The 55,574-nt window shown below is 62.1% G+C and carries 54 protein-coding genes and 1 tRNA gene (2 of these 55 only partly in view); 28 read left to right on the forward strand and 27 right to left on the reverse strand.

What is annotated here, in order from left to right; genetic code table 11:
- Window positions 1-290: the 5' end (the start) of an SDR family NAD(P)-dependent oxidoreductase gene (locus LVY71_RS01925; protein WP_235097660.1), read on the reverse strand. The gene continues 565 nt to the left of window position 1, outside the view; the window shows 290 of its 855 coding nt (coding positions 1-290); the start codon lies at window positions 288-290; its stop codon lies beyond the left edge, outside the window.
- Window positions 291-496: 206 nt separating this feature from the next.
- Between LVY71_RS01925 and LVY71_RS01930 the strand changes: the two genes are divergently transcribed.
- Window positions 497-715 carry a cysteine rich repeat-containing protein gene (locus tag LVY71_RS01930; protein ID WP_235097661.1) on the forward strand — a complete coding sequence of 73 codons (219 nt, stop codon included), beginning with the start codon at window positions 497-499 and terminating at the stop codon, window positions 713-715.
- A gap of 40 nt (window positions 716-755) precedes the next feature.
- Here the strand turns inward: LVY71_RS01930 and LVY71_RS01935 are convergent, their stop codons facing one another.
- Window positions 756-971 (reverse strand): hypothetical protein, encoded by a 216-nt coding sequence (locus tag LVY71_RS01935; protein WP_235097663.1) that lies wholly within the window; start codon window positions 969-971, stop codon window positions 756-758.
- A 254-nt stretch (window positions 972-1,225) separates the two neighbouring features.
- Between LVY71_RS01935 and LVY71_RS01940 the strand changes: the two genes are divergently transcribed.
- The 5 genes from LVY71_RS01940 (at window position 1,226) to LVY71_RS01960 (ending at window position 6,319) form a co-directional block, all read left to right on the forward strand.
- Window positions 1,226-1,474 (forward strand): DUF3551 domain-containing protein, encoded by a 249-nt coding sequence (locus LVY71_RS01940; protein ID WP_235097665.1) that lies wholly within the window; start codon window positions 1,226-1,228, stop codon window positions 1,472-1,474.
- A gap of 307 nt (window positions 1,475-1,781) precedes the next feature.
- A complete protein-coding gene (locus tag LVY71_RS01945; protein ID WP_235097666.1) occupies window positions 1,782-3,635 on the forward strand; it encodes a GGDEF domain-containing protein in 1,854 nt (617 codons plus the stop codon).
- A 189-nt stretch (window positions 3,636-3,824) separates the two neighbouring features.
- Window positions 3,825-4,880 (forward strand): AI-2E family transporter, encoded by a 1,056-nt coding sequence (locus LVY71_RS01950; RefSeq protein ID WP_235097668.1) that lies wholly within the window; start codon window positions 3,825-3,827, stop codon window positions 4,878-4,880.
- A gap of 149 nt (window positions 4,881-5,029) precedes the next feature.
- Window positions 5,030-5,746, forward strand: coding sequence for a helix-turn-helix transcriptional regulator (locus tag LVY71_RS01955; protein WP_235097670.1), 717 nt, complete (start codon window positions 5,030-5,032; stop codon window positions 5,744-5,746).
- Window positions 5,747-5,794: 48 nt separating this feature from the next.
- Window positions 5,795-6,319, forward strand: a complete 525-nt coding sequence (locus LVY71_RS01960; RefSeq protein WP_235097672.1) for a nuclear transport factor 2 family protein — start codon at window positions 5,795-5,797, stop codon at window positions 6,317-6,319.
- Window positions 6,320-6,849: 530 nt separating this feature from the next.
- Here the strand turns inward: LVY71_RS01960 and LVY71_RS01965 are convergent.
- The 6 genes from LVY71_RS01965 to LVY71_RS01990 form a co-directional block, all read right to left on the reverse strand.
- Window positions 6,850-6,926 (reverse strand) — tRNA-Arg (locus tag LVY71_RS01965).
- A gap of 160 nt (window positions 6,927-7,086) precedes the next feature.
- On the reverse strand, window positions 7,087-7,437 hold the full coding sequence (locus tag LVY71_RS01970) for a c-type cytochrome (protein WP_235097674.1): 351 nt from the start codon (window positions 7,435-7,437) through the stop codon (window positions 7,087-7,089).
- Window positions 7,434-7,760 (reverse strand): c-type cytochrome, encoded by a 327-nt coding sequence (locus LVY71_RS01975; protein ID WP_235097676.1) that lies wholly within the window; start codon window positions 7,758-7,760, stop codon window positions 7,434-7,436. Before LVY71_RS01975 ends, LVY71_RS01970 begins: the two co-directional genes overlap by 4 nt.
- Before the next feature lie 293 nt (window positions 7,761-8,053).
- Window positions 8,054-8,746: an SDR family NAD(P)-dependent oxidoreductase gene (locus LVY71_RS01980; protein WP_235097678.1), complete on the reverse strand. Its 693-nt coding sequence runs from the start codon at window positions 8,744-8,746 to the stop codon at window positions 8,054-8,056.
- A 198-nt stretch (window positions 8,747-8,944) separates the two neighbouring features.
- Window positions 8,945-9,349, reverse strand: a complete 405-nt coding sequence (locus LVY71_RS01985) for a YccF domain-containing protein (RefSeq protein WP_235097680.1) — start codon at window positions 9,347-9,349, stop codon at window positions 8,945-8,947.
- 116 nt (window positions 9,350-9,465) lie between these two features.
- Entirely contained in the window at window positions 9,466-11,064 is a 1,599-nt protein-coding gene (locus LVY71_RS01990; RefSeq protein ID WP_235097682.1) for an AMP-binding protein, read from the reverse strand.
- A gap of 185 nt (window positions 11,065-11,249) precedes the next feature.
- Between LVY71_RS01990 and LVY71_RS01995 the strand changes: the two genes are divergently transcribed.
- The 4 genes from LVY71_RS01995 (at window position 11,250) to LVY71_RS02010 (ending at window position 15,904) form a co-directional block, all read left to right on the forward strand.
- Window positions 11,250-11,528 carry a DUF3551 domain-containing protein gene (locus LVY71_RS01995; RefSeq protein WP_235097684.1) on the forward strand — a complete coding sequence of 93 codons (279 nt, stop codon included), beginning with the start codon at window positions 11,250-11,252 and terminating at the stop codon, window positions 11,526-11,528.
- A 150-nt stretch (window positions 11,529-11,678) separates the two neighbouring features.
- Complete coding sequence (locus LVY71_RS02000; RefSeq protein ID WP_235097686.1) at window positions 11,679-12,857, forward strand: DUF3095 domain-containing protein; 1,179 nt, start codon at window positions 11,679-11,681, stop codon at window positions 12,855-12,857.
- Window positions 12,858-12,952: 95 nt separating this feature from the next.
- Window positions 12,953-14,902: a hybrid sensor histidine kinase/response regulator gene (locus LVY71_RS02005; protein WP_235097689.1), complete on the forward strand. Its 1,950-nt coding sequence runs from the start codon at window positions 12,953-12,955 to the stop codon at window positions 14,900-14,902.
- Between the two features lie 105 nt (window positions 14,903-15,007).
- Entirely contained in the window at window positions 15,008-15,904 is an 897-nt protein-coding gene (locus tag LVY71_RS02010; RefSeq protein ID WP_502797527.1) for a hypothetical protein, read from the forward strand.
- Window positions 15,905-15,907: 3 nt separating this feature from the next.
- Here the strand turns inward: LVY71_RS02010 and LVY71_RS02015 are convergent, their stop codons facing one another.
- From LVY71_RS02015 to LVY71_RS02025, 3 genes are all read right to left on the reverse strand, one after another.
- Complete coding sequence (locus LVY71_RS02015; RefSeq protein ID WP_235097690.1) at window positions 15,908-16,582, reverse strand: MBL fold metallo-hydrolase; 675 nt, start codon at window positions 16,580-16,582, stop codon at window positions 15,908-15,910.
- A gap of 78 nt (window positions 16,583-16,660) precedes the next feature.
- Entirely contained in the window at window positions 16,661-19,093 is a 2,433-nt protein-coding gene (locus tag LVY71_RS02020) for an EAL domain-containing protein (RefSeq protein WP_235097692.1), read from the reverse strand.
- 435 nt (window positions 19,094-19,528) lie between these two features.
- Window positions 19,529-20,671, reverse strand: a complete 1,143-nt coding sequence (locus LVY71_RS02025; protein ID WP_235097694.1) for a vWA domain-containing protein — start codon at window positions 20,669-20,671, stop codon at window positions 19,529-19,531.
- Between the two features lie 144 nt (window positions 20,672-20,815).
- On the opposite strand from LVY71_RS02025, the gene LVY71_RS02030 reads away from it, so the two are divergent.
- Complete coding sequence (locus LVY71_RS02030) at window positions 20,816-21,310, forward strand: MmcB family DNA repair protein (protein ID WP_235097697.1); 495 nt, start codon at window positions 20,816-20,818, stop codon at window positions 21,308-21,310.
- Here the strand turns inward: LVY71_RS02030 and LVY71_RS02035 are convergent.
- The 4 genes from LVY71_RS02035 to LVY71_RS02050 all read right to left on the reverse strand — a co-directional run bounded on the left by LVY71_RS02035 (window position 21,307) and on the right by LVY71_RS02050 (window position 24,234).
- Complete coding sequence (locus LVY71_RS02035; RefSeq protein ID WP_235097699.1) at window positions 21,307-21,894, reverse strand: biliverdin-producing heme oxygenase; 588 nt, start codon at window positions 21,892-21,894, stop codon at window positions 21,307-21,309. The two genes, LVY71_RS02030 and LVY71_RS02035, sit on opposite strands and share 4 nt — an antisense overlap.
- Before the next feature lie 37 nt (window positions 21,895-21,931).
- A complete protein-coding gene (locus tag LVY71_RS02040; RefSeq protein WP_235097701.1) occupies window positions 21,932-22,135 on the reverse strand; it encodes a hypothetical protein in 204 nt (67 codons plus the stop codon).
- 107 nt (window positions 22,136-22,242) lie between these two features.
- Window positions 22,243-22,797, reverse strand: coding sequence for an ActR/PrrA/RegA family redox response regulator transcription factor (locus LVY71_RS02045; protein ID WP_235097703.1), 555 nt, complete (start codon window positions 22,795-22,797; stop codon window positions 22,243-22,245).
- Between the two features lie 105 nt (window positions 22,798-22,902).
- Window positions 22,903-24,234, reverse strand: a complete 1,332-nt coding sequence (locus LVY71_RS02050; protein WP_235097705.1) for an ActS/PrrB/RegB family redox-sensitive histidine kinase — start codon at window positions 24,232-24,234, stop codon at window positions 22,903-22,905.
- Between the two features lie 113 nt (window positions 24,235-24,347).
- On the opposite strand from LVY71_RS02050, the gene LVY71_RS02055 reads away from it, so the two are divergent.
- The 4 genes from LVY71_RS02055 (at window position 24,348) to LVY71_RS02070 (ending at window position 28,513) form a co-directional block, all read left to right on the forward strand.
- Window positions 24,348-25,145 (forward strand): ABC transporter ATP-binding protein, encoded by a 798-nt coding sequence (locus LVY71_RS02055; RefSeq protein ID WP_235097708.1) that lies wholly within the window; start codon window positions 24,348-24,350, stop codon window positions 25,143-25,145.
- Complete coding sequence (locus LVY71_RS02060) at window positions 25,142-25,975, forward strand: ABC transporter permease (protein ID WP_235097710.1); 834 nt, start codon at window positions 25,142-25,144, stop codon at window positions 25,973-25,975. The genes LVY71_RS02055 and LVY71_RS02060 overlap by 4 nt, the downstream gene beginning before the upstream one ends.
- Before the next feature lie 118 nt (window positions 25,976-26,093).
- A complete protein-coding gene (locus LVY71_RS02065; RefSeq protein WP_235097713.1) occupies window positions 26,094-27,419 on the forward strand; it encodes a polyhydroxyalkanoate depolymerase in 1,326 nt (441 codons plus the stop codon).
- Between the two features lie 254 nt (window positions 27,420-27,673).
- Entirely contained in the window at window positions 27,674-28,513 is an 840-nt protein-coding gene (locus LVY71_RS02070) for a M48 family metallopeptidase (protein WP_235097716.1), read from the forward strand.
- A 15-nt stretch (window positions 28,514-28,528) separates the two neighbouring features.
- Here the strand turns inward: LVY71_RS02070 and LVY71_RS02075 are convergent, their stop codons facing one another.
- Window positions 28,529-30,811 (reverse strand): transglycosylase domain-containing protein, encoded by a 2,283-nt coding sequence (locus tag LVY71_RS02075; protein ID WP_235097718.1) that lies wholly within the window; start codon window positions 30,809-30,811, stop codon window positions 28,529-28,531.
- Window positions 30,812-31,032: 221 nt separating this feature from the next.
- Here LVY71_RS02075 and LVY71_RS02080 point away from each other — a divergent pair, with 221 nt between their 5' ends.
- A complete protein-coding gene (locus LVY71_RS02080) occupies window positions 31,033-31,455 on the forward strand; it encodes a DUF1330 domain-containing protein (protein ID WP_235099988.1) in 423 nt (140 codons plus the stop codon).
- 4 nt (window positions 31,456-31,459) lie between these two features.
- Here LVY71_RS02080 and LVY71_RS02085 read toward each other — a convergent pair whose 3' ends face one another.
- The gene (locus LVY71_RS02085) at window positions 31,460-31,834 is read right to left on the reverse strand and encodes a DUF1304 domain-containing protein (RefSeq protein WP_235097720.1); all 375 of its coding nucleotides are present in this window, start codon (window positions 31,832-31,834) and stop codon (window positions 31,460-31,462) included.
- A gap of 170 nt (window positions 31,835-32,004) precedes the next feature.
- Between LVY71_RS02085 and LVY71_RS02090 the strand changes: the two genes are divergently transcribed.
- Window positions 32,005-32,535 carry a methylated-DNA--[protein]-cysteine S-methyltransferase gene (locus LVY71_RS02090; protein WP_235097722.1) on the forward strand — a complete coding sequence of 177 codons (531 nt, stop codon included), beginning with the start codon at window positions 32,005-32,007 and terminating at the stop codon, window positions 32,533-32,535.
- A gap of 9 nt (window positions 32,536-32,544) precedes the next feature.
- Here the strand turns inward: LVY71_RS02090 and LVY71_RS02095 are convergent, their stop codons facing one another.
- Together LVY71_RS02095 and LVY71_RS02100 are read right to left on the reverse strand one after the other, a co-directional pair.
- Window positions 32,545-35,340 (reverse strand): [protein-PII] uridylyltransferase, encoded by a 2,796-nt coding sequence (locus LVY71_RS02095; protein WP_235097723.1) that lies wholly within the window; start codon window positions 35,338-35,340, stop codon window positions 32,545-32,547.
- A complete protein-coding gene (locus LVY71_RS02100) occupies window positions 35,328-35,594 on the reverse strand; it encodes a hypothetical protein (RefSeq protein ID WP_235097726.1) in 267 nt (88 codons plus the stop codon). Before LVY71_RS02100 ends, LVY71_RS02095 begins: the two co-directional genes overlap by 13 nt.
- Between LVY71_RS02100 and LVY71_RS02105 the strand changes: the two genes are divergently transcribed.
- From LVY71_RS02105 to LVY71_RS02120, 4 genes are all read left to right on the forward strand, one after another.
- Window positions 35,587-36,561 (forward strand): aliphatic sulfonate ABC transporter substrate-binding protein, encoded by a 975-nt coding sequence (locus LVY71_RS02105; protein ID WP_235097728.1) that lies wholly within the window; start codon window positions 35,587-35,589, stop codon window positions 36,559-36,561. The two genes, LVY71_RS02100 and LVY71_RS02105, sit on opposite strands and share 8 nt — an antisense overlap.
- 102 nt (window positions 36,562-36,663) lie before the next feature.
- A complete protein-coding gene (locus LVY71_RS02110) occupies window positions 36,664-37,515 on the forward strand; it encodes an ABC transporter permease (RefSeq protein WP_235097730.1) in 852 nt (283 codons plus the stop codon).
- Window positions 37,515-38,294 (forward strand): ABC transporter ATP-binding protein, encoded by a 780-nt coding sequence (locus tag LVY71_RS02115; RefSeq protein WP_235097732.1) that lies wholly within the window; start codon window positions 37,515-37,517, stop codon window positions 38,292-38,294. Before LVY71_RS02110 ends, LVY71_RS02115 begins: the two co-directional genes overlap by 1 nt.
- A gap of 54 nt (window positions 38,295-38,348) precedes the next feature.
- A complete protein-coding gene (locus LVY71_RS02120; RefSeq protein WP_235097734.1) occupies window positions 38,349-38,861 on the forward strand; it encodes an OsmC family protein in 513 nt (170 codons plus the stop codon).
- 119 nt (window positions 38,862-38,980) lie between these two features.
- Here the strand turns inward: LVY71_RS02120 and mutS are convergent, their stop codons facing one another.
- A complete protein-coding gene (gene mutS / locus LVY71_RS02125) occupies window positions 38,981-41,713 on the reverse strand; it encodes a DNA mismatch repair protein MutS (RefSeq protein WP_235097736.1) in 2,733 nt (910 codons plus the stop codon).
- A gap of 202 nt (window positions 41,714-41,915) precedes the next feature.
- On the opposite strand from mutS, the gene pcaF reads away from it, so the two are divergent.
- Window positions 41,916-43,124 carry a 3-oxoadipyl-CoA thiolase gene (gene pcaF / locus LVY71_RS02130; protein WP_235097739.1) on the forward strand — a complete coding sequence of 403 codons (1,209 nt, stop codon included), beginning with the start codon at window positions 41,916-41,918 and terminating at the stop codon, window positions 43,122-43,124.
- A 125-nt stretch (window positions 43,125-43,249) separates the two neighbouring features.
- Here pcaF and LVY71_RS02135 read toward each other — a convergent pair whose 3' ends face one another.
- The 4 genes from LVY71_RS02135 to LVY71_RS02150 all read right to left on the reverse strand — a co-directional run bounded on the left by LVY71_RS02135 (window position 43,250) and on the right by LVY71_RS02150 (window position 47,677).
- The gene (locus tag LVY71_RS02135; RefSeq protein WP_235099989.1) at window positions 43,250-44,761 is read right to left on the reverse strand and encodes an MDR family MFS transporter; all 1,512 of its coding nucleotides are present in this window, start codon (window positions 44,759-44,761) and stop codon (window positions 43,250-43,252) included.
- Window positions 44,762-44,811: 50 nt separating this feature from the next.
- Window positions 44,812-45,975 (reverse strand): HlyD family secretion protein, encoded by a 1,164-nt coding sequence (locus LVY71_RS02140; protein WP_235097741.1) that lies wholly within the window; start codon window positions 45,973-45,975, stop codon window positions 44,812-44,814.
- Window positions 45,968-46,438, reverse strand: a complete 471-nt coding sequence (locus LVY71_RS02145; protein WP_235097743.1) for a MarR family winged helix-turn-helix transcriptional regulator — start codon at window positions 46,436-46,438, stop codon at window positions 45,968-45,970. The genes LVY71_RS02140 and LVY71_RS02145 overlap by 8 nt, the downstream gene beginning before the upstream one ends.
- Before the next feature lie 132 nt (window positions 46,439-46,570).
- Window positions 46,571-47,677: a patatin-like phospholipase family protein gene (locus tag LVY71_RS02150; RefSeq protein WP_235097745.1), complete on the reverse strand. Its 1,107-nt coding sequence runs from the start codon at window positions 47,675-47,677 to the stop codon at window positions 46,571-46,573.
- Between the two features lie 180 nt (window positions 47,678-47,857).
- Here LVY71_RS02150 and LVY71_RS02155 point away from each other — a divergent pair, with 180 nt between their 5' ends.
- From LVY71_RS02155 to ispG, 3 genes are all read left to right on the forward strand, one after another.
- Window positions 47,858-48,349: a Fur family transcriptional regulator gene (locus LVY71_RS02155; RefSeq protein ID WP_235099990.1), complete on the forward strand. Its 492-nt coding sequence runs from the start codon at window positions 47,858-47,860 to the stop codon at window positions 48,347-48,349.
- Window positions 48,350-48,444: 95 nt separating this feature from the next.
- The gene (locus tag LVY71_RS02160) at window positions 48,445-49,392 is read left to right on the forward strand and encodes a DMT family transporter (protein WP_235097747.1); all 948 of its coding nucleotides are present in this window, start codon (window positions 48,445-48,447) and stop codon (window positions 49,390-49,392) included.
- A gap of 27 nt (window positions 49,393-49,419) precedes the next feature.
- Window positions 49,420-50,706 (forward strand): flavodoxin-dependent (E)-4-hydroxy-3-methylbut-2-enyl-diphosphate synthase, encoded by a 1,287-nt coding sequence (gene ispG, locus LVY71_RS02165; protein ID WP_235097749.1) that lies wholly within the window; start codon window positions 49,420-49,422, stop codon window positions 50,704-50,706.
- Window positions 50,707-50,747: 41 nt separating this feature from the next.
- On the opposite strand, the gene LVY71_RS02170 is transcribed toward ispG, so the two are convergent.
- Genes LVY71_RS02170 through LVY71_RS02180 form a run of 3 tightly spaced genes read right to left on the reverse strand, consistent with a single transcriptional unit; the run spans window position 50,748 to window position 53,978 of the window.
- Window positions 50,748-52,355 (reverse strand): Na+/H+ antiporter, encoded by a 1,608-nt coding sequence (locus tag LVY71_RS02170; protein WP_235097751.1) that lies wholly within the window; start codon window positions 52,353-52,355, stop codon window positions 50,748-50,750.
- 8 nt (window positions 52,356-52,363) lie between these two features.
- Entirely contained in the window at window positions 52,364-53,044 is a 681-nt protein-coding gene (locus tag LVY71_RS02175) for a DUF1345 domain-containing protein (RefSeq protein ID WP_235097753.1), read from the reverse strand.
- A 7-nt stretch (window positions 53,045-53,051) separates the two neighbouring features.
- Entirely contained in the window at window positions 53,052-53,978 is a 927-nt protein-coding gene (locus tag LVY71_RS02180; protein WP_235097755.1) for a polyprenyl synthetase family protein, read from the reverse strand.
- A 150-nt stretch (window positions 53,979-54,128) separates the two neighbouring features.
- On the opposite strand from LVY71_RS02180, the gene mtgA reads away from it, so the two are divergent.
- The 3 genes from mtgA to LVY71_RS02195 all read left to right on the forward strand — a co-directional run.
- Entirely contained in the window at window positions 54,129-54,803 is a 675-nt protein-coding gene (gene mtgA / locus LVY71_RS02185; protein ID WP_235097757.1) for a monofunctional biosynthetic peptidoglycan transglycosylase, read from the forward strand.
- A gap of 140 nt (window positions 54,804-54,943) precedes the next feature.
- Window positions 54,944-55,126, forward strand: coding sequence for a 50S ribosomal protein L32 (gene rpmF, locus LVY71_RS02190; RefSeq protein WP_002713690.1), 183 nt, complete (start codon window positions 54,944-54,946; stop codon window positions 55,124-55,126).
- 144 nt (window positions 55,127-55,270) lie between these two features.
- On the forward strand, window positions 55,271-55,574 hold the 5' end (the start) of the coding sequence (locus LVY71_RS02195; RefSeq protein WP_235097759.1) for a hypothetical protein. 425 nt of this gene lie beyond the right edge of the window; the window shows 304 of its 729 coding nt (coding positions 1-304); its start codon is at window positions 55,271-55,273; the stop codon falls past the right edge of the window.

Below are 55,574 nucleotides of genomic sequence, written 5' to 3' on the forward strand. Positions count from 1 at the left end.
TCCTCGAGCGGGCCGTACTGGCCGTAGCCCGCGTTGTTCACCAGAATGCCGATGGCGCCGTGGTCGCGCTCGATGACATCGACCGCCGCGCGTCGCGCGTTCTCGTCGGTGACGTCGAGGGCAAGGATGCGGCAGCCCAGCGCCCGCAATTCCTCCAGGGCCGCCGGATCGCGCGCCGTCGCGAAAGTTTCATAACCCGCCGCGCGAAACTGTTTCGCCGCGGCAAAGCCGACGCCGCTGGAGCATCCGGTGATGAGAACGGGACCGTTGGTCGGTTTGTTCAGCGACATGAATCACGCATTACGGGAAAACGGCGATATGGCCAGGTCGAGACGAGGACGATAAAGTCCGCGGCGCGCGTTTCCCCGGACAGCGAGTGAGATCGCCGAAATACTTGCTTGGTTCGTTCCGGATTGCAAACTGCGCCGGCTGGGTTGTCCGATTCGTTACAATGACCGTCTTTCGCTGCCTGTTATCTTCAATCAAGGAGAATTCGATGCTGCGCATTTGTCTTGCCGCCCTCACGCTGGCTGTCCCGACGCTCGCATCCGCGCAGCAATTTACCGCCGCGCAACGCGATGCCTGCAAGGGCGACTATGAGAAGTATTGCAGCAATGTCCTGCCGGGTGGCGGCCGTGTTATCGCGTGTCTGTCCAAGGAAAGTGCCAAACTGACCGAGGCCTGCAAGGCGGCGGTCAGCGCTGCGGCGAAGTGATCGAAAAATCAACTGATCCAAGCCAGGCTACCCGCGCCATCTACCGGCGTCTGGTTCGGGACGCCGGTTTACCGCTTTTCCTTGCGGCCTTTGCGCTTCGGCGCAGGGCGTCCTTGAGATCTTTCGGTACACCGTGTTTCTTCAACAGGTCGGCGAAAGATTCGTCCGCCAGCTCCTGAAGGGTTGCCATACGGTCGCGGCCAAGCTGCACCAGCGCCCGCCAGGTCTCGTCGTCGAACTCGATGACCTTGCGCATCTCGGGACGCCTCTTGCATGACCGCTGGATTGGGCCCGCTCATCATACAAGCAGGTGTCACAGAAAGGGTTCCGGCACGCCGCACCGGCCGGGCAAGGTAGCGGAATGCCGCGATTGCGCCGGATCGTCCGGGCACTGCCGTTGCCGAATGTCTGCCTTGCGCGCGGTCTCACTCATTCGTTGCTTGACGTGTGGTGCGCCCCGGAGGAACGCTCGATCCGGACCCGCGCATGATCGCCGCAAGGGAGAGCACCATGACCATGCGAAAATTTTTATTGATCGTCGCGGCAGCGGTCGCTGTCCCGGTTTTGGGCGCGGGCCCGGCGGTAGCGCAGCAGTATCCGTTTTGCCGCAAGGCGGAGGGGGGTCCGGGCGATTGCCGCTACTCCACACTGGAGCAATGCCAGCAGGCGGTGTCCGGCACGTCCGGCTATTGCCAGCCGAACTACTGGCTTCCGCAGACCCCGCAGGTCAATCCGCATCGCCGCGCGCGCCGCTCCTGACCGGAGAACGACGGTCAGAGCCCGCCGGGAATGGACCGGCATCGCGAGCCACGCGCCGCGCGAACGGCCGTTTTTCGATTTTAACATTCAGCGATGAATCAGGCTGAATTTTTCCCTAACGCGCACTGGCTCCGCTTGCAGAGATAGTTGTGCGGCCGGGCTTTACGTGAAGCGCGAGCAGAATTTCGCCTGCAACCATCACTGGTTCTGGATGCAATCTTAACTGTGTCATTTTACGCAAACGCAATTCCCGCATGCGCTTATGGCAGCGGATAAGAACCCTGCGCGGTGAAGGAATAAGAAGACGATGACCCCGGGGTCGATCAATCACATCGGAGCGACCCTTCGGCGTGTCAAACTTCAGGTCGCCAGACATGCGTCATGCGGCGGCGATCACAGCCTGCGCCGCAAGCTCCTGGTCGGCGCGGGAATTGCGTTCATCTGCACCTCGATTCTGGCTGTCGGCGTGATCGGCCGTTCTTTCGACGATTATCGCCGGGCGCGGCAGAATCTGCGCGGGCTGGAAAGCTATCGGATCATCCTCAGCGCGGCCAATCTTCTGTCCGCCGAACGCGGGCCGTCCAACAGCGTGCTCGGCGACGCCGGCGTGACGCACGGTGTGTTGCGCGAGCGGCTGAATGCATTCCGCGCCCGCAGCGACGCCATTCTCGATCAGGTATCCGCGCCGTTCGGCGCAGGCGTACCCGCCGATCTGCTGAAGCCGGTGAGGGCGCAGCTTCTGGAAGCGCGTCGGCAGGTAGACGGCGTCGCAGCCACGCCGCTCGAACGCCGAGGCCTCGACGATGTGCAGTCGTCGATCGAGAGCATGTTCAAGGTCGTCGATACGTTCCAGTCCGTGGTCGCATGGAAGGCGGGGATGCTGACCGCGTCAAATCCTGCACTGGCGGAGCCGGTCATGACCGGCCGCATCTTCAGCGATCTGCGGGAGTTCGGCGGAAGGATCGGGTCGCAGATCGTCGCCCCGATCGCCATCAGCCAGCCGCTGCCGTTGAAGAATCTCATCGACAGCAACCGGACCCGCGGCCGCATTCTCGAACTGTGGAATCTGGTTGGAGATCATGCCGTCGCCAGCCGCGGCGATCCGCGCCTGGCGGTGCCGCTGGGCGATGCCGAGCGGATGTTTTTCGGCCAAGGCCTGGGCCTTATTGACACGTTGATCGCGGAAGGCCGGAAGTCGGGCAACTACACGATGACCGCCGATGAATTCACCGTCCGTTTTGTCGACACGCTGAAGCCGCTGGAACAGTTACGCGGCGCGTTTCTCGACGTCGCGATCGAGCGCCTCACCGAGATTCGCACCGGTGCGCTGGTGATCCTGACGGTCACGATCGCCATTACGATGATTATCCTTGCGGTGCTGGTCGGTCTGGTTCTGGCGGCCCAGCGATTTGTATTCGGCCCGTTGCTGCGGGCGCGCGAGGCCGTGATCGCGCTGGCCGAGGATCGTCTCACCGTGTTTCGCCACGAGCGGCCTCACGCCATCGAGATGCGCCGCCTGTTCGATGCCATCGGCATCCTGCGCGACAGTCTGGCGGAGCGCGCGTCGCTGACGCGGCAGCTCAAGGTGCAGGCCGAGACCGACGGCCTGACCGGATTGATGAACCGCCGCGCGCTCGACATGATCGGCGAGAGTCATACCAGCAGTCAGGTGATGGCGGACGGCGTCTGCCTTATTCTCATGGACGTCGATCATTTCAAGTCCATCAACGACCGGCACGGTCATCTTGAAGGCGACCGGGTGTTGAAGGAAACCATTCAGTCGATACGTCCGATGCTCGGGGTGAACGACCTGTTCGCGCGTTTCGGCGGCGAGGAATTCGTCATCCTGATTCCGGGCCGCGACATCGGCGAGGCGCTGGCGCTGGCGGAGCGAATTCGCAGCAGGCTGCAAGAGAGCCGGATCGTGCTGTCCGATGGCGCGACGGTGAAAGTCACGGCGAGCTTCGGCGTCGCCAAAGGCAGCCTCGGACAGTTCGCGTGGCGGCGGCTGATCGAAGCCGCCGACGCCGCGCTTTACCGCGCCAAATCCGACGGCCGAAACTGCGTGCGCCAGTCCCAGCCGGCGCCGTCGCTGGTGCCGGATCTGCCGGATGAGCCGGAATCCGGCAAATCGCCGAAAAAAACCATTGCCGCGCAGTAGAAGGCCCGCGCCGCGGCGGGCGCGCGGCAATTTCTGCCGCCGCCACCATTGATCTCTGCCGGATGAGGCGCGTGGCCGCGCCTTCGAAAAGATCGTCTCCGTTGTTCGCTCCACACGGCTGGCATAGACTTCGCCGTCAAGATTGGTTGCAGGGAGCCGGCGTCCGGCTCGAGAAACGAGTGAGGCGGCGTGCGCAGCATTGAAGACCAGAGCTTGCTGATATTGGTCATCGCGGTATCGCTGGCGTTCGCCTGGATTCTCCAGCCGTTTTACGGAGCCATTTTATGGGGAATCATCGCTGCGATCATTTTCGCTCCGCTTTGCCGGTGGTTGGCGAAATCCATGCGATGGCCCGTGCTTGCCGCTCCGATCACGATCCTTGTCATTATCGCCATCGTCATCCTGCCGCTGACGATGATTGCCGCTTCCCTCGGACGGGAAGCGTCGAATCTCTATGGCAAGGTTCAGTCGGGCGACGTTGATTTTATCAAGAACGCGCAAGAGGTTCTCGATGTCTTGCCAGCATGGGCAAAGGACTGGCTTGGCCGGTTCGGTCTGGCGGACCTGAGTTCGATGCGGGACGGGCTGACAGCGGGCCTCGTCAAAGGCAGCCAGTTCATCGCGACCCAAGCGCTCAACATCGGTTCGAGCACATTCGATTTCATCATCGGCCTCGGCGTGATGCTGTATCTGCTTTTCTTCCTGCTGCAGGATGGCGATGCACTGCTTGGGCGTATCCATGCGGCCGTTCCCTTGCGGGAGGACCAGGAGCGCGCGCTGTTTTCCAGATTTGCACTCGTCGTTCGTGCCACGGTGAGGGGCGGCATTCTGGTCGCCATCGCGCAGGGCGCGCTCGGCGGACTGGCGTTCTGGTTTCTCGGAATCCACGCGCCGCTGTTATGGGCGGTGATCATGGCGTTCCTGTCGCTGCTGCCGGCAATCGGAGCCGGTCTGGTGTGGGTGCCGGTGGCGATCTATCTGCTGGCGACCGGCGCGATATGGCAGGGCATCGTCCTGATCGCTTACGGCATCTTCGTCATCGGGCTGGTCGACAACGTGTTGCGGCCGTTCCTTGTCGGCAAGGACACCAAGCTGCCCGACTATGTCGTGCTGATCTCCACGCTCGGCGGCATCGAAGTGTTCGGTCTGCATGGATTCGTCATTGGGCCGGTCATCGCCGCGATGTTCATGGTCACATGGGAAATCTTTTCCGCATCGCGGCTGGCCCGGCAGGAGATCACCTGAACCTTCGAAGCATGGCACGCTCTCGAAAACCGACGTAAGTCGATCTATGTTACGGAATATGAAGGTAACAGCGGTGTCGCGAACACGATGAGATCGCCGTCTGGATCGCACGGTTTAGCGTACAAGGCCTGCGAAGGAAGATTCGGACCATGTCGAGGACGAGTCGCCTTTTTGAACTGATCAACCTGCTGCGCGCACGCAGGACGCCCGTTACGGCCCTGCATCTGGCGCGTGAACTGGGCATCTCGCGGCGGAGCGTATACCGGGACATTGAAGCGTTGCGCTCGCTCGGAGCGCCTCTCGATGGGCAAGCGGGTATTGGCTATTGCTTGGGAGAAGGATTTTTTCTTCCGGAATTCGCATTTTCATCGGACGAACTGGACGCGTTGATACTTGGCCTGGGCTGGGTGCGGCAGCGGGCCGATCCTGCCCTGGCACAAGGCAGCGAACGCGCTTTGGCGAAAATACTTTCCGCGAGGAACAATGCTCCAGCGACGAGCGGTGAACCACCTGCTGTAACGGCGGCCTCGGTGTCTGAGCGCGTGGATCCTCCGCAGGTCGCACTATTGCGAGATGCCATACGTCGGCAACGTAAGGTCGCGATCGGCTACGAAGACGCGCAAGGCTCGTTGTCGGATCGCACCATCTGGCCGATCGCTATCGTCTATTTCGACGATGTGCGTGTGTTGGCGGCCTGGTGCGAACACAGATCGGCCTTCCGCCACTTCCGCGTCGATCGCGTGCACGTGAGGACGATTTTGGAAGAGCGCTACCCCGGGCGACGCCAATCGCTCATAGCGCGGTGGCGGCAGCAGGATCGCGACTGGCGCTCGATGCTGACAGTTTCTGACACATCGACACGCTAACAATTGACGGGCGCACGCAATCCCGGCGCCATGTCAAAGGAACGATAAATGGCTTCCTCCAATTCACACCCCATCCCGGCACGCCGGCGTGAGAGCACAATGTTGCGTAACGCAACGATCTTAGCGAGTTTGGTGATTTTATCGATCTCGGTTTCCGTACAGGCGGCTCCGGATGCGGCGAAAGGAGGAGTATCCGTTATGACTAATCAAGAAGCCTGGAAGCTGTACGAGAAATATCTAAGCGCATGGAATACGACCTCGATGGAGGAACGCTTGAAAATCGCCACAGAGGTTTTGAGTGAGAACATTGAATATCAAACCGCTAGACATGACCTGTCCACCGCTCGATCGCTCGTCATGGAAGACATGGCCACGTTTCATAAGAATTTCCCGGGAGGGCATTTTGAAATCGGCGATGTCTCTTCGCACCACAATGTGGCTTTGTTGACTTGGGTTATCGTCCAGGCCGATGGCAAGGAGTTTGCTCGCGGAGGCGACCAGATCACAGTCGGTCGCAACGGACAGATCTCAAAAATCATTACCTTTGCGCCATCTGTAAAGGATCCGAATTAATCTCTGAGAAAGTTGTACTTGAACGTCACTCACACTCCGTTCTAGGTCCGGATGAGCTCGCGCTGATCGACCCGTCACTGCCGCCCGGCCGCGGCTGTCGGCCTACCGGAGACAATCGGCTTATTTCGAAAGTATGGTGTCGATCAAGCGGACAGGCGCACAATGGCGTTAGTTGTCGGATGAATATGGCAACCGGAGCCGGCCATCACTAATGCTATGGTCGGATTTCTGACCTCGAATGGTCCTACGAGATCCTAACGGCTTGCATCCTGCCGCGGCTCATTGGCGGTCTGGCTCGCGAGATCGGTTCGAGCTGAAGCGGTCGGTACTCTGTGAGGCGCCAATAGGCTATTTCGTTGTCCGTGCACGCTTGGCGGAGTTATGGGCCGCCCTCGTCGCAGTACGCTTGGCCCCTCCCTCAAGGCGGCGTCGGGCGAGCACTGGCCCACCTTCAGCAGGCCGAGCCTCGACAGGCCGGGTGTGCCAAACTTGTTGGGGAAAGGGAAAACCACCATCCTTGAACGGGGAGATGGCGCACCCGACACGATTCGAACGTGTGACCTTTGCCTTCGGAGGGCAACGCTCTATCCAGCTGAGCTACGGGTGCAGCGTCATCCATTTAGCCGATTGGCCCCTGCGGGGCAACGGCTGGCAGGGGCTTTATAGGCTCTGGTGGAGTCCGCGTAGCCCTCTTTCAGGCGACGGTCACACGTTCGAATCGCACCATCTGAGCCGATTGTCGGCACGGCGCGCCTGACTCGTTTCTGCTACTTCTCTTTCAGGCCCAGAATGAAGGCGATGACATCGGCCCGCTCCTGCGAAGTCAGAATCAGATTCGGCATTTGATGATGAGGGGTCAGCAACGCGACATTCAACGCGGTCGCCGACATGCCCTTGATGCCTGCGATATGGTTGAAATTCGGAGCCGCCGGATTCGGCGAGGCCTCACCGCGCGCCACGCCGTGACACGTGGAGCAGATTTTCTGGGTCAGGATTGCACCCTGAACCGGATCGCCGAACTCCTGGGTTTTTCCGGATGACTGCAGCGCCGCGAGGCTCACAATGATGCCAACCGTGAAGATCGAGGCTCTCACAGATGTTGTCTGAAGCTTGCTCATAGCTTCGACCGCTGCGGGAAGGAAGATCCTGGATTGTCCTTGCGATGCTTGCCTGCGAGGGATGCGATATACTCGGCGATGTTATCGATCTCCTGCCGGCTGAGCGAGAAATTCGGCATCTTGGGATGCTGGTCGAGCAGGAATGCCGCAACTTTTTCCGACTTGAAATTCGGCTGCTGGGCAATGGACAGGAATGACGGAACGTCCGCATTTGCCTGAACCTGATCTGCCGCCACAAGATGACAGCTTGCACACCATCGGCGCCCGAGCTGTTCGCCTTTCTTCAAGTCAGCAGACAATGCGATCGACGACGATCCTGCCATGACTGCAAACGCTATTCCAACCCGTCTCACGTAACTCCGACTCTTCATTTTTCTGATCATCATGGGCCCATACCGACACGTGCGAACTCGTAAAGGCTGAGGTGCATTCCAGCTTCTACCGCCGCGAGGAGAGCGAACAGTGGATATGGATCAATGCGCGCTGCCTCGAGCAGACTGCATGCTGCGAGGGTTTGCAGAAAAAGTCTATCTAAAAGGGATCAGTGCGAACACATTTGACCTGAATGCGCTCGGGAGATGATTCTCGATCGCGGAGTTTTTCGGCAAGGCCGCTGTCAGAATTTTTCGATCCACGGTCGCACCTCGACCTCCAGCGACCACGCGTTCCGGGGCTGCCGCAATACATCGAGATAGGTCTGGGCAATGCCGTCGGGATCGAGCGTGTTGTCGGACCTATCGGGCCGGCTGGCGCTGCGCACCGCGCCGTCGATCACGAAGTGCGCGACGTGAATGCCTTTCGGTCCGAGTTCGCGGGCTGCGCTCTGCGCAAGGCCGCGCAGCGCGAACTTGCCCATCGCGAAGGCCGCCGAGAGCGGGAAGCCCTTGACGCCGGCGGTCGCACCCGTGAGCAGGATCGCGCCGCGTTCATGCGGCGTCATCCGGCGCGCGGCCTGCTGCGTCACCAGAAACGCGCCGAACGCGGAAATCTCCAGCGCACGCCTGAGATTTTCCGGATCGATCTCCGCGATCGGTCCCGGCGCGCGGGCGCTGGCATTGTAGATAACGACGTCGGGCTCGCCGAGGTGCTTGTCGAAGTCGGCGAACAGCTGCTGCACGGCAGCGGGATTCGAAGCGTCCACTGCGAATGTTCTGACGCCGATATCGGCGGCGAGCGGCGCCAGCTTCTCGACGTTGCGCGCGGCCATCCCGACCGTGACTCCTGCCGCGCGGAGCTGCCGCGCCAGCGATGAACTGATGCCGGGACCCGCGCCGACAATGAGCGCTGTGTGAAAGGGGAAATCAGGCATGTGACCTCCGGCCATGGGTTTGTCCAGCAGCCGTGCATGGCGTTCGCCGTTGCATGACCGCGTTCAACCAGATGACCCTTCGGTTCGCGACAGGCAATGTTTTGCCGGCGAAGACCAGCCATGTCTTCGAAAGAAACAGATCTTTCGGAAAAACAAGCCTCGAAGCAAGACTGGTTCGCGTTGCGGGGGGAAGAGCCGTTACGCCGGCACGATGATCTTTCCGATCGGCCACAGCGCGATGCCGGCCAGTTTCAGATGCGCCCATGCGAACGGGATGCCGACAATGGTCGCCGCCAGCAGCACGGCTGTGACGACATGACCGAGCGCCAGCCACCAGCCCGCCAGCACCAGCCAGATCAGGTTGCCGATGAAGCCGAGCGGTCCGGTGCCGATGTCGGACTGCCCTGTTACTAGGTCGCGCGATACCGCCTTTTGGCCGAACGGAAACAATGTGTAGGCCGCGATGTTGAACGCAGCCCGCGCCCAGGGTAGGCCGATGATCGTGATCGCCATGATGATTGCAGCGACTACCCAGCCGGCAGCCATCCAGATGCCGCCGAGAAGAATCCAGAGAATATTCAGGAACAGGGAGACAGGAGACATCGTGGCTTCCGGTTTTCGATGAGCGTTGCCGCCCGACGCCACCAATATCGGATGCCTTGCGGCATTTGCCAATGCCGCATGCGCCACGTCTTACTCTCACAAAGCGCCACTGGCATTTACGCCAGCAGCTTCCTCAATTCCGCCTTCGCCACTTTTTCCAGCGTCGAACGCGGCATTTCATCCACCAGCCGCACCTCGCGCGGCACCTTGAAGTCGGCCAGCGACTTTTTGCACGCCGCCAGAATGTCGTCCTGAAGCGTTGGCGCCGCGCCGCTGACGCCCCGCTGCGGAATGACGAACACCACCGGCACTTCGTCCAGCATCGGATGCTTCTTGGCGACCACAGCGGCTTCGCGCACGCCGGCCACCGTAATGACGACCTGCTCGATCTCGGACGCGGCGACGTTCTCGCCGCCGACCTTCAGCATGTCCTTGGCGCGGTCGCCGAAGCGGAGGAAACCGTTCTCCAGCAGTTTCACGCGGTCGCCGGTGATGAAATAACCCTGCGCGTCGAAGCTGTCGCGCGTGGCCGCCTCGTTGTGCAGGTATTCCTTGAACAGCGAGAGGCCGGGGATGCCGTGGATCAGCAGATCGCCGGTCTCGCCGGGAAGCGTCGCCACGCCGTTTTCGTCGACCACCCGGATTTGATATTCCGGCGCGGCACGGCCGATGGCGAGCGGGATATTCGGCTGCGTCACCTCACCGACGATGCCGTGGGTGATGGTTTCGGTCATGCCCCACCAGCCGATGGTCTTGACGCCGAAATGCGCGTCGGTGGGCGGCTCGCAGATCGCGCTGCCCCACAGCCGGAAGTGATGCGCCTTCGGGCGCTCCCGCTCCATCAGCGCCTTGACGCAGAATTGCACCAGCGAGGTCCAGGTGCAGCGATGCGCCAAAGCCGTGCTCCAGAACCGGCTGGCCGAAAAGCGCGGCATGATCACCGCCGTGCCGCCGACCCATAGCGTCGCCAGCATCGAATAGGCCAGCGCGTTGGTATGAAACAGCGGCAGATAGACGAGATGAACGTCGTCGGCGCGCAGATCCTGATGCGCCGCGTTGACCTTCGCGCCCCATAGCGCGTTGGCGTGGGTCCACAGCACCGCCTTGGGCCGCGATGTGGTGCCGGACGTATATTGCACGCTGCACGAGGCGTAGGGATCGGCAGCGCGCTGCGGCCGGTCGGCGCTGTCGGCGAACAGGCTTTCGAACGCGTCGCTTTTCGGCGGCCTGCCCGATGCCGGCGCGGCGCCCGCGTCATGCGAGGTGACCGCAAGCCAGCGCAGGTTCTTGCAGTGTGCCGCGATCATCTCGGCATAGGCCGGCTGAGTGACGGCGGCGACTGCGCCGCAGTGATCGGCGAAATATTCCATTTCCGATGGTGCGGAGCGGGTGTTGGTGGTCACCGCGATGGCGCCGATCTCAACGCAGGCGAACCACGTCAGCAGCGCCTCGATGCAATTGTCGAGATGGATCAGCACGCATTCGCCCGGCTTGATGCCGCGCGCCTCGAGGCCTGCGGCGAGCGCGCCCGCGCGGTCGTAAAACTCGCCGTATGTCCACGGCCGCGACGGCGAATCGAACGGCGCCCAGATCAGAAAAGCGTGATCGCGCCGCGTCTGCGCGCGCAGCCGCAGCAGCCACGGCACGTCCAGTCCGGCGAAGGGGCCGACATGGCCCGGTGCGAGAGCGTCCCTCGGTGTAGTTTTGCTTGGCATGTTTTCTCCCGGTCCCGCTTTTTGATGCGGGTTCACGAGGGCGTTTATGGCAGGCGGCGCGGCGTCGAACAATCCGGCTTCGCGGGCGTTGAGGGTGGCAGTTGCGCCATCCGGCAAACTCCTCTAACCGGACCAAAAGCACACGGGAAGCCGCACCTGCAACGGGGCTATCAAGGAGCAATCGCATGAAAAATCTCATTCTCCCGGCCCGGGCCGTCACGCTGGCGACCGCTGCCGCCGCGGTTTTCGCTCTCGGTGGCGCGGCTCCGGCCCAGGCCGATGCGCCGTTCTGCGTGGAGAATTACAGCCGCACCGGTCCCGGCCGGATGTGCAGCTTCTACACCTATGAGGCCTGCGTGGCCTACACCAGCGGCATCGGCGGCTCGTGCAGCGCCAATGCATGGTATCAGCCTTATGAGCCCGCGCCGCGCCGGCATCGCGCCCGCAGGCATCATCACGGCTGATCGTTCCCGATCGACCGTGTCATAAGGCGGCAGCGGCGCGGATTTCCGCGCCGTTTTTGTTTGGCGCGGGGCCTGAACCCGTCTTGCTGCGCAGCCGTATTTTTGGAACGCTGCCCAATCGCCGCAAGGCGCACAAGAACGGCAGGCGTAATGTTGGACGTTGCGATCGACAGAGGTGCGGCAGGCGGTGGCGGTAACGCCTTCTACAGCGCTTTGCCGCCGTTTCGCGGCTTCGCCAACCTGATGGACCCCGCGCTCTACCGGCCGGTGCCGGAAGGCTGGCTGATCGGCGTCGCTGACATCGTGCAGTCGACCAGGGCGATTGCGGAGAATCGCTACAAGGCGGTGAACATGGCCGGTGCGGCGGTGATCGCCTCGGTGACCAACGCGCTCGACAACCGCGATTTCCCGTTTGCTTTCGGCGGCGACGGCGCGAGCTTTGCGGTCTCGCCGGAGGACGCCGACCGCGCGCGCGAGGCGCTCGCCGCCACCGCCACATGGGTGAAGGAGGATCTCGATCTGGTGCTGCGCGTGGCGCTGGTGCCGATCGAAAGCATCCGCGCGCAGGACCTCGACGTGCGGGTCGCGCGCTACGCGCCGTCGCCGCATGTATCCTATGCGATGTTTACCGGCGGTGGTCTGGCCTGGGCGGAAGCTGCGATGAAGCGCGGCGAATTTACCGTGCCGGTGGCGCCGCCCGGCGCGCATCCCGATCTGACCGGACTGTCATGCCGGTTCTCCGAGATCCCGTCGGAGCGTGGCGTGATCCTGTCGGCCCTGATCGTGCCCGCATCGGCGGATGGCGCGGCATTCCGCAGTCTCATCGAAGACATCGTGACGCTGGTGGAAAAGAGCCCGGGCGCGGGACGTCCGGTCCCGGCCAAAGGCCCGCCATTGCGCTGGCCAACCCCGGGCGCGGCCTATGAGGCGCTGGCACGGCGCGGCGGCGGGCCGCTGTTCGTCAGGCGTCTCGCCGTGCAGGCCATGACGCTGTTCATCTATGTCCTGTTTCGCTTCGGCATTTCCGCCGGAGGCTTCGTGCCGCACGTCTATATGAAGGAAGTGGTGGAAAATTCCGATTTCCGGAAATACGACGACGGCCTGCGCATGGTGCTTGACTGCAAACCTGAGCTGGCCGATGCGCTGGAGCACCGCCTTGTCACTGCGGCGGCGGCCGGCATCGCACGGTACGGCCTGCACCGTCAGGATGCGGCGATGATGACCTGTTTTACCCTGTCGGCCTCGCGGCCGGACCATTTCCACTTCGTCGACGGCGCCCGGGGTGGTTACGCCTCCGCCGCCACGGCGCTCAAGGCGGCGCTGAATTAAGGCCTTTAAAATGAAGTCTTTAACTAAGGTTTTCGAATCGGTCGGAACCTTTTCCAGCCATTGGCGTTTGGCCCTGTTGACGGGAGAGGCACCTGATGGCCGCTGAAGTGAGGGCTGAACAAACGTTTGGGCGGGCCGCAGGGTGGACCGAGGAAGAGCGATACAGGCTTCTGATCGAAGCTGTCGTCGACTATGCCATCTACATGCTCGATCCGGACGGCGTCGTGGTGAGCTGGAATCCCGGCGCGCAGCGCTTCAAGGGCTACACCGCCTCCGAGATCATCGGCAGCCATTTTTCCAGGTTCTACATCGAGGAGGACCGCAAGTCTGGGCTTCCCGCGCGCGCACTCGAAATCTCCGCCCGTGAGGGCAAGTTCGAAAGCGAAGGCTGGCGGGTGCGCAAGGACGGCAGCCGGTTCTGGGCCCATGTGGTGCTTGATCCGGTGCGCGCTCCGAACGGTGAACTGCTCGGATACGCCAAGATCACCCGCGACCTGAGCGAGCGCAAGGCGGCGGAACGCCGGCTGAGGCAGAACGAAGAGCAATTCCGGCTGCTGGTGCAGAGCGTCACCGACTACGCGCTCTACATGCTGGACGCGGACGGCCGGGTCACCAGCTGGAATGTCGGCGCCGAGCGCATCAAGCAGTATCGCGCCGAGGAGATCATCGGAGAGCACTTCTCGCGGTTTTATACCGCGAGTGATTTGCACAAGGGCGAGCCGCAGAATGCGCTCGAGACCGCGCGCCGCGAGGGCCGGTTCGAGAAGGAGGGCTGGCGTGTGCGCAAGGACGGCACGCAGTTCTGGGCCCATATCGTCATCGATCCGATCCGCGACGATACCGGCAGGGTCATCGGCTTCGCCAAGGTGACGCGCGACATCACCGAACGTCTGGAATCGCAGAAGGCGCTGGAACAGGCCCGCGAGGCGCTGGCTCACTCGCAGAAGATGGACGCCATCGGACAACTGACCGGCGGCATCGCGCACGATTTCAACAATCTGCTGACGGTGATTCTCGGCAGCCTCGAACTCGCGGGCAAGCGGCTGCCCGAGGACGCCAGCATCAGGCCGCTGATCGCCAACGCGACGCAGGCCGCGCAGCGCGGCGCGGCGCTGACCCAGCGCATGCTCGCTTTCGCGCGGCGTCAGGACCTCGATCTCAAGCCGGTCGATCTGCCCGCACTGGTGCGCGGGATGACCGATCTGCTGCAGAGTTCGCTCGGTCCCTCGATGCCGATCGAGACGCGCTTTCCGCTCAAGCTCAATCTCGTCCATGCCGACGCCAACCAGCTCGAAATGGCGCTGCTGAATCTCGCGGTCAATGCGCGCGACGCGATGCCGAGCGGCGGCAACATCATTATCGCGGCGCGCGAGGAAACTGTCGTCGCCGGCGCGGTGGGAAATTTGAAAGCCGGACGCTATGTCTGCCTTTCGGTGCAGGATACTGGCGAGGGAATGGACAAGGCCACGCTGGGTCGCGCCATGGAGCCGTTCTTCACCACCAAAGGCGTCGGCCGCGGCACTGGCCTCGGATTGTCGATGGTTCACGGCATGACCGAACAGACCGGCGGACGCTTCGTGCTGAAAAGCCGGAAGGGCGCGGGCACCACGGCGGAAATCTGGCTTCCCGTGGCGAAGCCAGCCAAGGCGGACGAGGCCGAGCGCCCGGTTCGCGACCACGCCCCGCGCACCCGGCCTCTGGTGGTGCTAGCTGTTGATGACGACGGTCTGGTGCTGATGAACACCGCCGTCATGTTGCAGGACATGGGACATACGGTGTTCGAGGCCACCTCGGGCAATCAGGCCCTCGACATCCTGCGCCGCGAACAGTCGGTCGATCTCGTCATCACCGATCACGCCATGCCGAAGATGACCGGTATTCAGCTCGCCTCCGCGATCAAGGCTGAGCGGCCGGGCCTCCCGATCATTCTGGCGACGGGTTACGCGGAATTGCCGCCGGGCGTGGACACCGAACTACCCAAGCTCGGCAAACCGTTTCGCCAGCAGGAATTGATGCAGGCGGTCGCCGCGGCATTTCCGGCGTAACAGGCATCGTGATGAGGCGATGTCCCGTTCATGACACCACTCGGATATTGAAATGCCGGCCGGAACACCGCACCATCCCGGTCTGATCCGGATGGGCGGGGCGTTGTGTCGGGTACGGTTGGCGGCAGCAGCAGGGACGATCATTTCACGCAGCCCGACAGGCGCTGGCGCGCGGTGCCGTTTGCCGCCGTCGTGCTGGCAGGTCTGACCGTTTTCAGTCCCGGGAATGCACGCGCCGAGGAGGAAGAGGATGAAGGCGCCCCCAAGCGGCCCAACATCTATCTGGACTTCAACACCGCCTATACCACCCTGCCGCCCAACACGCTTGCCATCGGCTTCCGGAATTTCGTGTCGCCGATCCCGGCCGCGGCCCAGGTGCTGACGCTGAACGCGCCGCTGACGGTGGACCTCACCGACCGGATCTCGGTGTATGGCGGCGTCAGCTCCAGCGTCTCGCGCACCGACCTGTCATCGTGGAGTTCGATGACGCTGGACAGCTGGAATATCGGATTCAATGCCGACATCATCCAGCAGGACGGCGCGATTCCGACCGTGACGGTGATTTCCACCCTGACGCGATCGGTCACCAGCGCGCCGGGACTGGCTTCCACATCGAACCAGACCGTCGTCGAACTCGATTATGCGCTCGACGACGATGCGACGCGGGGCCTGCTGGCCGGCGGACGATTGACCAGCGTCTGGGTGGATTCGGGTCTTGCCAAGGTCGAGCCGACTTTCGTTGGCTATCTCGGCGGCTATTATCAGTGGCCGAGCAACTGGAAACTGTCCGGCCGTCTCGGCGTCCAGACATTCGGCGGCGCCGAGTTCGGCCGCGGTCTGATCACGGCGCGGGCGTTTACCCAGCCGACCGTGCGGTTCGATCTCGACCGCATGGATGATAACGACAATCGTCTTTATGGCGCCGCGCTGGAAGTCGCATGGACACCCGCGCCCATCGTGCAACTGACCTTGCGCACGCCGATCTATGCCGTGCGCAACTGATCTCTAGCCCAGCTCGCCGTCGAGAAACGGATTGGTCCGGCGTTCGTGGCCGAAATTCGAGCCGGGACCGTGGCCGCAGATGAAACCGATATCGTCGCCAAGCGGCAGCAGCTTGTCCTTGATGGAGCGGATCAACGCGGCGTGATCGCCGCCGGGCAGGTCGGTGCGGCCGACCGATCCGTTGAACAGCACGTCGCCGACGATGGCGAAGCGCATGCCGTTGTTGACGAGCACCACGCTGCCCGGCGAGTGACCGGGACAGTGATAGACGTCGAAGCTGAGATCGCCGACCTTGACCGTGTCGCCCTCGTCGAGCCAGCGGTCCGGCGCGAAGTTGCGCACCCCGCTCATGCCGAAATTCGCGCCGCTCTCCACCACATGATCGAGCAGGTATTTGTCCGCAAGATGTGGGCCTTCGATCGGTACCTTCAGCGTGTCGCGCAATTCCGCTGCGCCGCCGACATGATCGATGTGGCCGTGCGTGATCCAGATCTGGTCGACGGTGACCTTGGCCTGTTCGATCGCCGCGAGGATCTGCGGCACGTCGCCGCCGGGATCGATCACCGTTGCGCGCCTGGTAGATTCGCACCACAGCACCGTGCAGTTCTGCTGGAACGGGGAGACCGGGACGATCAGCGCGCCGGCTGGGGCGGTTTTGTTCTGGGCATCATGTGTCATGCGGCCACAATGCTGATTTTTCGCGCCGCGCCAAGCCGTTTCCGTCACTTCTTTTTGATTGCAAGTTCCGCTGGACGGTCAAGCCACACGAAGGCTCGACTTGCCTCCGGCGCTGACGATCTCGAACGGTTCCGGCCTGCCGACGCCGTAGCCCTGTGCATAGTCCACGCCGATCTCGCGGACCGCTTCGAAGATGGCATCGTTCTCGACGAATTCGGCAATGGTCTGTTTGCCCATCACCTTGCCGATGCGGCAGAACATCTCGACCATGGCGCGATCGATTGGGTCGTCGATCATGTCCTTCACGAAGCTGCCGTCGATCTTGAGGTAGTTCACCGGCAGATGCTTGAGATAGCTGAACGACGACATGCCGCTGCCGAAATCGTCGAGCGAAAACCGGCAGCCCAGCGCCTGCAGCACCTCAATGAAGCGGGTGGCATTCTCGATGTTGCCGATCGCGCTCGTCTCGGTGATTTCGAAACAGATCATCGTCGGTGGAATGCCGTGACGGACGAGCTTTTCGCGGACGTAGTCGATGAAACCCTCGTCGCCGAAGGTCGCGCCCGACAGGTTGATGGCGCAGGTCGCAATCGCCGCCGACGGTCCGCTGGCCAGCCGGTTCGCCAGAATCGTGAAGGCATGGTCGACGACCCAGCGGTCGATCAGCGGCATCAGGCCGTAGCGTTCGGCGGCGGGAATGAAATCTCCCGGCGGCACAAGGTTGCCGTCGCGGTCGCGCAGCCGCAGCAGAAGTTCGATATGCGCGCCTTGTTGCTTCCTGTTTTGCAGCGGGACGATCTTCTGCGCGAACAAGCAGAAGCGCTCTTCATCGAGCGCGTCGTGAATGCGCTGGACCCAGGCCATCTCGCCGAACCGGTGCAGCAACTCGGTGTCGCTCGGATTGTGGATCTGGATGCGATTGCGGCCCTTTTCCTTGGCGAGGTAGCAGGCAAGGTCTGCGGTGCGTAGGGTTTCGTCCTTGGTGGCGCGGCCCTGCGTCATCTGTACGAGGCCGATGCTCGCGGTGACGGTGAACGAGCGGTCGTTCCAGATGAAGTTCATGTCGTGGACGGCCTGACGCAGACGCTCCGCAACGATCGCAGCCCGCTCCATGTCGCCGTTGCGCAGCAGGATGGCGAACTCGTCGCCTCCCAGCCGCGCCAGCAGATCCTCGCTGCGCAGGTGCTTCTCCAGCGCGCCCGCGACCTCGCACAGCAGTTTGTCGCCGGCGGCGTGGCCGCAGGTGTCGTTGATGATCTTGAACTGGTCGAGATCGAGATACATCAGCGCGTAGGGCGATTCCTGGTTCTGGTCCAGCCGCTCCAGCGCCTTTTCCAGCCGGTGCTCGAACTCGCGGCGATTGGCAAGCTTGGTCAGACTGTCGTGCGACGCCTGCCACGAGAGGCGGGCGATGTATTTCTTCTCGCTGGTCATGTCGTGCAGCACCAGCACCGCGCCGGCGAGCATGCCTTCCTTGTAGAGCGGCGTGCCGACCATGGAGATCGGCACCGAGGTGGCGTCGTGTCGCTGCAGCAGTTGCGGACGCGTGTTGGCGGCAAGATTGTAGCCGTCGAGGATGCGCGAGATCTGACCTTCGATCTGTTGTCCGCTTTCCTCATCCAGAATCCGGAACAGCGATGCCAGCGGCTGGCCTCGGGCCTCCTGGATCGGGCGGGCAATCAGCCGCTCGGCCGCCGGATTCATATAATCTACTTCGCCCTGCGCATTGGTGCTGATGACCGCATCGCCGATCGACGCCAGCGTAATCTGCGCGCGTTCCTTCTCGGCGCGCAGCGCGCGCACGATCTTCCGGCGTTGCCTGAGGAAGAAACGCGTCATCAGCAGCAGCGCGGTGATCAGCAATCCTGCGATGAAAAGGTTGGCGAGGGTAAGCACCAGCTTGACCTGCCGCGATCCGTTGCCGAGGCTTTCGGCGTAAGCGGTCGCTTCAGGCGCGAAGCGCGCATTGAACTGGTCGATCCGTTCGCGCAGCGAAGCAAGCTGCTGCGGCGAAACCGGCGTGCCGTTTTGCTCGAACTGGACTGTTGTCGCGAGAGCGGTCAGTTCATCCAGCAGTGCATCGGTGTTGATCCAGTGCACGATTGCTTTCTTGAACCGCGGAAGTTCGCCGAAATAGCGATACAGCCAGACGATGCCGTCGATGTCGTCGGCGTGGATTCCACCTTGCAGGAAGCCGGCGCGCGCGGCCGCGAGATCCGGGGGCTTCCTCTCCAGCGCGATGCGCGCCGCGCGATCGCCGAGCGGCCCGGCAATGGCGGTCTGATAGTGTTCGTAATGTCGGTCGTCGCCGGTTTCGCCGTAGAGATAAAGATGATGGACGGCGTCCTTCTGTCCCTTCGACCACAGGCTTTCGCCGCCGACATAGGCGCGGACCGAGGACAGGATGTTCAGGCTCAGTCCGGCGATAAAGGCTTGCACGAGGACGATGGCAATGAGGGGCGAGACCAGCCTCAGCAGCCGCATGTTTGCAGACTTAAGATTCAGCTTCATTGGACGTCGTGCGCCCCCGCCTTATTTTTGTTCGACCTGAATGCCCTGTTCGATTGCCGTTTCCATTCAGTTGCGCGCGGCGCGGTTTTCAGCCGGAGGCCTGCGCATAGCGGCAGACTGTGCCGGGATCTGATTAAGAGCAGCCGAATTCTGCCCCCATGGGTTGCACAACCCGCCAGATGCGTGAATCCGGCGTAAACTTTGAAGCGAATATTGCGTGAAATCGCTGGCCGCATCGGTGCAGAGGCCGAAATCGGCTGAATTCCCATGCGATTTGACCGCTTTTTTTCGGTCTTGTCGGCGCCGAGCAATCAATCGGCGCCGGGAATGCATGGCCGGAGCAGGGACCGGCCGGCTCCGGTGCGAATTCCGGGCCGGCCGCGATGCTATTTTTAAAGGGGTTCCGGGCTTTCGCCCCTTAAGATTGACGAAGTGTTAGCGCCTGACTTGCGCCCGCAGCGTCTCCTCGACCGCGCGATCGAAGGACGATGCCTTGGCGGGCGCGGCGCTGCGTTTTTTGTCAGCCACGAATGCGTCGCGTTTCTGCACCAGCGCGGCGAGCTTCTCATTGAGGCTTTTGCGCGTCTGCGTTTGCTTCTCGATCTCGGCCTTGCGTTGCTCGGGCGTGAGCTTGCGCAACGTGTCCGGAAGTTCGTCGTCCTTGATGCTTGCAATATTCGTGTGGCCCGCCGCCACCGCGCTTACCAGATCGCCGTCGCCGGTCACGGCTTCCGACGATATTTTCGCGCGCTTGTTGAGATAGCTCGCCATGTCTGACGCCGACGATGGCGCGGCCGCCGCCACCTGCGCAAGCTGCCGGGTTTTTTCCTCGACGCGCTTCTGGAGCTTCTGCGGCCCGAAGGGGATCACCGTGCCGTTGATTTCCTTTTGCAGGATGATGATGTCGTGGTCGTAAGGCGTCTCGATCACCACGAGATCGCCGCCGTCCTGCGGGATCGGAATGAAGCGGCCGTCGCCGAGTTGTGCGATGTCCTGCCAGACCCGCTCGGTATCGCGGGCGTTGCCGGCGAGCACCGCGTTGACCACAATGTCGCGCTGCTTCGCCACCGCCAGCGTCTTCGGATATTTGGCATCCTGCGCGTAGTCCATGTGCGGCGGCGCGTCGCCGACCAGAAACACGATGCGGCGCGTATCACTGCCCTTGGTCCATTGCAGCTTGTTGACCGCGACATCGAGCGCCTCATTGACGCTCTCCGGCCAGTCGCCGCCGCCGCGCGCTTTCAGATCGAGCAGGTTGCCGTAGATGTCCTGGATGTCGGTGGTGAGGTCGAACGTCCGGGTGACGTATTCATCGCCAATATCGCGATAGGCCACGAGGCCGATGCGGATGTCGGCGTCCGGATTGGCGTCGACCGCGCTCGTCGCAATCGACCAGATCTTTCGTTTTGCACCTTCCAGCAGTCCGCCCATCGAGCCGGTGGTGTCGAGCACGAAGGCGACTTCGACCGTCGGCCTCGCGGCCGCTTGCGACAGCACGGCGGTGACCGGCAGTGCAAGAATGGCGAGCGCAAATGCGCAGGTGCTGGTCTTGAGTGTGGTGGTGATGCGTGATTTCATTTTCCCCTCCGGTGATGCATCGTGATGGCTCACGACAGCGGGATGGTTCCGTTGCATCGCGTCGCCGCGGGGTCCGAATTGTGTCGGGGCTTGTACAGTTTTGGGGCTGAGAGGCTTCGGCTTTTCTGCTACCCTGCCGGAATCATGAATTCACCATTTCGCCATATCGGTCAGGGTTTGCCGCCAGATCGCCGCCAGTCCGACACAGCGCTCGCGATTGCCCGCGGCACGGCCAGGTTTCTGAGATCGCTGGGATATTTCTGCGTGAGCGAATTGACCCTCCCGTCGGGCCGCCGCGCCGATCTGGTCGCCATGAATGCGCGCGGCGACATCTGGATCGTCGAGATCAAGTCGTCGATCGAGGATTTGCGCGCCGATCAAAAATGGCAGGATTACCGGATGCATTGCGACCGGCTGTTCTTCGCCTTTACGCAGGAATTGCCTTGCGAGATTTTTCCGACCGATACCGGGCTGATCGTCGCCGACGCTTACGGCGCACATCTGCATTGCGATGCGCCCGAACATCGGCTGCCGGCCGCGACACGCAAGTCGATGATCGTGAGTTTCGGATTGGTGGCGGCGCAGCGGATCAGCCGCGTGATCGATCCACAGGGCCATGCGAGCCTGGATGAAGGCTAGAGGCTCGCTTGAGTGAACTGGTTGGCCGCGACGCGCGTCACCGGAATCAGTGCATCCTCAAACATCGCGAATGCGATCTCCGCACCATGCACGACGCCGGCTGGATCCAACTGCGCGTCCGGATGATTTTCCAAAAGCGTCAGAAAACTCGGCCAGAACCGTTTGCCGAAGCCATGCCGCAGATAGGCGGTTGCGTTCATTGCTTCGGAGTCGGGATGTTCCGCCAGACGCGCGAGCATCACGCGTTCGCCCATCCGCGATGCTTCAAGGACGTAAACCGCACCGAGCATTTCCGCGATGGATTTGAAAGCCGGCATCGGCAACGGGTTGCAGCTGATACCCAACCTGTCTAGATCGCGCGTCAGCGCCGGGGTGCGCACGCGCAGTTGCCAGTCGGGAATGTGGTCTTCGATTCCGTTGCATTCAAGCGCGGCTTCGATCGGAAACAGCGCTTCTGCCTGGCTGCGCAGAAAGCCCTCGTAATAAACGGGGATGGCGAGATCGAGCCGTGACAGCGCAATATCAAGACGGCCATGCGACGTCTGTGTCGCCTCGCAGATAAGGTCCCGGATCGCGGTGCTCATGTGCATCACCTTCGATGGCCGAGTTTTTGAGCCGCGTTCAGTTCACCACAATATGGCGTGAGGGAACAAGCGGTTCGAGCAGGGTCGTCACGTAGTTGCGCGTCATTTGGACAGGATAGGCCGAGCGGCTCAGAACTGTCACGCGCGGCGCCCGAAGCGGCGAGCCCGGCTGCCAGTCGATCCGGTAGTCTTCAACGAGGCCGAACTGCTTGGTCGCCTCGAGACGGGAGGAAATATCCATGTGCCGCGCTTTTCGCATCGTGTCCTGACGGCACAGCCGCCCCTCCTGATGGATTCTGCAGCGATAACGCTGTCCCGGTCAGAAAGGTTCCACGACGCCAACACCGCTCAGCGCGGGGCGCGCTTGGCCAGAATGCGCTGCAAGGTCCGGCGATGCATGTTGAGCCGCCGCGCCGTTTCCGACACGTTGCGGTTACACATTTCATAGATGCGCTGGATGTGCTCCCAGCGGACGCGATCGGCCGACATCGGATTCTGTGGAAGCTGCGATTTGTCGGTCGAACTGGCCAGCAAAGCGGCGACCACATCATCCGCATCGGCCGGCTTCGAGAGATAATCGACCGCGCCCATCTTCACCGCGGTGACAGCGGTGGCGATGTTGCCGTAGCCGGTCAGAACGATGGCGCGGGCATCCGGTCGCTGCCGCTTCAGTGCCGACACCACGTCGAGGCCGTTGCCGTCGCCGAGCCGCAAGTCCACTACGGCGAACGCTGGAGGGGTCTTGTCGATGTGGTGGAGGCCGTCGGACACATTGTCGCACGTGCTCACCGCGAAGCCGCGCGTCTCCATCGCGCGGGCCAGCCGGTCGAGAAACGCCTTGTCATCCTCGACAATCAGCAAGGAACGGTCGGCAATTTCGGTCAAATCGGCAGTTGCGGTCACGTTTCAAGCCTCCTGCTAGGGTCCATACTGATATGGCGTGGCAATCGGGCGCTGCCAAGGCCGACAATCGTCCAGCTCTGTTAATCCGCGCTGAACCCTCGCGGTTTATTGCAGTGCGGCTGCCGGAACTTCGGCACTCTCGAAGGCGCTGCGCGGCCAGATGATTGTCACCACGGCGCCGTGGTCGGGAAACGTCCTGTTGGTGAAAGATACCTTCGCGCCGGTTCGCTCCAACAGGGTGCGGGCGATGAAGACGCCAAGGCCGAGGCCGCTGCGCTCGCCTTGCGCATCTCCGGTGCGCCGCCGCGTCAGGTATGGTTCGCCGATGCGCTTGAGAATATCCGGCGCGATTCCGGGACCGTCGTCGGAGATAACAATCTCGACAGTGTTCGCATTCCACCACGCGTTGACCTCGACGCGCGCGCGCGCGAAATCGACAGCGTTCTCCAGAATATTGCCGACGCCGTAGAGAATGGCCGGATTTCGCATGCCGACCGGCTCCGGATCTTGCGCCAGCGCGACGCGAACCTTGATGGCTATGCCGAAGTCGCGATGCGGCGCAACGGTCTCCTCGATCAACGTCGACAGCGGCATCCGGTCGAACGGCGCGCCTTGTGACGAAAGCTGGGTGATCTTCGCCAGAATCTCCCGGCAGCGTTGGGCCTGTTCGCGGAGCGTCTTCAAATCGCCGCGTGCATTGTCGTCGAAGCCGTTCTTCTCGATCGCCTGTTCGAGCTCGCGCGAAATCAGGAAGATGGTGGATAGCGGTGTCCCCAGTTCATGCGCGGCGGCAGCGGCAAGGCCGTCGATCTGGGTCAGATGCTGCTCCCGAGTCAACACAAGCTCGGTTGCGGCAAGCGCGTCGGACAGTTTGCGTGCCTCCTCGGTGACCTGAAACGCGTAAAGGCTGGTGACGCTGAGCGCCAGCACGATCGAGATCCAGACCGCGATCATGTAGGTGCGCGGCAGCACCAGAGGCTCTTCGCCGTTCCAGGGGAGCGGCAGATGAAAAAATCCCAGCGCGGTGGCGCAGGCGGCGGCGAAGATGCCCAGCGCCAGTGTGATCCGCGTCGGCAGGGCGGTTGCTGCGATCAGCACCGGTGCCACAAAAAGGAATGAAAATGGATTCTGCAATCCGCCGGTGAGAAATAGCAGCGCGGCGAGCTCGGCGATATTCATCGCCAGAAGAGCCGCTGCGTAGCGCGGTTCCAGCCGGTGAACCGGGTTGAACGCGGTCTGAAGAGCAAGATTGAGAGCGGACGACAGGGCGATGATGACCATGCAGGGGACCACCGGGACCTCGAAATCGAGGCCTTCGGCGACGACGAAAATCGTCGCCATCTGTCCCAGCGCGGCGAGCCAGCGCAGCCGAAGGATGGTGTCGAGGCGCACATAGCGCCGCGGCTGGCGGAAATCGGTGTCGGCAAGTTCGCTCATGTCATATCTTTACCGTCCGGCTGCGCCGATCACAAATCGGACATCCATATCTTAAGAGGGTTGCGCAAGCGGCCCTTGTAGACGATGCCCTGTTGGCTCAATGAACGCAGAACATGACCGCTCCGCTGATATCTCCGCACGCCGCATCCCGATCCGTTCCGGCCTCATCCGAAACGGCGATCCATGTCGAGCGGCTGGTCAAGACCTATAAGACCACGCGTGCGGTGGACGACATCTCGTTCACGATTCCGCAGGGTTCGGTGACCGGTCTGCTCGGCGGCAACGGCGCGGGCAAGACCACCACCATCTCTATGATCATGGGGCTGGTGTCGCCAACATCGGGTATTGTCAGCGTGCTAGGTTATGCGATGCCGGAGCGGCGCTCCGAGGTTCTGGGGCGTATGAATTTTGAAAGTCCCTATGTCGATATGCCGGGCCGTCTCACGGTGCGGCAAAATCTCAACGTGTTCGGCCGGCTTTACGGCGTGGCGGACCTGAAGGAGCGGATCGCGTCGCTCGCAGCCGACCTCGATCTGAACGAGTTTCTCGACCGGCCGAGCGGCAAGCTCTCGGCGGGGCAGAAGACACGCGTGGCGCTGGCGAAAGCGCTGATCAACGAGCCAGAACTGCTGCTGCTGGATGAGCCGACCGCGTCGCTCGATCCCGATACCGCGGACTGGATTCGCAGCCATCTCGAGAACTATCGCAAGGCCCGCGGTGCGACGATCCTGCTGGCGTCGCACAACATGCTGGAAGTCGAGCGGCTGTGCGATCGCGTCATCATCATGAAGCGTGGCCGCATCGAGGACGACGACAGTCCGGCCGCCATTCTGGCGCGCTACAACCGCACAACGCTGGAAGAAGTGTTTCTCGATGTGGCGCGCGGCCGGGTGCAGCAGGCGGCGTCATGAGCGAGATCCAGGTTCCACGCGGCGAGTCATGGCTGGCCATCGCGCCGCATCGCATCGGCGCGATGATCCTGCGCCACTGGTATCTGCTCACATCGTCGTGGCCGCGATTGCTTGAACTGATCTACTGGCCGGTGCTGCAACTGATCACGTGGGGTTTTTCCCAGGCCTACATCTCGCAGAACGCAGGTTTCTTCGCCAAAGCCGGCGGCACCTTCATCGGTGCGGTGATCCTGTGGGACATTCTGTTCCGCGGCCAGCTCGGCTTTTCGATGTCGTTCCTCGAAGAGATGTGGTCGAAGAATCTCGGCAACCTGCTGATGAGTCCGCTCAAGGTCAGCGAGTACCTGATTTCGCTGATGGTGATGAGCGTGGTCCGGCTCGCCGTCGGCGTCATTCCGATGACGGTGCTTGCCATCGCTTTCTTCGGCTTCAATCTGTTCGGGTTCGGCTTCGCGCTGGTCGCGTTCTTCTGCAACCTGATCTTCACAAGCTGGTCGTTCGGTCTGATCTCGTCGGGGTTGGTGCTGCGCAACGGCATGGGCGCCGAGGGGTTGGCTTGGACGCTGATGTTCGCGCTGCTGCCGCTGACCTGTGTTTATTACCCGGTCTCGGTGCTGCCGCACTGGCTTCAGGTGATCGCGTGGATGCTGCCGCCGACCTATGTCTTCGAGGGCATGCGGGCGCTGCTGATCGACCGTGTTTTCCGGGCCGATCTCATGCTGGAGGCGTTGGCCATAAACGCGGTGCTGTTCGCCGCTTCTACCGTGGCGTTCCTGCTGCTGCTCAAAAGTGCCCGGAAGCACGGATCGCTCGTCCAGAGCGGGGAATAACCCGGTTGTGCCGGTTCCATGCCGTTATTAACTCTCTCCTTGTATTTTGAGCGGATTGACGCTTTGTCGCACTCTCGACAGTATGCTGCGCCGCGAAACCGGGATCGAGGGAATCACTATGCCGATTGGTGAATTTGGCAGACCGCCTGCCTTGCCATCCGAGGTCAGCCCAGCGCTGACTACGCCCATGTACTGGATGTATGAGATGAGCCACGCCTCGCTCAATCCAGCGCGGGCGATGGCGGATATGACCAAACTCATGTTCGAGAATCCCTTCAATCCTTTCGCCAGCACAGATTTCGGAAAGTCGATCGCCGCCGGTTGCGAACTGTTCGAGCGCACCACGCGCCGCTACGGCAAACCCGAGTGGGGTCTGGACGACACCGAAGTGAACGGTGTGCGAGTGCCTGTCGAGGTCAAGACGGTTTGGGAAAAGCCGTTCTGCCGTCTGCTGCATTTCGAACGTCAACTCACCCAGCCGCTGCGCGCGCCGCAGCCGCGCGTCCTTATCGTGGCGCCGATGTCAGGACACTATGCGACGCTGCTGCGCGGCACTGTGGAAGCCTTCCTGCCCGCGCACGACGTCTACATCACCGACTGGGCCGATGCGCGCATGGTGCCGCTGGCGCAGGGCCGCTTCGATCTCGACGACTATGTCGACTACGTCATTGACATGATCCACGCGCTCAAGGGCGACGTGCATGTTGTGGCTGTGTGCCAGCCGTCTGTGCCTGTCCTCGCTGCGGTTTCCGTCATGGAAGCCAACCGAGATCCTTACTTCCCGACATCGATGACCTTGATGGGCGGACCGATCGATACCCGCCGCAACCCGACCGGTGTCAACGATCTCGCCGAACAGAAGGGCATCGACTGGTTCCGCAACAACGTCATTACCAAGGTGCCGTTCCCGCATCCCGGATTCATGCGCGACGTCTATCCAGGCTTCCTTCAGCTGACTGGTTTCGTCAGCATGAACCTCGACCGCCATGTCGATGCGCACAAGCGGTTGTTCAGCAATCTGGTCAAGGGAGACGGCGATCTCGTCGACAAGCATGTCGAATTCTACGACGAGTATTTGGCCGTGATGGACCTCACCGCCGAATTCTATCTTCAGACCGTCGATCTGGTGTTCGTGAAGCATGCCTTGCCGAAGGGGCAGATGAAGCATCGCGGCAAGCCGGTCGATCCATCGAAAGTTGAACGCGTTGCGCTGATGACGGTGGAAGGCGAGAACGACGACATCTCGGGTCTCGGCCAGACGGAAGCCACCCACGGACTGTGCAGTTCGATTCCCGACGCGCGACGCGTGCATTATGTGCAGAAGGGCGTCGGTCATTACGGCGTGTTCAACGGCTCCCGCTTCAAGTCGGAAATTGTGCCGCGAATCTCCGATTTCATGCGGTCTTCGGCCCATGCCAAGCTGGCCTTGGTGGCTGCGGAATAAGGGCTTTTGGCGCGAGATTTGCCGGAAAATGCCCATTTTACGGGGGATTCTAGCATTTTGCGTGTTCGAGTCCTGGCCTTTCCGCGCAAGCCTTTGAATATAAAAGTGATTTTTCCTGCAGAAATTGAGGCGCAGGAGTGAATTTTACCGTAGGTTTCTGAAGGCGGAACCAACCTAGAAGTGAATCGGAATTTCAGGTTTCATCCCCCCGGATGTAGGAGGCTAAGTCCTTAAAACTACGATATATTGGGCAAATGATTTGTTTTTGCGCCGATGAATTCCACTGGCGGCGGATATGGCAGAATCCCGGCGAGTTCCTGCTGTCCGGGTCCGCTGACATGGCTTTTCGTGCACTTCTTTACCGCCGGCCGACCGAACCGCGCACGCTCGCGGTCAAAATCGGCTCTTCCACCTACACGATTCAACTGCGGCGTCATCGCCGCGCGCGGCGTTACACGCTGCGCATTCATCCGAGCAGGCGCGAAGCCATTCTCACCATGCCGCCGCGCGGAAATCTGTATGAAGCCAAGGACTTCGCGCAGCGCCACGGTGCCTGGATCGCTGCGCGACTCGGTGGTTTGCCGAAAGCGGCGCCGTTTTCGCATGGCGCATCGGTCCCGCTGCGTGGTGTTCCGCACCGGATCGTGCATCGCGCGGCTGAACGTGGAACCGTGTGGCCGGATACGCGCGACAGCGGCGACAAAATTCTCTGTGTCGCCGGGGATGTCGAATTCATCGATCGCCGCGTCCATGACTTCCTCAAGCGTGAGGCCCGCCGTGAGCTGACCGAGGCCTCGCATCGTTATGCGGAGATCCTCGGCGTCAAGGTGAAGCGGATCACCATCCGCGATCAGTCGAGCCGGTGGGGATCCTGCACCTCGGCGGGGGCACTGTCGTTTTCGTGGCGGCTGATCCTCGCACCGCATTACGTGCTGGATTATCTCGCCGCGCATGAGGTCGCTCATCTGGTTGAGATGAATCATTCGGCGCGGTTCTGGAAGGTCGTGGCCAGGATCTGCCCGGCGACCGAACGCGCCAAGCGGTGGCTCGACACCCACGGCAACGATCTGCATCGCTACGGTATCGAAGACTAGAAGATACCGGGCGACTTAGCGTCGGCCGCCGAACAGGCGATCCACCAGCCATCCATCAAGACCGGCCGCCGCTTCGGGCCGCGCCGATGTCTGTGTGACAGGTGGCCGGTTCTGCGGATAGGGGGCCGGTCCGTTTGGCGGCGGAGCCACATAGCCTTCGTTGCTGGTCTGCTGCGCATACGGCTGCTGAACGGGTGCGGAGCCGCGTGAATTTCCTGGGAACAGGTTCGAGAACAATCCCCCTTGCGGCTGCATTGAACCGGGCAGCGGTGAGGGCGCAACGTTCTGATGCGCGACCCTCATGAAGCGGGTCCAGACTTCGACCGGCAATCCGCCACCAGTGGCCTTTTTGGTCGGTGAATTGTCGTCGTTGCCCAGCCACACACCGGTAACGAGGTTGGCGGTGTAGCCGATGAACCATGCGTCGCGGAAATCCTGGCTGGTGCCGGTCTTGCCTGCCGCCGACCAGCCTGGAATGTCGGCCTTCTTTGCCGTGCCGGTAACCAGTGTCTCATGCATCATCACGTTCATCATGCCGACAGCATTGGAATCGACGACGCGCGCCGGCGGATCGCTCAGCCGCGTATAAAGTACCTTCCCTTCGGGTGTGCGGATCCTGTTGACGACATGAGGCGACGCGGCGAACCCGCCGTTGGCGAACGGAGCATAGGCGCCGACCAGTTCGTTGAGCGAGACTTCCGAGGTGCCCAGCGAAATCGTCGCATTGGGTTCGAGTTTCGAGGCGATGCCGAGCCGATGCGCCGTACGCACCACGTTGGCCGGGCCGACTTCGAGGCCGAGCCTGACGGCGACGGTGTTCAGCGACATCGACAATGCCTGAGTCAGGGTCACCGGGCCGAAATACTCGCGGCTGTAGTTTTCGGGTCTCCAGCCCTTCACGTCGAGCGGTGCGTCCTGCCGCACGGTATCGGGCGTGAGACCCGCCTCGACGGCGGTGAGATAGACGAACGGCTTGAAGGCCGAACCCGGCTGGCGCTTGGCGGTTACCGCCCGGTTGAACTGGCTTTCGGCGTAGTTGCGTCCGCCCACCATGGCGCGTACCGCGCCGCTCGGTGTCATCGCCACCAGCGCGCCCTGCGTCACGTTGAACTTCACGCTCTTGGTGGCCAGTTCGTCGATGATTGCGGCTTCGGCGACGCTCTGAAGTTTGGGGTCGATCGAGGTTTCCACCACGATGTTCTGGTCGATCTGGCCAACGAGATCGTCGAGCACTTCGCCAATCCAGTCGGCGACGTAGTTGATCGTGCCGGCGCCGACCGGCTTGACCGCATAGGATGGATGGCCGATGGCGGCCTGGGCCTGCGCGCCGGTGATAAAATTCACGTCGGCCATGGCAGTCAGCACGATCTGCGCGCGCTTCTCTGCGCCTTCCGGATTGCGGTTAGGCGCAAGTCGTGACGGCGACTTGACGAGACCCGCCAGCATCGCCGCTTCGGACAGCGAGACATTGCGCGCCGACTTGCCGAAATACTTTTGGGCCGCCGCTTCAACGCCGTAGGCGCCCGAGCCGAAGTAAACGCGATTCAGATACAGTTCCAGAATCTCGTTCTTCGAGTATTTCCGCTCCAGCCACAGCGCCAGTTCGACTTCCTGCAATTTACGCTGAAGGGTGCGTTCCTGCGTCAGGAACAGGTTTTTGGCGAGCTGCTGGCTCAGCGTCGAGCCGCCCTGCGACACGCCGCGATGCAAGAGGTTGGTGACGGCGGCACGCATGATGCCCGTCGGATCGATGCCGAAGTGCGAATAGAAGCGCCGGTCCTCGATGGCGATGAACGCTTTTGGCAGATAGGGCGGCAGATCCTTGAGAGAAACATTGGCGCCGGGCATTTCGCCGCGTGTCGCGATCACACTGCCGTCCATGCCGGTGATCTGGATGGTCGGGGGCCGCTTGGGAATTTCCAGCGACTGGATCGGCGGCAGGTGCGCGCTGACCCAGACGACTACGCCGGCGCCGGCGATGATGGCCCAGAGACCGAGCACCGCGCCCCAGTAGACCACACGGCTCCAGCCGGAGCGCGACCGTTCCCGTGATTTCTTTTTGTTGTCCTTGCGTGAGGAGGCGCGGGTCTTGCGCACACGCCGCTCGCGTGGCGCCTCGTCATCATCCTCGTCGTCGGCAGGGCGGCTCTTTGCTACGCGGCGTTTTGGCCGGGATTCCTCGGCGTCTTCGGAGCCGCCGACGCGATCCCAGCGATTGAGGCGCAGGTCATCGAGCGACGCATCGACATCGAACTTCGGCTCCGTGCGGCCGCTTTTCTTTTTCCGCCCCAACGCCATCCCGAACGCGCCTACGCCGAACCATCCATGATGAAGGCGTGCAGGCTAGCGGTGGCGGTTTAAAGGCGCGTTACGCAAAGGTTAACGAGGATTCAGACTTAGCATCTTCGGCCACCCAATACCCCCCGAACTGGATGCGATGGCAAATCCGGGTCGCCTTGACAGGGGGCGGCGGTCCGCGACAGCTTGTCGCCCGATCTTTACTAGGGGCAGGCCACATGATCGGACATATCGATCCCACTAAAGAGGTTTTCGGAGCGTTCCGCGACAACAACCGTCCCGGTCCGATCCATATGCTGAACCTGGTGCGGCTGCATGCGCAGGCAAAATATCCCGATGGGCGCAAGGCAACAGGCGCGGAGGCCTATGCGAGCTACGGACGGGAAAGCGGGCCTGTCTTCACGCGTCTCGGCGGCCGGATTGTCTGGCAGGGCAAATTCGAACTGATGCTGATCGGTCCATCGGAGGAGCGGTGGGATCACTGCTTTATCGCCGAGTATCCGAGCGTCGCGGCATTCGTCGAGATGATCCGCGACCCGGTCTACCGCGAAGCGGTCAAGCATCGGCAGGCCGCAGTCGAGGATTCGCGGTTGATCCGCACTGCGCCGATGCAGGTCGGCGCGACCTTCGGTGAAATTCCGTAATAGCTTAGGTGGCGGCGCGCGCGAGCCAGAGCAGAACCAGCGCGACTGCCGCGGGCAGCGCCTGGACCAGGATAATCCGCTTGCTCACCGAGTAGCCGCCGTACAGCCCGGCGACGATCACGCACAGCAGAAAGAACGCCATGATCTGGAACCCGAAAGCCAGATTCGGATGCAGCAGCCCCCAGATCAGTCCGGCGGCGAGAAAACCGTTATAGAGGCCCTGATTGGCGGCAAGGACCGCGGAGGCCTGCGCCTTCTCGAGGGTGTTGCCGAAAGTTTTCAATCCCTTCGGCTTGGTCCAGAGAAACATCTCCAACACCAGAAAATAGGTGTGCAGTGCGGCCACCAGCGCGACCAGACCATTGGCGATGTACGTCATGTTGACTCCCCGGGCCGTTGAGGACTGGAACCTATCACGCTCCGTACCCGAAATGCGATGGTCTCAAACATCGCCGCAATGGGAGTGACTTAAAACTTGTCGGAAAACGGCAAGACATATGTCGTCGCGGCAGCGATGTTGGGCGCAGGACGCAACCAAGGGCATTCGACATGGCGGCAAAGCAACCCGAACATTTTCATCTCGACCGGTTTGAAACGCCGATCGGCACCGCTTTGCTGGTGACCGATGACGAGGGTGCCCTGCGCGCGCTCGACTGGTCCGACCATGAAGCGCGGATGCACCTGCTGCTGAGGCGGCACTATGGTGAATGTGCCCTGGTGAAAGGATCAGCCCCGAAGGACATCACGCGCCCGCTCAAGGCCTATTTCGCCGGTGACCTCGGTCAGCTCAGCACCATCAAATGGCGCGCCAACGGAACGGCGTTCCAGCGCAAGGTCTGGATGAAGCTGCAAACAATTCCCGCAGGTCAAACGTCGAGTTACGGAATCATGGCCGCTCGGCTGAAAGCGCCCAACGCCGCGCGAGCGGTGGGTCTGGCCAATGGCGCAAACCCCGTCGGCGTGGTCGTGCCGTGTCACCGGCTGATCGGAGCCGACGGCTCGCTCACCGGCTATGGCGGCGGGCTGGAGCGCAAGCAATGGCTGCTCGCGCACGAAGGCGCGACATTTAAACGGACCTGATTCAGAAAATCAGGCCGCCGGTTTTTCTGCGGCGTCGCCATTGGCGAGCAGATGGATCAACGCCCGCTTGATCGCGGCCTGCCGCGTCGGCGCGGTAATCTGCGCGCCGAGCAGGTCGGTGACATAGAACACGTCGCGGGCGCGTTCGCCAAAAGTCGCGACATGCGCGGACGCGATGTTGAGATTGAGCTTCGAGATCGCGGTGGTGAGCTGAAACAGCAGTCCCGGGCGGTCGAGACCGGAGACCTCGATGACCGTGTAGAGGTCCGACCACTGGTTGTTGATGGTGACTTCCGGCTCAACCACGAACGGCTTGAACTTCGTCTTTGCGGCCGTGCGTCGCGCCATCATGTCCGGTAACCGCAGCTTGCCTTCCAGCACCTGCTCGATGGTGTCGCCGATGCGGGTGGCGCGCCGTCCTTCATCGTCGTCGCGATCGTATTCGCGGGTGATCGCGATGGTGTCGAGCGCGATGCCGTCAGTGGTGGTGTAGATCTGGGCATCGACGATGTTGGCGCCGGCGGACGCGCAGGCACCGGCAATGATCGATAGCAGCCAGGGATGGTCCGGCGCCAGGATCGTCAGTTCGGTGACGCCGCGTCCCTCGTCGAAGCCGACATTGACCGCCAGCTTGTGACCGCCGGATTCGCTTGCCTTGACGAAGCGCGCGTGACGGATCTTGCGCGGCAGTTCGACCTTGAGCCAGTAGGCCGGATAGTGCCGCGCGATATAGGCCTCGAGTTCGCTCGAAGGCCACTCGGTGAAGTTGGCGCGAAATTCGGCCTGCGCCGACTGGATGCGCTGGGCGCGATTGACCTCGGAGAAGCCGCCGGTCAGCACCGGTTCGGTTTCGTAATAGAGTGTGCGGATGAGCTGCGCCTTCCAGCCGTTCCAGACGCCAGGACCGACGCCCCGGATGTCGGCGGTGGTCAGGATCGTCAGCAGCTTCATCTGCTCCACGGACTGCACGACGGCAGCGAAATTCTCGATAGTCTTGCGGTCCGAGAGATCGCGCGACTGCGCCACCGTGGACATGGTGAGGTGCTCTTCGATCAGCCAGGCGATCAGTTCAGTGTCGGCGGCATTGAATCCGAAACGCGGGCACAGCCGCCGTGCCACCTTCGCGCCAGCGACGGAATGATCCTCGGGGCGGCCCTTGGCGATGTCGTGCAGGAACACCGCCATGTAGATCACGGCCCGATGTTCGGGGCGGATCTTGCGCATCAGGTCGGTGGCGACCACGAATTCGTCATTTCCGCCACGCTCGATGTCCTGAAGGATGCCGATACAACGCAGCAGATGCTCGTCCACCGTGTAGTGATGATACATGTTGAACTGCATCATCGACACGATCCGCCCGAACGCGCGAATGAAGCGGCCGAGCACCCCGGCTTCGTTCATCCGCCGCAGCACGATTTCCGCATCGTTCGACGTCAGTATCTCCATGAACAGTTTGTTGGCTTCGGGGTCCTCGCGGAGCTTCTGCGTAATGAGATTGAGCGATCGCGTCGCCGCCCGCATGGCGTCGGGGTGGAACGCCAGATTGTTGGCCTGTGCAAGGCGGAAGAAGCGGATCAGGTTGACCGGATCGCGCTTGAAGACGTCGGGTGCAGCGAGGTTGATGCGGTTGTTGTCGACGATGAAATCTTCGCCGCCCGGAACGCGGCCGCGTTTTCGACCCGGCCGCAGCCGCGCCATCATCCGGCTCAGTACCGGCGCGGGCTTGGTCTCCTGATCTTCCAGCTTGGCGCACAGGATCGCAGTGAGGTCACCCACTTCCTTGGCGATCAGGAAGTAGTGCTTCATGAAACGCTCGACGTCCTGCATGCCTGGATGCGAGGTATAGCCGAGCCGCTGGGCGATCTCGCGCTGCATTTCGAACGACAGCCGTTCTTCGGGGCGGCTGGTGAAAAAATGCATGTTGCAGCGGACCGACCACAGGAAATCCTCGCAACGACGGAACGTGCGGTATTCCTGCGCGTCGAAGACGCCGTGTTGAACGAGGTCCGCGGCGTTGTGGACCCGGTAGACGTATTTGGCGATCCAGAACAGCGTGTGCAGATCGCGCAGGCCGCCCTTGCCGTCCTTCACGTTCGGTTCGACCAGATAGCGCGACTGGCCGGCACGCCGATGCCGCTCCTCGCGTTCGGCGAGTTTGGCCGCGACGAATTCGGCAGCCGTGCCGGCCACGACGTCATGGTCGAAGCGTGTGACCAGTTCGTCGTAAAGCGCCTTGTCGCCAGTGAGAAACCTGGTTTCCAGCACCGACGTGCGGATGGTCATGTCGGCGCGCGCCTGACGGATCGACTCGTCGATCGAACGCGTGGCATGGCCGACCTTCAGGCCCATGTCCCAGAGACAATAGAGGATGGCTTCCGCGACCTGCTCACCCCACGCGGTCTGCTTGTAGGGCAGGATGAAAAGGAGATCGATGTCGGATTCCGGCGCCATCAGACCGCGGCCGTAACCGCCGGTCGCGACCACCGCCATGCGTTCGGAGTCTGACGGTGTCGGCGAATGGTAGAGATGCTTGGTTGCGGCATTGAACAGGATGCGAATGATTTCATCCTGCACGAGACACAGCCGCTCGGCGCAGCGCCGCCCATGGCGATCCTTCAGCAACTGCGCCTGTGCCGCTTCGCGCGCCTCTGCCAGTTCGCCCTTCAGCAACTGTGTAATTGCGTTGCGGAAGACATCGTCCTTCCCCGCGTGTTTTTTCGCGAGCGCGTCGATCTCCGTCACGATACGTGCGGTGTCGAAAACCGGTTTCACGTCTGTCGGAGGGGCTGCCGTCACACTGTCCATTCCATCCGGATAACGGACGGCGGCAGCGGTGTCATCAGCGGATTGTGGCGACAGAAGCCATCTCTTCTGTTTTTCACGGTGTTGCCGAAACAGCGTTCTCCCTCGGGCTTCATCCGCGGCGATATTTTCTCGTTGACCATGTTGAATAACTCATTGAAAAACATAATGATTTCTTGCGTTCGGGATGTCGAAAACGTGTCAATCCCGACCGCATTCCGATTCCCGATCATCCAGATGGAGACGACGATGTTCAAACTCTCGCGACGCGCTTTCGCCGGCTTTGTTGCCGGTGCCGTGCTGGCACCCGGCGCGGCATTCACCGCCGATGCGCCGAAGCAGATCGCCATCGACTGGGCGACCTACAATCCGGTTTCCATCATCCTGAAAGAGAAGGGTCTGCTCGAAAAGGAATTCGAGAAGGACGGCATCAAGATCGTCTGGGTGCAATCTGCCGGTTCCAACAAGGCGCTTGAATTCCTCAATGCCGGTTCGATCGATTTCGGCTCGACCGCAGGTTCGGCAGCGCTGGTCGCCAGGATCAACGGCAATCCGATCAAGTCGATCTATGTCTATTCGCGTCCCGAATGGACCGCGCTCGTCACAGGCAAGGATTCCAAGATCGCAAAGGTCGCCGACCTGAAGGGCAAGCGCGTGGCCGTCACGCGCGGCACCGATCCACATATCTTCCTTGTCCGCGCGCTGCTCGACGCGGGCCTGACCGACAAGGACATCACGCCGGTGCTATTGCAACATGCCGACGGCAAGGCCGCGCTGATCCGGGGCGACGTCGACGCATGGGCGGGGCTCGATCCGATGATGGCACAGGCCGAGGTCGAAGACGGCGCGAAATTGTTTTTCCGCAAGCCCGAAGCCAACACCTGGGGCGTCCTCAATGTTCGCGAACAGTTCCTGAAGGACAATCCGAAGATCGTTCAGCGCGTACTCGCGGTTTACGAGGAGGCGCGCAAATACTCGCTCGCCAACTACGATGAACTGAAGAAGGGCTTCATTGCCGTGACCAAGCTGCCGGAGACCGTTGTCGATAAGCAGCTCAAGGAGCGCACCGAACTGACGCATAACCGGATCGGCGCGCCACAGCGCGAGTCGATTCTGGCGGCAGGTCTTGCGCTTCAGCAGGCCGGTGTGATCCAGCCGGGTGTCGATGTGAAGGCGACGGTGGATGCGCTGATCGACGATCAGGTGCCGCTGCCGACGAATTGAAACGTGCCGTGCAAATGAGAAGTCCCAAGGCCCGTATGCGCAAGCGTGCGGGCCTCTGCGATGAGCATCCCTTGCAATCCTGTGCGATAAGCGGTGTTTGCTATGGCCATGACATTCGACACGGCAGCGTCTGAAGCCCTTGAAGAGCGAGGAGCATCGCGTCCTGCCGAACGCTTGCGCCGGTATGCGCGGCCGGCGCTCGGTCTGCTGTTGCCGATCGGACTTGCGCTGGCGTGGGAACTCGCGGTGCGCTTCGGCTATTCCAACGGGCGGCTGGTGCCGCCACCCAGCCGTATCTGGCAGACGCTGATTGAACTGTCCGCAAGCGGAGAGTTGAGCCGGCACATCCTCGCGACGCTGAGCCGTGTCGGTGCGGGATTCGGGCTCGGGGTTCTGGCCGGAACGGTGTTCGGCGCGATCTGCGGTTACTGGACGCTGGCGCGGCGGCTGCTCGATCCGACGTTGCAGGCGTTGCGCGCAATTCCGTCCATCGCCTGGGTGCCGCTGTTCATCCTGTGGCTTGGCATTTTCGAGACATCGAAAGTGGCATTGATCGCGGTCGGCGTATTCTTTCCGATCTATCTCGGCGTCACCGGCGCGATCCTCAGCGTCGATCGCAAGATCGTCGAGGTCGGCCGCATCTTCCGTCTCAACGGCTTTGCGATGATCCGGCGCATTCTACTGCCCGCGGTGCTGCCGGCTTACGTGATCTCGCTGCGTTCCGGCCTCGGATTGGGATGGATGTTCGTGGTTGCAGCGGAATTCATGGGCGCATCCGAAGGCCTCGGCTATCTGCTCACCGACGGCCAGCAGCTCGGCAAGCCGGCGCAGATTGTCGCTGCGATCATCGTGTTCGCGGTTCTCGGCAAGATCACCGACTGGCTGATCCAACTGATCGCGGCGCCATTCCTGCGTTGGCAGGATTCGTTCAGTACACATGCAGGAGCGGCCTGATGCTCGTTCTCGATCATGTCGGCAAGACCTATCCGAATGGCGTCCACGCGCTGGAGAACTTCTCGGCAGGCATCCTGCCCGGCGAGATCGTCGCCATCATCGGCGGCTCAGGCTGCGGAAAATCCACGCTGCTGCGTGCAATCGCCGGTCTTGATCGTGGGACGACCGGCTCCGTCACGCTCGACACCATCGGCATCACGGCCCCGCACGAAAAGATCGGCATCATCTTTCAGGAGCCGCGCCTGCTGCCGTGGCTGAGCGTCGCCGACAATATCGGTTTCGGGCTTGGCGATTTGCCGTCCGCGGAACGCCAGCAGAGGGTTGCCCGCGCTTTGGCGCGGGTGGGTCTCGCCGACAAGGCCAACGCCTGGCCGCGCGAGTTGTCCGGCGGCCAGGCGCAGCGCGTCGCTATCGCGCGGGCCTTGGTGCCTTCGCCGGAGGTGCTGCTGCTGGATGAGCCGTTCTCGGCGCTGGATGCGTTCACCCGCGCGGATTTGCAGGACCATCTGCTTGATCTGTGGGCCGACACCAAGCCGACGCTGATTCTGGTGACCCACGATGTCGATGAAGCCGTGGTGCTGGCGGATCGCATCGTGGTGATGCGTCCCCGGCCGGGACGGCTGTTCGAGGAAATCAAGGTCGATCTGACGCGTCCGCGCGACCGGACCTCGACCGCTTTCGAGACCGTCAAGCATCAGGTGCTGGCCTCGCTGGACCGCTCGCTCAATCGCGCTGTTCGCCCGGCTGACGATTTGCTGACGGTCGGCGAGGGGATATAAGTCGGAATAACTTGCCTCCGGCGCTGTTGGTGATGAAGGATGGAGAACAAGAAAATGGATTCAGCCGAACTTCGCGCCATGCAGGCGCCTATTAAAGATCGCTACAAGGCCGATCCCAAGGCGGCGTTCATCACGTTGAAGGCGAAGGGTTCGCTCGACAGCGAAGGCCTCTCCTGCAAGGTCCAAACCGGCAAGGCGGCCGCCGCGATTGCGGGATTGCATCCCGCCACCGGCGGCTCGGGACTTGAACTGTGTTCGGGCGACATGCTGCTCGAGGCGCTGGTGGCCTGCGCCGGCGTGACGCTGAAGTCGGTCGCGACCGCCATCGATGCGCCGCTGAAATCAGGAAATGTCATTGCCGAAGGCGATCTCGATTTTCGTGGCACGCTTGGCGTCGACAAGGAAGCGCCGGTGGGCTTCGCGGAAATTCGCCTGCGCTTCGATGTGGACACTGACGCGCCACAGGACAAGCTCGACCAGTTGCTGAAACTGACCGAGCGATATTGCGTCGTGTACCAAACCATCAAGAATGGCCCGAAGACGATCGTGTCGATCAATCGGGTATGATCGCGTTCCTCATGGTGAGGAGGCGCTCTTGCGCCGTCTCGAACCATGAGGGCTTCAATCCTCATCCTTCGAGACGCGCGCAAAAGGCGCGCTCCTCAGGATGAGGATTTCATTTCTTGCTACTTCGGCAGCTTCGCCTTCAACGTATAGAGCGCGTCCAGCGCCTCGCGCGGCGACATCTCGTCTGGATGCAAGGCGTTGAGCGCATCGGCAATCTGGTCCGCGGCGCTCGGCGGCTGCAGTTCGGCGGCCGCGCGCGAAGGCACCGCGAACAGCGGCAGATCGTCGGCCAGCGCCCGCGCCGTGGTGCCGCGATCCTGTGCTTCGAGTTTCGCCAGCACCGATTTTGCACGTGCAACGACAGCCGCCGGAAGCCCCGCGAGCTTCGCCACCTGAATGCCGTAGGAACGGTCGGCCGATCCCGGCAGCACTTCGTGCAGGAACACCACGTCGCCCTGCCATTCCTTGACCCGCACGGTGGCGTTGAACAAGCGCGGCAGGTTGGCCGACAGCGCGGTCAGTTCGTGATAATGCGTCGCGAACAGCGCACGACAGCGATTGCTCTCATGCAGGTGTTCGATCGATGCCCACGCGATCGACAGGCCGTCAAAGGTCGATGTGCCACGCCCGATCTCGTCGAGGATCACCAGAGCGCGCTCGGTCGCCTGATTGAGGATCGCCGCGGTCTCCACCATCTCGACCATGAATGTGGAGCGGCCGCGCGCAAGATCATCCGCAGCACCGACGCGGGAGAACAGCCGGTCCACGATGCCGATATGCGCGAGCTTCGCCGGCACGAAGCTGCCGATCTGCGCCATCAGCGCGATCAGCGCGTTCTGGCGCAGGAAAGTCGATTTGCCGGCCATGTTCGGGCCGGTCAGCAGCCAGATCTGTCCAGAGGATTGTCCCGGTCCCGGCGACAGGTCGCAGGCATTGGCGATGAAGGGCTGGCCGTCGCGCTTCAGCGCCTGCTCGACCACCGGGTGCCGTCCGCCTTCGATGGAGAACTTCAGCGAGTTATCGACCACGGGCCGCGTGTAGTTCTCGTCAATCGCAAGTTTCGCCAGCGAAGCGGTAACATCCAGCAGGGCAAACGCGTGCGCGGCGGCGCGCAGATCGTCGCCGGCCGCGACAGCCTGCGCGCACAACCTGTCGAAGATGTCGAGTTCAAGGCCGAGCGCACGGTCGCCGGCATTGGCGATCTTGGCTTCGATCTCGCCAAGCTCGGTAGTGGTGAAGCGCACCTGACCCGCCAGCGTTTGCCGGTGAATGAAGGTCGCATTCAGCGGCGCGGCCATCAGCTTGTCGCCGTGCTGCGCGGTGACCTCCACGAAATACCCGAGCACGTTGTTGTGGCGGATCTTGAGGCCCTTGACGCCGGTGTCGTCGGCGTACCGCGCCTGCATGGCGGCAACCACGAGGCGCGAGGCATCGCGCAGGTTGCGGGTCTCGTCGAGTGTCGCTTCGTAGCCGGCGCGCACAAAGCCGCCGTCGCGCTTGAACAGCGGCAATTCATCTGCGAGGCCGCGGGCAAATTCGTGCGCGAGGTTGCGGGAGGGGCGGCGGAGTGCGTCGATCGCGATCGTGATGTCGCGCGGAAGTTTCTCGATGCGCGATAGCCGTTCCACGGTCTTGTCCGCGGCGAGAATACCGTCGCGCAGCGCCGCAAGATCGCGCGGCCCGCCACGCCCGACCGACAGCCGCGCCAGCGCGCGCGACATGTCCGGCGCGGCGCGCAGGATATTGCGCAGGTCGTCACGTGCGGCGCTGTCGTTTGCGAAAATCGCCACCGCATCGAGGCGATGTGAGATGGTCGCACTGTCCGTCAAGGGCGCTGCGAGGCGTTGCGCAAGAAGCCGTGATCCAGCGGCGGTCACCGTGCAATCGATGGCATCGAGTAGCGAGCCGCGCCGTTCGCCCGCCAGCGTGCGGGTCAATTCGAGATTGGCGCGGGTGGCGGGATCGATCGCCATGGTAGTGCCGGCGGCCTCGCGCGCCGGCGGTGACAGCGGCAGATGGTGGCCGACCTGGGTGCGATCCACATAAGTCACGGCGGCGGCGGCGGCAGTGGCCTCAAGCCGCGACATGGCGCCGAAGCCATCCATCGTTGCGACGGCGAAATAATCGCACAGCCTTCGCTCGGCGGTAGCGCCGTCGAAGATGTCGCGTGTCACCGGCGTGACGGCCGCCAGTGTGCGGAACAGCGCGGACAGTTCCGGGTCTGAGTAGAGTGCGTCGGTGACGATCACTTCATTGGGATTGATCCGCGCCAGCGTCGCGCCAAGCTCGCCCGCGCCGCATTCGGTAACGCTGAATTCCGCTGTCGAAATGTCGATCCACGCCAACCCGATCCGGTCGCCGGCAGAGGAGGATCCCTTCGCCCGCGCAATCGCCAGCAGGTAATTGTTGGCCTTGGCATCGAGCAGGTTGTCTTCGGTCAGCGTGCCCGGCGTCACCAGCCGCACCACATCGCGCCGCACCACGCTCTTGTTGCCGCGCTTGCGGGCCTCGGCTGGATTCTCGGTTTGCTCGCACACGGCCACGCGGTGGCCGAGCGCGATCAGCCTGTGCAAATAGTCGTCGGAGCGCTCCACTGGCACGCCGCACATCGGGATGTCTTCGCCCGCGTGCTTGCCGCGCTTGGTCAGCGTGATGCCGAGCGCGCGCGAGGCGGTTTCCGCATCCTCGAAGAACAATTCGTAGAAATCGCCCATCCGGTAGAACAGCAGCAGCCCCGGATTGGCCGCTTTGATCTCGAGATACTGTTCCATCATCGGCGTGACGCGGCCGGCCGCCTCGGTGGAGGCGAGTTCGGGCGTCGGCGGTGCAGGTAGCGTGGAATGCATGGTCATGGGCGGAACACTAGCAAAGTTCTTTCGCCTGGTGGAATGACGCAGGGCGTTTTCCACGCCTTGCGTCGGTGCGCGCATGGCCGCTCTGCCACTTAGAAAGGCCGTTTCGGCCATCCATTATTTGACCTTCCGCATCGTGCTTCCTAAAACTCGCGGCAGCCGAGGGTGCCATAAGTCCGAACGAACTCCAGGGAGAATGACCATGCGTGATGTTTTCATTTGCGATGCGGTGCGCACGCCTATCGGCCGTTTCGGCGGTTCGCTGGCGAAGGTGCGTGCGGACGATCTGGCAGCGGCGCCGATCAAGGCCCTGATGGAGCGCAACCCGAAGGCCGATTGGGGTGCGCTGGATGAAGTCGCCTATGGCTGTGCCAACCAGGCTGGCGAGGACAACCGCAACGTCGCGCGCATGGCGCTCTTGCTGGCGGGCTTGCCGGAAACAGTGCCCGGCATGACGGTGAACCGGCTTTGCGCGTCGGGTCTCGATGCCGTCGGCGGCATGGCCCGTGCCATTCGCGCCGGAGAGATCGATTTCGCCATCGCAGGCGGTGTGGAATCCATGACCCGCGCGCCGTTCGTCACAGGCAAGGCGACCGAAGCTTATTCTCGCGCGGTCGAGACCTACGACACCACCATCGGCTGGCGTTTCGTCAATCCGCTGATGAAGCAGCACTACGGCGTCGACTCGATGCCGGAGACCGGCGAGAACGTTGCCGAGGAATACCAGATTTCGCGCGCCGATCAGGACGCGTTCGCGATCCGCTCGCAGCAGCGGGCTGGCAAGGCCATCGCCGCGGGCTATTTTGCGGAAGAGATCACGCCGATCACGATTCCGGGCGGCAAGGTCGGCCCCATCGTCGTCGACAAGGACGAGCATCCGCGTCCCGAAACCACGATCGAAGGTCTCGCCAAGCTGAAGCCGGTTGTCCGTCCCAACGGCACGGTGACTGCGGGCAATGCTTCGGGCATCAACGACGGCGCTGCGGCGCTGGTCCTCGCGTCGGAAGCGGCCGTGAAAAAGCATGGCCTGACGCCGCGGGCGAAGCTGCTCGGCCATGCATCCGCGGGTGTCGCGCCGCGCGTCATGGGCATCGGCCCGGTGCCCGCGGTGCGCAAGCTACTGGAACGGCTGGGTCTCAAGATCGGTGACATCGATCTGATCGAACTCAACGAGGCCTTTGCATCGCAGGGAATCGCGGTACTGCGCCAGCTCGGCGTCACGGAAGATGCGGATTTCGTCAACCCGCATGGCGGCGCGATTGCGCTGGGCCATCCGCTCGGCATGAGCGGTGCGCGTCTGGTGTTGACGGCAGTACACGGTCTGGAAAAGCGCGGCGGCAAGTATGCGCTCGCGACCATGTGCGTCGGCGTCGGCCAGGGCGCCGCGGCAGCAATCGAGAAGCTGAACTGATCGTCGCATGTGTCCTCATCCTGAGGAGCGACCGTTTGGTCGCGTCTCGAAGGATGAGGCGTTAACAATCCTCATGGTTCGAGACGGCGCAAGAGCGCCCCTCACCATGAGGTTTCAGTGCTTGGCTATTCCATTACCGCGGCATGATCCGGCGCTTGCGATTGCTGGCGCAGGACCGCCTTGGTCGATCCGATCATGATGGCGAGCGGCGCGGCGAGCAGGGTGATGATCATCACCAGCTGATAATCCCATGAGAAGGCGATGATCTGCGCCTGCACGCCGATCAGTGCGTCCATGATCGCGCGGCCGGCATCCGTGCCCATGTTGACGATGCCGGCGACGTCCGGCATTTGCATCGGCTTGTTGAACGGCGTCACGTTCTCGTTGATGATCGCGTAGGCCTCACGCCCGCCCTCAGTTAGCTTGGCAGTCACTACGGAAATGCCCACCGAACTTGCGACGTTGCGGACCAGCGTCAGCATAGACGTGCCGTCGGTGCGCAGATGGTTGGGCAGCGTCATGAACGCGACCGTACTCAGCGGCACGAACACCAGCCCGAGTCCGAAGCCTTGCGCGATACTGACGACGATGATGGTCGGAACGCCGGTCTGGTCGGTCCATCCGGTCATGAAGTACAGCGATGCCGACATCAGAAGCATGCCGCTCGCGATCAGCGTGCGCGCCTCGATGAATTTCATGGTTCTTCCCACCAGCATCATGGCGACGAAGGTGCCGAAGCCACGTGTCGCCAGCAGAAGTCCTGCGGTCAGGATCGGGTAGCCGATGACGTTCTGCAGATATGGCGAGGCGAGCGCCATCGTGCTGTAGAGCACAAGACCCATCACGGCCATGAACACGCAGCCACCGATGAAGTTGCGGTCCCTGAAGATCGCAAACTGGATGAAAGGGCGCTTTGTCGTGAACGAATGGGCGAAGAAATAATAGAATCCGGCGATCGACAGGATCGCTTCCGCGACGATCTCCGGCGATTCCAGCCAGCCCAGTTGTTCGCCGCGGTCGAGCGCGACCTGCATCGCGCCGATACCGATGGCCAGCGCACCGAAGCCGAACCAGTCGAACTTCAGCGCGTTATCTGTCTTCGTTTCATCCATGAAAATGATGAGGCCGGCAACCGTGACGATGCCGAACGGAATGTTGACGAAGAAGACCCAGTGCCAGGAATAGGCTTCTGTCAGCCAGGCTCCTAATGACGGGCCCATGATCGGCCCCAACATCACGCCCATGCCCCAGATCGACATCGCCTTGGCACGTTCGTGCAGCGCATAGGAGTCGAGCATCACCGCCTGCGACAGCGGAACGAGAGCCGCACCGAACACGCCTTGCAGCAGGCGGAACAACACCATCTGCGTGATATCTTGAGCGAGTCCGCACATCACCGAGGCGATGGTGAAACCGGCTGAGCAAACGATGAAAATTTTCTTGCGCCCGAAACGATTGGCGATCCAGCCCACCGGGGCGGTCATGATCGCGGCGGCTACAATGTAGGACGTCAGCACCCAGTTGATCTGGTCCTGCGAAGCCGAAAGCGTGCCCTGCATATAGGGCAGCGCGACGTTTGCGATCGTGGTGTCGAGCGCCTGCATGATCGTCGCCGTCATGGCGCAGATCGTCACCATGTTGCGGCGAAATCCCGGGACCGCCGCCGTGGAGGCGGGGGCGGCGGCGGTCACCGGGCGTCCTCCTGCGCCGAAGCGGAGGAGAATCCGAGAAGGCCTGCGAGCGAGCGCCGATGTCCCGTATCAACCCAGACATAGGTGCTCATGCCTGCCTTGAGCTTCTGAACGGCCTTGTCGTTCCTGTCGAAATAGATGCGCACCGGTACGCGCTGCACCACCTTGACGAAGTTGCCGGTGGAGTTCTGCGGCGGCAGGATCGCGAACTGCGCGCCGGTGCCGGGGCTGAGCGAGCCGACCTTGCCCACGAAGGTGTGGTCGGGGAACGCGTCGATCGACATGGTGACGGGTTGTCCCTTCGCCACATAGGTGAGATCGGATTCCTTCAGATTGGCATCCACCCACGGGTTGGCGTCGTCGATGACGCTGAACACTGGTGAGCCCGCCGCGACGAAACGTCCGAGTTGGATGCTATCCACCTGGGTCGCGGTACCGTCGATCGGTGCGCGGAGCACGGTGTGATCGAGATTACGCTGTGCCTGATCGAGTGCGGCTTTTGCCTGAAAGTAGGGAGGAAACTGTTCGAGCGGCAAATCGGGATTGCCGAGCAACTGATTCTTGGCGCTGGAAAGCTGTTGTTGCAGCAGTTCAAGCTGCGCGCGGGCGAGAACGAGATTGGTGGTCGAGGTATCGAGATCGAGTTGCGATCCAGCCTGGGATTTGACCAATGACGCCTTGCGCTCAACATCGCGCTGTTTCAAATCCACCCCTTGATTGGCCAGATCGAGCATCTGCGTGTAGATTTTTACATTGTCGCGCAGATTGTTGAAATTCGTCTTCGCGGTCTCCAGCGTCGCCTGCGCCTGCTGAAGCGCGAAGCGGAACGGCACCGGATCGATCTCGAACAATTCGTCGCCCGCTTTGACCCGCTGGCCTTCCTTGACCAGAACCTTCTCGATCTTGCCGGAGATGTCGGGCGTGATGAGAACCTTCTGCGCGCCGACATAGGCATCGTCGGTGGTCGCGTAGCGTCCGCCTGACAGATAGAACGCGACGCCGCCAATCAGTACGGCAAGCGGCAGCACCACGAGCAACAGCGTGCGGCGCTTGTCGCGCAATGTCTGGCCCCAGTTTCTGCCCGGCGTCTCCGCCGTCGGCGGTACTGGCTTTTCCGTCAGCTTTTGTTCGGCTGGAAATTTCACGATCGGGTCAGCCATAACGCTGTTCCTTTGTCTTCTTGTCGGCGCTCAGCAGAGCGTCGCGGATGTTGTCCTTGATGGATTCGAGTTGTCCGACCAGATCGGCGGCTTCGGTTGCGTTCAGGTGGCCTAACGCCGCTTGCGTAATTTCGGCCCGCAGGTGCCCGAGTTTTTTCAACAGCGGCAACGCGGCGGGACGCAGATAGAGCCGGTTGGCGCGGCGGTCTTTCGCGTCCTCGCGGCGCTCGATCAGATCGTTGGCGCAAAGCCGATCGATCAGCCGCGTGAGCGTGATCGGCTGCATCTCCATCATCTCGGCGAGTTCGGATTGTTTGAGACCTTCGGTGCGCTCGAGTTTCGCCAGCACGGCCCATTGCGCGCGGGTGATGCCGTGGCTCACCGCCAGCTTGTCGGCATAGAGCCGCAGCATCCGCTGGGTCTCGAACAGCGCGAACAGAAAGTCGGGATTGCCCTTGAGCATCGGCGGGTTCCATCGATAAGCAACAGCTATAATAAGCTAGCTTATCAATTCAAGAAGCCGGGAAATTCCAATATGAGCCATGCAGTTCAGGCATAAACACGGATTTGTGAAGTTTGCCAGATCGATCGGCGGTCACGCCCATTCAACGCCGGATTCGGCGGCGAGGTCGATGGTGCTCTTGCGGCCGATGTCGTCGAAGTGGTTATCGAGAAATTTCTTGGCGGCGCGCATGCCGGCGCGGTGCAGCAGTTCGAAGAATTCGAAGTCGGTTTTCATCTTGCTCGATGCTGCGAGACGGTTGCCAAGCGGGCCGAGGTCGATGCGATGGATGTTGAGCCTGCGGTATTGATCGCTTCCCGTCCCGCGAGGCAGGCGCCCGTCGTCGATCAACTGATTGACGAAATCCATCGTGCGCAATTCGGAGATCAGCGCCGAGTTGAAAGTGATCTCGTTCAGCCGGTTGATAATCTCGCCGGAGGTTTTCGGCGTGGTGGCGCGCGACACCGGATTGATCTGGACCACCAGCACATCTTCGGCTTCCGTCGCATGCAGGAACGGAAAGATCGCGGGATTGCCCATGTAGCCGCCGTCCCAGTAAGGCACGCCATCGATTTCGACGGCGCGAAACATGAACGGCAGCGCCGCGGACGCCATCACCACATCGGCGGTGATTTTCTCGTTGGTGAATATTCGCAATCGGCCGGTGTGCACGTTGGTTGCCGAGATGTAGAGCGCGAGATCGGTGTTGCTGCGGATGGCGTCGAAATCGACGAAGCGCGAGATCAGGTCGCTCAGCGGATTGATATTGAGCGGATTGAGTTCGTAGGGCGAGAAGTAATGCGCCATCGCCTCGAACCAGTTCTGGATCGGCGTGGATGCAAACGGCATCAGCGAAAACATCCGGTCGGTGATCGCGCGCTGGATCGGCGGCAGATCGCCGCCAGTGCTGGTCGCGCGCCAGAAGGCCGCCAGCCGCTTGCGCGCCTCCTCCGGTCCGCCGCGTGCGAGACCGTCGGCGACCATGACGGCGTTCAGGGCGCCGGCGGACGCGCCGGAAATGCCGGTGATCTCGAGCCGGCCGTCGGACAACAGATGGTCCAGCACTCCCCAGGTGAAAGCACCGTGCGATCCACCGCCCTGGAGCGCGAGATTGATCTTCTTCGCGGTACTCGCCTTGCGCGCGCCGGAAAAATTCCAGGGCGAGAGCGTGTCGAGGTAGGTTTTGAGGGTGGTCGCCATCAGCTCTTTCTCTGGATTGGAGGCTATCAGGGCTTCCGCCTGCCCGGCTTGTTCTAGACTGATGATTTGGGGCTTTTATGATGCGGCGCAATAGAAAATGGTGCGTTGCGAAATATTCATGCAGATCATGCCGATTAAATCATGAGCGGAATCACATTATCCGCACTACATATTGAGCCAATGAAATACGCGAAGCCTGTCTTCCCAGATCCGGATCATGACCACGGCCGCTGTGCCGAGGACGCTTTCTCACATGCTGAAAAAGTCTGCGCGGGACGCGGTCAGAAATTCACGCCGATCCGGCGGCAGGTGCTGGGCGCGTTGCTGTCGAGCCATCGGCCGCTCGGCGCCTATGAGGTGATCGACGAACTCGCCAAGACCATGCCGCGCCCGGCGCCAATCACGGTTTATCGCGCGCTGGATTTCCTGATGGAGAACGGTCTCGTTCACCGCATCGAAAGCCGCAACGCGTTTCTGGCGTGCGCGCACAATCATGACGAGACTTCGGTGGTGGCGTTCCTGATTTGCGAGACTTGCGGATCGGTCGGAGAAATTCCGGCAGCTCCGCTGGCGCAGAGTTTCAACGCCGCCGCGCGCGGCACCGGCTTCGCGCCGAAAATGTCGGTGGTGGAAATCACCGGCACCTGCGCCCATTGCCAGCGGGTGGCGTAATCTCCGGAGCATGATGGTGTCCGAAAGCCGCTTCGCATCTTTCCGCATCATGTTTTGAAAACAACAACACGGCGCAAAGCCGGACACGGGGTGGCATGTCATCAGATCGTTTGAAGACCACAGCATCGGGGCGTCCCCTGAGCGCAACGGCCGTTGCCTTGATGGTGATGCTGTGCCTGAGCTGGGGCTTCAATCAAATCGCGGTCAAACTGGCGCTTCCTGACATTCCGCCGCTGTTGCAAGCCACGATGCGGTCAACGGGCGGATTGCTCGTTCTGCTGCTGGTGGCGTGGGTGCGAGGGGTGCCGATGTTCAGGCGCGACGGCACGCTGAAGCCGGGGTTGCTCGCCGGACTGCTCTTCGGTCTCGAGTTCATCCTGATCTATCGCGGGCTGCTCTATACCACGGCGTCGCGGGCGGTGGTGTTTCTGTATGTTGCTCCGTTCGTGGTGGCGCTCGGTTCCAGACGGTTTCTTGGCGAGCACCTGAGCGGCTTGCAGTGGAGCGGGCTCGCGCTGTCCTTCGCGGGCGTCGCGCTGGCTATCGGCGTACCGCAGCCGTCGGTGGATGCCAGCGTCATTCTGGGAGACATCATGGTGGTGGGCGGCGGCATCCTGTGGGCCGCGACCACGCTGACCGTGAAGGCGTCGCGGCTGTTGCAGGCTCCGGCCGAGAAAACGCTGGCGTATCAGGTTGCTGTTTCGATCCCGATTTTGGCCCTGGGAGCTGCTATCTCGGGCGAAAGCATCACCCATATGCCGGGACAGGTGGCCTGGTTGTCGATGGCCTACCAGACCTTCTGGGTTGTCGGAACGACATTCCTGATCTGGTTCTTTCTCATAAAGTCCTATTCGGCCAGCAAACTGTCGTCATTTACCTTTATGACGCCCTTGTTTGGGGTCATTGGCGGCTATTTCGTGATGCATGACCACCTGACTCCGGCCTTTGCGGGGGCTGCCCTTCTGGTCATGGCGGGCCTATATCTGGTAAACCGCCCTGGCGAGGCAGGTGGTGATCCGCTGCTCCCCGTCACAAAAAACTGATATTTGAGCCCCGAAAGGGATTTCGAAGTGAGCGATCTGAAAGAACGAACCAGAGCCATCGAGGCCGGGCCCAAGGGGCGCCACCGCACGGTCCAGGTTGTCGTCGGCAACGTCAAGGTCGGAGGCGGCGCACCGATCGTGGTGCAGTCGATGACCAATACCGATACCGCGGACATCGAAGGTACCGTCACGCAGGTCGCAGCCTTGGCCCGCGCCGGTTCCGAAATGGTCCGCATCACGGTGGACCGCGACGAGGCTGCGGCCGCCGTTCCGCATATCCGCGAGAAACTCGACAAGCTCGGCGTCGACGTGCCGCTGATCGGCGATTTTCACTACATCGGCCACAAGCTGCTCGCCGATCATCCGGCATGCGCGGCGGCATTGTCCAAGTACCGCATCAATCCCGGCAATGTCGGTTTCAAGAACAAGCGCGATACGCAGTTCACCGACATTGTCGAGATGGCGCTCAAGCACGGCAAGACCATCCGTATCGGCGCCAACTGGGGCTCGCTCGATCAGGAATTGCTGACCAAGCTGATGGAAGAGAACGCCAAGTCGCCGAATCCGATCGATGCCCGCGCGGTGACGCGCGAGGCGATGGTCCAGTCGGCACTGCTGTCGGCGGCGCGCGCTGAAGAGATTGGTCTTCCGAAGAACCGCATGATCCTGTCGGCGAAAGTCTCCAACGTGCAGGACCTGATCGCAGTCTACCGCGAACTGGCGGCGCGTTCAGATTACGCCATCCATCTTGGCCTCACCGAAGCCGGTATGGGCTCAAAGGGCATCGTCGCATCGTCCGCGGCGCTCGGCATCCTGCTTCAGGACGGCATCGGCGATACCATCCGCGTTTCGTTGACGCCGGAGCCGGGCGGCGACCGCACCATCGAAGTGAAGGTCGGTCAGGAAATTCTCCAGACCATGGGCTTTCGCACCTTCGTGCCGCTGGTTGCGGCATGCCCCGGCTGCGGTCGCACCACGTCGACGGTATTCCAGGAACTGGCGCGCGACATTCAGGCGTTCATTCGAGATGAAATGCCGACCTGGAAGACCCGCTATCCCGGCGTTGAGGAACTCAACGTCGCGGTGATGGGCTGCATCGTCAACGGCCCCGGCGAATCCAAGCACGCCAACATCGGCATTTCATTGCCGGGTACGGGCGAAACGCCGGCCGCGCCGGTGTTCGTGGATGGTCAGAAATTCCGCACGCTGCGCGGCCCGACCATTGCGCAGGACTTCAAGGCGCTGGTGATCGATTATATCGATCAGCGTTATGGCGCGGCCGCGAAGGCTCCGGCTGTCACGGCGGCGGAATAATAATCTTCCCGCATCGTCCGCATAAGGAAACCTGCTCGCAATCACAGCGGCAGGTTTTTTTCACGATTGTCGACTACGGCTTCCTCAAGATCGAGATCGCGTTCGATCCGCCGCCGGGTTTCGTCGGTGATCCTGCCGTCGCGCAGCAGCTTGTGCAGATAGGTGCGCTCGATGGTGATGATCTCGCGCACCAGCGAGGCCCCGCGCGTTGCCGGCGTGAACTGACCTTCTTCCCGCGGCGGCTCCGGAAGCGCGCGCATGCGCGTCTCGTGACGGGCCTCAAGAAACCGAGCGAGGCCTTCGGGCAGGTTGCGCTCCCTGATGATTGTGTCGAGCGAGCCGCGCGCGGCTTCGAGGATCTCCCGCCGTGCGGCGATTTCCGCTTCGCGCTCGTGGATGGCTTCGAGCCGACCGTGTTTCGACAGCCCGAGCATCTTCACCACCAGCGGCAGCGTCAGTCCGATCCCGACCAGTGTAACGAAGATCACGCCAAAGGTGATGAACAGAATGAGGTCGCGATGTGGAAATTCCTGACCATTGGGAAGCGTCAACGGGACCGCGAGCGCAACCGCCAAAGAAACGACACCGCGAATGCCGGTGAAGCCGATGACGACGATGCCGCGCCAAGATGGAACAGGGTCGCGGGCCGCGAGCCGCTTGCTGAATACGCGCGTGAGATAGGTACCCGGAAAAACCCACAGGAAGCGCGCCACCACAACGATCACGGAGATGATCCCGATCGCCGCAAAAATCTCACCGACCGGAAGGTCTTTGGATTTTTCCACCAGCACCCGGGTTTCGAAACCGATCATCAGGAACAACACGCCTTCGATCAACCAAGTTACCATGTCCCAGAAGAAGATGCCTTGCAGGCGGGTGCTTGCGGGAATCAGTAGCGGACCGTTCCAGCTCACATAGAGGCCGGTTGCGACGGTCGCGATCACGCCTGAACCGCCGAAATGTTCCGGAACCCAGAAGGCGAGATATGGCGTTAGCAGCGAGAGCGCGATCTCTACGCGGGGATCATGCGCCCACTGCCGCAGCCGCAGGCTGAGCCAGCCGACCGCGATGCCGAAGATGACTTCGCCCACGATGATCGCCATGAACGTGCCCGCGGCGGGCGCGAGCGAAAACATTCCGGTCGAAACGGCGAGCACCGCGAAGCGATACAGGATCAGCGCGGTCGCGTCGTTGGCAAGGCCTTCACCCTCGAGAATGACGAGAATGCGATGCGGCAATTTCAGCCGCCGGGCGATGGCGAGCGGTGCCACCACATCCGGCGGCGACACGATCGCGCCGAGCACGAAGCCGACCCCCCACGGCAGACCGAGAACCCAATGCGCGGCAGCCGCCACCGCGCATGTGGTGAAGATCACGCAGCCAATGGCGAGCAGGGTGATCGGCCGCAGATTGGACTTGAACTCGCGCCAGCTCATCGAGACGCCCGCCGAATAGATCAGCGGCGGCAGCACCAGCAACAGCACGCCTTCCGGCTTGATCTCGATGCGTGGAAATCCGGGCGTGAAGGCGAGAACGATGCCGACGATCAGAAAGACGATGGCGGGCGCAATCGCCAGTTTCTTCGCCAGCGTGGCGGACGCTCCCAGCACCGTCAGGACAAGAAGAAATGTCAGGAACGTCGATACCATCGGGACAGTCAGATTGCGCTGGCCGCGATGTTGACCATCAGGGCCACCAGCGCGGTGTTGAAAATGAAGGAGGCGACGCCGTGCGCGGTGGCGGTGCGGCGAATAATCTTGTCGGTAATGCCGACGTCGGACACCTGCGCCGTCATGCCAATCACGAAGGAGAAGTAGACGAAATCCCAGTAGTCGGGACCCTTTTCGCCGCCGGGAAAGGCGAGCCCGCCAATGTTCCGGCCGCGATAGTATTCGTGCGCGTAGTGAAGCGCGAAGGTGGTGTGGATCGCGCTCCATGACAGAACGATGGTCACGACCGCAAGGATGAGCTGCGGCGCCCGCTGCGGCTTGATGCCGAGTTCCACCACGATAGCAGCGATGCTGGCGAAGGCCGCGACGGCCGTCAGAATCAGGATCAGGAAGCGTCCGTCATCTTGAAGCGCGGCCAGCCTGCGGATGCGCTCGCTGTCGCACGACAGAAACAGCACGAAGGCGAGCGTGATGTAGAACGCGATGGAAATGTCCCAGGCGATGAGCAGCCGCGTCGCGATGCGCAGCGATTCCGGCAGCACCAGGAGGGATGCGAGACCGATGGCGAGCGAGACAAACAGACGTGGCCGGGCAAGAACGATGCGGATTGGTTTCGGCATCGCCCTGAGGCGGTGCAGATAGGGATCGCCGTCGTTCTTGCCTGCCATCTCTATCCTAATTCTGCCGCTCAGCGACGAACCGCGACGCCGCGCGCAGGACATCGCCCTTCGCGCCGAACGGGGCGAGCGCTGCGTCGGCCTGCGTCAGGAGATCACGCACGCGGGCCTTCGCGCCGTCGATACCAAGCAGCGTGACGAAGGTCGTCTTGCCTGCGGCGGCGTCCTGTCCGGCCGGCTTGCCAAGGGCTGCGGCATCGCCTTCGACGTCGAGCAGATCGTCGGCAATCTGGAAAGCTTCGCCCAGCGCATGACCATAGGTATCGAGGGCGTCGTAGTGATCCTTCGGCGCCTGGCCGAGCAAAGCGCCGGCAATGCAGCCGTACTTGAGCAGAGCGCCGGTCTTCATCTGCTGCAACTTCGCGACATCGGGCGGCTCGCGATCGCCGAAGCGGCCCTCGCCGGCGAGATCCATGATCTGTCCGCCGACCATGCCGCCGACGCCCGCGGCGCGCGCCAGTGCGCGGGTCAGCAGCAATCGCACCGTCGGATCCTTGTGGACCTCGTCACGGGTGATGATGTCGAAGGCGATGGTGAGAAGCCCGTCGCCGGCGAGGATTGCAGTGGCGTCGTCGTATTTCTTGTGCGCCGTAGGCCGCCCGCGGCGCAGGTCGCTGTTGTCCATCGACGGCAGGTCATCATGGATCAGCGAGTAGCAATGGATGCATTCAAGCGCCGCACCCGCCATCAGCGCCGCGTCTCGGGGCACGCCGAACACAGCGGCGCTTTCCACCACCAGAAACGGGCGCAGCCGCTTGCCGCCGTTGAGGCTCGAATACCGCATCGATTCCATCAGCCGGCGCGGGCGCTCGATCTCGCCTGACAGCGGCGTGTCGGACAAGAGCCGCGTCAGCAGCGTCTCGGTGTCCGCTGCGGTGGCGTCGAGCCGTTTCATGAAATCCTGTGGTGAAGTGCCGCTGGTCATCAAAAACTCCAAAGGGACGCAAATTTCGGCGGACAATCGGTCATGGCATCGTCCGCGTCAATTCCGCCGGACCGGCTCCAGACCGGGATTTGGCTAGAGCAGGGCTGCGGGTTTCTGCTAGCTACAACAGTCATCAGGGCATGAGGCGTGATGCGACGATTGATCCGTATGATTGTGCTGGGCGTGCTGGGACTGGTGCTTTTGCCCTATGTCCTGACGCCAATCTACAGTGCGGGTCACCCCATCTCGACGCTGATGATCGGCCGGTTTCTGACAGGCGAGCCGGTGACCCGGACATGGGTCGATATCGACGCCATCGCGCCGGCCCTGCCGCGGTCCGTGGTGGCGGCGGAGGACGCCAAATTCTGTTCCCATCGCGGCATCGACTGGGATTCGGTGCAGGACATCCTTGAAGAGGCGCAGGATGGCGAGGTGTCGCGCGGTGGCTCGACCATCACGCAGCAAGTAGCCAAGAACCTGTTTTTGTGGCCGGGCCGCAGCGTGGTTCGCAAGGCGCTGGAATTTCCGCTGGCGCTGTGGATCGACTTGGTGCTGCCGAAAAAGCGCATCCTGGAACTGTATCTCAACGTCGCGGAATTGGGCCCGAGCGGGCAGTTCGGCGCCCAAGCCGGCGCAAACTATGCATTTGGCCGTTCCGCCTCGGCGCTGTCGGCGCAGGAAGCCGCTCTGCTCGCCTCGATCCTGCCAAATCCAGTCACCCGGAGCGCCCGCGCGCCGGGCCCGGGCGTCAGAAGGCTGGCCGGAACCTACATGCAACGGGCGCAGTCGGCTGAAATCTCCAATTGCTGGGGCCGGAATCGCTGATTTTAGGCCGTTTTGGCTTATTTTCTGCAGGTCCATGCTCTAGCTTTCGGGTTCGGCTTCCTCTATAAGCCCGACCTCAATCCGAATTCTGGAGAGCCCCCGCCCGGCGGGTGAGCCTTGATTTAGAGGACGACGATCCCATGGCCGTTCCACGCAGGAAAACCTCGCCGTCACGCCGCGGCATGCGCCGCTCGGCGGACGCGCTCAAGAAGCCGACTTACGTTGAGGACAAGGATTCGGGCGAACTGCGCCGTCCGCACCACCTCGACCTCAAGACCGGCATGTACAAGGGCCGTCAGGTCCTGAAGGTCAAGAAGGACTGATGCCCTTCTCCGTTCGCGCTGCCTCGCGCAGCGCGAGCGGTGTGATGGTGGCGGAAAGGCATTGCGAACGCCTTCCATAAGAACGCCACACACCCATGTGACGACAAGCGCCCACAGGATGTCGTTCCGAGAAAGCTGCCGGCGATGATCGGTTTCCCGCTGCTTCTGATTCCGTTCGCGATCTACAACATCTTCGTGTTTCTGATGCCCGGCGTGGCGTTCACCACGCCGATCATCGACGTTCGGTTGATGTCGGGAGTCGCCTGGACGCCGACGTTCGGCGATGCACTGCTGACGCTCGGCGCGCTGTTGCTGCTGCTCGAAGTCATCAAAGCATCGCGGCCGGGCGCGCGATATCTCACCGATCATTTGCTGTCGCTGATCGTATTTGGCGCTGCAGTGGCAGAATTTCTGCTGCTGGCGCCGTTCGGCACGTCGGCCTTCTTCA

It is taken from the genome of Bradyrhizobium sp. G127 (assembly GCF_021502575.1).
Lineage (GTDB): Bacteria > Pseudomonadota > Alphaproteobacteria > Rhizobiales > Xanthobacteraceae > Afipia.

Excerpts from the sequence above, each read along its gene's own strand:
- LVY71_RS02000 (WP_235097686.1), top strand. The coding sequence starts at position 11,679 with ATGTTGGACGTTGCGATCGACAGAGGTGCGGCAGGCGGTGGCGGTAAC.
- LVY71_RS01995 (WP_235097684.1), top strand. The coding sequence starts at position 11,250 with ATGAAAAATCTCATTCTCCCGGCCCGGGCCGTCACGCTGGCGACCGCT.
- rpmF (WP_002713690.1), top strand. The coding sequence starts at position 54,944 with ATGGCCGTTCCACGCAGGAAAACCTCGCCGTCACGCCGCGGCATGCGC.
- LVY71_RS02105 (WP_235097728.1), top strand. The coding sequence starts at position 35,587 with ATGTTCAAACTCTCGCGACGCGCTTTCGCCGGCTTTGTTGCCGGTGCC.
- LVY71_RS01930 (WP_235097661.1), top strand. The coding sequence starts at position 497 with ATGCTGCGCATTTGTCTTGCCGCCCTCACGCTGGCTGTCCCGACGCTC.
- LVY71_RS02180 (WP_235097755.1), bottom strand. The coding sequence starts at position 53,978 with ATGACCAGCGGCACTTCACCACAGGATTTCATGAAACGGCTCGACGCC.
- LVY71_RS02040 (WP_235097701.1), bottom strand. The coding sequence starts at position 22,135 with ATGGATATTTCCTCCCGTCTCGAGGCGACCAAGCAGTTCGGCCTCGTT.
- LVY71_RS02050 (WP_235097705.1), bottom strand. The coding sequence starts at position 24,234 with ATGAGCGAACTTGCCGACACCGATTTCCGCCAGCCGCGGCGCTATGTG.
- LVY71_RS02070 (WP_235097716.1), top strand. The coding sequence starts at position 27,674 with ATGATTTGTTTTTGCGCCGATGAATTCCACTGGCGGCGGATATGGCAG.
- LVY71_RS02155 (WP_235099990.1), top strand. The coding sequence starts at position 47,858 with ATGAAATACGCGAAGCCTGTCTTCCCAGATCCGGATCATGACCACGGC.
- LVY71_RS01945 (WP_235097666.1), top strand. The coding sequence starts at position 1,782 with ATGACCCCGGGGTCGATCAATCACATCGGAGCGACCCTTCGGCGTGTC.
- mtgA (WP_235097757.1), top strand. The coding sequence starts at position 54,129 with ATGCGACGATTGATCCGTATGATTGTGCTGGGCGTGCTGGGACTGGTG.
- mutS (WP_235097736.1), bottom strand. The coding sequence starts at position 41,713 with ATGACCATGCATTCCACGCTACCTGCACCGCCGACGCCCGAACTCGCC.
- LVY71_RS02135 (WP_235099989.1), bottom strand. The coding sequence starts at position 44,761 with ATGGTGACGATCTGCGCCATGACGGCGACGATCATGCAGGCGCTCGAC.
- LVY71_RS02030 (WP_235097697.1), top strand. The coding sequence starts at position 20,816 with ATGAATTCACCATTTCGCCATATCGGTCAGGGTTTGCCGCCAGATCGC.
- LVY71_RS01940 (WP_235097665.1), top strand. The coding sequence starts at position 1,226 with ATGACCATGCGAAAATTTTTATTGATCGTCGCGGCAGCGGTCGCTGTC.
- LVY71_RS01955 (WP_235097670.1), top strand. The coding sequence starts at position 5,030 with ATGTCGAGGACGAGTCGCCTTTTTGAACTGATCAACCTGCTGCGCGCA.
- LVY71_RS01990 (WP_235097682.1), bottom strand. The coding sequence starts at position 11,064 with ATGCCAAGCAAAACTACACCGAGGGACGCTCTCGCACCGGGCCATGTC.
- LVY71_RS01975 (WP_235097676.1), bottom strand. The coding sequence starts at position 7,760 with ATGGCAGGATCGTCGTCGATCGCATTGTCTGCTGACTTGAAGAAAGGC.
- LVY71_RS01960 (WP_235097672.1), top strand. The coding sequence starts at position 5,795 with ATGGCTTCCTCCAATTCACACCCCATCCCGGCACGCCGGCGTGAGAGC.
- LVY71_RS02090 (WP_235097722.1), top strand. The coding sequence starts at position 32,005 with ATGGCGGCAAAGCAACCCGAACATTTTCATCTCGACCGGTTTGAAACG.
- LVY71_RS02020 (WP_235097692.1), bottom strand. The coding sequence starts at position 19,093 with ATGAAGCTGAATCTTAAGTCTGCAAACATGCGGCTGCTGAGGCTGGTC.
- LVY71_RS02005 (WP_235097689.1), top strand. The coding sequence starts at position 12,953 with ATGGCCGCTGAAGTGAGGGCTGAACAAACGTTTGGGCGGGCCGCAGGG.
- LVY71_RS02055 (WP_235097708.1), top strand. The coding sequence starts at position 24,348 with ATGACCGCTCCGCTGATATCTCCGCACGCCGCATCCCGATCCGTTCCG.
- LVY71_RS02015 (WP_235097690.1), bottom strand. The coding sequence starts at position 16,582 with ATGACACATGATGCCCAGAACAAAACCGCCCCAGCCGGCGCGCTGATC.
- LVY71_RS02035 (WP_235097699.1), bottom strand. The coding sequence starts at position 21,894 with ATGAGCACCGCGATCCGGGACCTTATCTGCGAGGCGACACAGACGTCG.
- LVY71_RS01980 (WP_235097678.1), bottom strand. The coding sequence starts at position 8,746 with ATGCCTGATTTCCCCTTTCACACAGCGCTCATTGTCGGCGCGGGTCCC.
- LVY71_RS02085 (WP_235097720.1), bottom strand. The coding sequence starts at position 31,834 with ATGACGTACATCGCCAATGGTCTGGTCGCGCTGGTGGCCGCACTGCAC.
- LVY71_RS02150 (WP_235097745.1), bottom strand. The coding sequence starts at position 47,677 with ATGGCGACCACCCTCAAAACCTACCTCGACACGCTCTCGCCCTGGAAT.
- LVY71_RS01985 (WP_235097680.1), bottom strand. The coding sequence starts at position 9,349 with ATGTCTCCTGTCTCCCTGTTCCTGAATATTCTCTGGATTCTTCTCGGC.
- LVY71_RS02160 (WP_235097747.1), top strand. The coding sequence starts at position 48,445 with ATGTCATCAGATCGTTTGAAGACCACAGCATCGGGGCGTCCCCTGAGC.
- LVY71_RS01970 (WP_235097674.1), bottom strand. The coding sequence starts at position 7,437 with ATGAGCAAGCTTCAGACAACATCTGTGAGAGCCTCGATCTTCACGGTT.
- LVY71_RS02120 (WP_235097734.1), top strand. The coding sequence starts at position 38,349 with ATGGATTCAGCCGAACTTCGCGCCATGCAGGCGCCTATTAAAGATCGC.
- LVY71_RS02145 (WP_235097743.1), bottom strand. The coding sequence starts at position 46,438 with ATGCTCAAGGGCAATCCCGACTTTCTGTTCGCGCTGTTCGAGACCCAG.
- LVY71_RS02065 (WP_235097713.1), top strand. The coding sequence starts at position 26,094 with ATGCCGATTGGTGAATTTGGCAGACCGCCTGCCTTGCCATCCGAGGTC.
- LVY71_RS02060 (WP_235097710.1), top strand. The coding sequence starts at position 25,142 with ATGAGCGAGATCCAGGTTCCACGCGGCGAGTCATGGCTGGCCATCGCG.
- LVY71_RS02170 (WP_235097751.1), bottom strand. The coding sequence starts at position 52,355 with ATGGTATCGACGTTCCTGACATTTCTTCTTGTCCTGACGGTGCTGGGA.
- LVY71_RS02095 (WP_235097723.1), bottom strand. The coding sequence starts at position 35,340 with ATGGACAGTGTGACGGCAGCCCCTCCGACAGACGTGAAACCGGTTTTC.
- pcaF (WP_235097739.1), top strand. The coding sequence starts at position 41,916 with ATGCGTGATGTTTTCATTTGCGATGCGGTGCGCACGCCTATCGGCCGT.
- LVY71_RS02110 (WP_235097730.1), top strand. The coding sequence starts at position 36,664 with ATGGCCATGACATTCGACACGGCAGCGTCTGAAGCCCTTGAAGAGCGA.
- LVY71_RS01935 (WP_235097663.1), bottom strand. The coding sequence starts at position 971 with ATGCGCAAGGTCATCGAGTTCGACGACGAGACCTGGCGGGCGCTGGTG.
- LVY71_RS02025 (WP_235097694.1), bottom strand. The coding sequence starts at position 20,671 with ATGAAATCACGCATCACCACCACACTCAAGACCAGCACCTGCGCATTT.
- LVY71_RS02140 (WP_235097741.1), bottom strand. The coding sequence starts at position 45,975 with ATGGCTGACCCGATCGTGAAATTTCCAGCCGAACAAAAGCTGACGGAA.
- LVY71_RS02115 (WP_235097732.1), top strand. The coding sequence starts at position 37,515 with ATGCTCGTTCTCGATCATGTCGGCAAGACCTATCCGAATGGCGTCCAC.
- LVY71_RS02075 (WP_235097718.1), bottom strand. The coding sequence starts at position 30,811 with ATGGCGTTGGGGCGGAAAAAGAAAAGCGGCCGCACGGAGCCGAAGTTC.
- LVY71_RS02175 (WP_235097753.1), bottom strand. The coding sequence starts at position 53,044 with ATGGCAGGCAAGAACGACGGCGATCCCTATCTGCACCGCCTCAGGGCG.